The 55898-nt window shown below is 68.1% G+C and carries 63 protein-coding genes and 1 tRNA gene (1 of these 64 running past the window's edge); 57 read left to right on the top strand and 7 right to left on the bottom strand.

Annotated elements, in window-relative coordinates:
- Window positions 1-189 precede the first annotated feature (189 nt).
- On the bottom strand, window positions 190-1221 hold the full coding sequence (locus ACIGAN_RS34045; RefSeq protein WP_365092443.1) for an adenosine deaminase: 1032 nt from the start codon (window positions 1219-1221) through the stop codon (window positions 190-192).
- 132 nt (window positions 1222-1353) lie between these two features.
- Window positions 1354-2580, bottom strand: coding sequence for a pyridoxal phosphate-dependent aminotransferase (locus ACIGAN_RS34050; RefSeq protein WP_399863332.1), 1227 nt, complete (start codon window positions 2578-2580; stop codon window positions 1354-1356).
- A 306-nt stretch (window positions 2581-2886) separates the two neighbouring features.
- Between ACIGAN_RS34050 and ACIGAN_RS34055 the strand changes: the two genes are divergently transcribed.
- From ACIGAN_RS34055 to tuf, 16 genes are all read left to right on the top strand, one after another.
- A tRNA-Trp gene (locus ACIGAN_RS34055) sits at window positions 2887-2959 on the top strand.
- Window positions 2960-3067: 108 nt separating this feature from the next.
- A complete protein-coding gene (gene secE, locus ACIGAN_RS34060; RefSeq protein ID WP_094054434.1) occupies window positions 3068-3352 on the top strand; it encodes a preprotein translocase subunit SecE in 285 nt (94 codons plus the stop codon).
- An 80-nt stretch (window positions 3353-3432) separates the two neighbouring features.
- The gene (gene nusG, locus ACIGAN_RS34065; RefSeq protein ID WP_365092449.1) at window positions 3433-4260 is read left to right on the top strand and encodes a transcription termination/antitermination protein NusG; all 828 of its coding nucleotides are present in this window, start codon (window positions 3433-3435) and stop codon (window positions 4258-4260) included.
- Between the two features lie 170 nt (window positions 4261-4430).
- Window positions 4431-4865, top strand: coding sequence for a 50S ribosomal protein L11 (gene rplK, locus ACIGAN_RS34070; RefSeq protein WP_003992325.1), 435 nt, complete (start codon window positions 4431-4433; stop codon window positions 4863-4865).
- Between the two features lie 76 nt (window positions 4866-4941).
- On the top strand, window positions 4942-5667 hold the full coding sequence (rplA, locus tag ACIGAN_RS34075; RefSeq protein ID WP_351337647.1) for a 50S ribosomal protein L1: 726 nt from the start codon (window positions 4942-4944) through the stop codon (window positions 5665-5667).
- A 125-nt stretch (window positions 5668-5792) separates the two neighbouring features.
- Window positions 5793-6650 (top strand): hypothetical protein, encoded by an 858-nt coding sequence (locus ACIGAN_RS34080; RefSeq protein ID WP_399863335.1) that lies wholly within the window; start codon window positions 5793-5795, stop codon window positions 6648-6650.
- A 90-nt stretch (window positions 6651-6740) separates the two neighbouring features.
- Window positions 6741-7577: a DUF1396 domain-containing protein gene (locus tag ACIGAN_RS34085; RefSeq protein WP_365092456.1), complete on the top strand. Its 837-nt coding sequence runs from the start codon at window positions 6741-6743 to the stop codon at window positions 7575-7577.
- A gap of 311 nt (window positions 7578-7888) precedes the next feature.
- Window positions 7889-8419: a 50S ribosomal protein L10 gene (gene rplJ / locus ACIGAN_RS34090; protein WP_142193707.1), complete on the top strand. Its 531-nt coding sequence runs from the start codon at window positions 7889-7891 to the stop codon at window positions 8417-8419.
- Between the two features lie 114 nt (window positions 8420-8533).
- Complete coding sequence (gene rplL / locus ACIGAN_RS34095; RefSeq protein WP_003998852.1) at window positions 8534-8923, top strand: 50S ribosomal protein L7/L12; 390 nt, start codon at window positions 8534-8536, stop codon at window positions 8921-8923.
- Window positions 8924-9498: 575 nt separating this feature from the next.
- A complete protein-coding gene (rpoB, locus tag ACIGAN_RS34100; RefSeq protein ID WP_351356040.1) occupies window positions 9499-12984 on the top strand; it encodes a DNA-directed RNA polymerase subunit beta in 3486 nt (1161 codons plus the stop codon).
- A gap of 94 nt (window positions 12985-13078) precedes the next feature.
- Window positions 13079-16978 (top strand): DNA-directed RNA polymerase subunit beta', encoded by a 3900-nt coding sequence (locus ACIGAN_RS34105; RefSeq protein WP_351356036.1) that lies wholly within the window; start codon window positions 13079-13081, stop codon window positions 16976-16978.
- Window positions 16979-17210: 232 nt separating this feature from the next.
- Complete coding sequence (locus ACIGAN_RS34110; protein WP_399863338.1) at window positions 17211-17732, top strand: DUF1707 and DUF4190 domain-containing protein; 522 nt, start codon at window positions 17211-17213, stop codon at window positions 17730-17732.
- A gap of 342 nt (window positions 17733-18074) precedes the next feature.
- Entirely contained in the window at window positions 18075-18446 is a 372-nt protein-coding gene (rpsL, locus tag ACIGAN_RS34115; protein WP_003948652.1) for a 30S ribosomal protein S12, read from the top strand.
- Window positions 18447-18448: 2 nt separating this feature from the next.
- Window positions 18449-18919, top strand: coding sequence for a 30S ribosomal protein S7 (rpsG, locus tag ACIGAN_RS34120; protein ID WP_003998848.1), 471 nt, complete (start codon window positions 18449-18451; stop codon window positions 18917-18919).
- A gap of 39 nt (window positions 18920-18958) precedes the next feature.
- Window positions 18959-21085, top strand: coding sequence for an elongation factor G (gene fusA, locus ACIGAN_RS34125; protein WP_351356015.1), 2127 nt, complete (start codon window positions 18959-18961; stop codon window positions 21083-21085).
- Window positions 21086-21241: 156 nt separating this feature from the next.
- Window positions 21242-22435 (top strand): elongation factor Tu, encoded by a 1194-nt coding sequence (gene tuf / locus ACIGAN_RS34130; RefSeq protein ID WP_094054444.1) that lies wholly within the window; start codon window positions 21242-21244, stop codon window positions 22433-22435.
- 218 nt (window positions 22436-22653) lie between these two features.
- On the opposite strand, the gene ACIGAN_RS34135 is transcribed toward tuf, so the two are convergent.
- Together ACIGAN_RS34135 and ACIGAN_RS34140 are read right to left on the bottom strand one after the other, a co-directional pair.
- Window positions 22654-23943: a family 16 glycosylhydrolase gene (locus tag ACIGAN_RS34135; protein WP_399863341.1), complete on the bottom strand. Its 1290-nt coding sequence runs from the start codon at window positions 23941-23943 to the stop codon at window positions 22654-22656.
- 204 nt (window positions 23944-24147) lie between these two features.
- Complete coding sequence (locus ACIGAN_RS34140) at window positions 24148-24582, bottom strand: ATP-binding protein (protein ID WP_399863343.1); 435 nt, start codon at window positions 24580-24582, stop codon at window positions 24148-24150.
- A gap of 135 nt (window positions 24583-24717) precedes the next feature.
- Between ACIGAN_RS34140 and ACIGAN_RS34145 the strand changes: the two genes are divergently transcribed.
- The 37 genes from ACIGAN_RS34145 to truA all read left to right on the top strand — a co-directional run bounded on the left by ACIGAN_RS34145 (window position 24718) and on the right by truA (window position 50261).
- A complete protein-coding gene (locus ACIGAN_RS34145) occupies window positions 24718-25596 on the top strand; it encodes a helix-turn-helix domain-containing protein (RefSeq protein WP_399863345.1) in 879 nt (292 codons plus the stop codon).
- Window positions 25593-25787 (top strand): DUF397 domain-containing protein, encoded by a 195-nt coding sequence (locus ACIGAN_RS34150; protein ID WP_399863347.1) that lies wholly within the window; start codon window positions 25593-25595, stop codon window positions 25785-25787. The genes ACIGAN_RS34145 and ACIGAN_RS34150 overlap by 4 nt, the downstream gene beginning before the upstream one ends.
- Window positions 25784-26488, top strand: coding sequence for a hypothetical protein (locus ACIGAN_RS34155; protein ID WP_399863349.1), 705 nt, complete (start codon window positions 25784-25786; stop codon window positions 26486-26488). Before ACIGAN_RS34150 ends, ACIGAN_RS34155 begins: the two co-directional genes overlap by 4 nt.
- Before the next feature lie 70 nt (window positions 26489-26558).
- Window positions 26559-27206: a hypothetical protein gene (locus tag ACIGAN_RS34160; RefSeq protein WP_365735671.1), complete on the top strand. Its 648-nt coding sequence runs from the start codon at window positions 26559-26561 to the stop codon at window positions 27204-27206.
- A gap of 116 nt (window positions 27207-27322) precedes the next feature.
- Window positions 27323-31798 (top strand): RHS repeat-associated core domain-containing protein, encoded by a 4476-nt coding sequence (locus tag ACIGAN_RS34165; RefSeq protein ID WP_399863352.1) that lies wholly within the window; start codon window positions 27323-27325, stop codon window positions 31796-31798.
- A gap of 14 nt (window positions 31799-31812) precedes the next feature.
- On the top strand, window positions 31813-32313 hold the full coding sequence (locus ACIGAN_RS34170; RefSeq protein WP_365735668.1) for a hypothetical protein: 501 nt from the start codon (window positions 31813-31815) through the stop codon (window positions 32311-32313).
- A gap of 537 nt (window positions 32314-32850) precedes the next feature.
- Window positions 32851-33159: a 30S ribosomal protein S10 gene (rpsJ, locus tag ACIGAN_RS34175; RefSeq protein ID WP_003948644.1), complete on the top strand. Its 309-nt coding sequence runs from the start codon at window positions 32851-32853 to the stop codon at window positions 33157-33159.
- A gap of 17 nt (window positions 33160-33176) precedes the next feature.
- Window positions 33177-33821 (top strand): 50S ribosomal protein L3, encoded by a 645-nt coding sequence (rplC, locus tag ACIGAN_RS34180; RefSeq protein WP_010036739.1) that lies wholly within the window; start codon window positions 33177-33179, stop codon window positions 33819-33821.
- 4 nt (window positions 33822-33825) lie between these two features.
- Window positions 33826-34482 (top strand): 50S ribosomal protein L4, encoded by a 657-nt coding sequence (gene rplD / locus ACIGAN_RS34185; RefSeq protein ID WP_311680330.1) that lies wholly within the window; start codon window positions 33826-33828, stop codon window positions 34480-34482.
- Entirely contained in the window at window positions 34482-34901 is a 420-nt protein-coding gene (rplW, locus tag ACIGAN_RS34190) for a 50S ribosomal protein L23 (protein WP_020272643.1), read from the top strand. The genes rplD and rplW overlap by 1 nt, the downstream gene beginning before the upstream one ends.
- A 38-nt stretch (window positions 34902-34939) precedes the next feature.
- The gene (rplB, locus tag ACIGAN_RS34195) at window positions 34940-35776 is read left to right on the top strand and encodes a 50S ribosomal protein L2 (RefSeq protein ID WP_006130778.1); all 837 of its coding nucleotides are present in this window, start codon (window positions 34940-34942) and stop codon (window positions 35774-35776) included.
- A 12-nt stretch (window positions 35777-35788) separates the two neighbouring features.
- Window positions 35789-36070, top strand: a complete 282-nt coding sequence (gene rpsS / locus ACIGAN_RS34200; protein ID WP_030233885.1) for a 30S ribosomal protein S19 — start codon at window positions 35789-35791, stop codon at window positions 36068-36070.
- Between the two features lie 44 nt (window positions 36071-36114).
- The gene (gene rplV, locus ACIGAN_RS34205; protein ID WP_010036727.1) at window positions 36115-36462 is read left to right on the top strand and encodes a 50S ribosomal protein L22; all 348 of its coding nucleotides are present in this window, start codon (window positions 36115-36117) and stop codon (window positions 36460-36462) included.
- Window positions 36462-37289 carry a 30S ribosomal protein S3 gene (gene rpsC / locus ACIGAN_RS34210; protein WP_311680329.1) on the top strand — a complete coding sequence of 276 codons (828 nt, stop codon included), beginning with the start codon at window positions 36462-36464 and terminating at the stop codon, window positions 37287-37289. The genes rplV and rpsC overlap by 1 nt, the downstream gene beginning before the upstream one ends.
- 5 nt (window positions 37290-37294) lie before the next feature.
- Window positions 37295-37714, top strand: a complete 420-nt coding sequence (rplP, locus tag ACIGAN_RS34215; RefSeq protein ID WP_004984526.1) for a 50S ribosomal protein L16 — start codon at window positions 37295-37297, stop codon at window positions 37712-37714.
- The gene (gene rpmC / locus ACIGAN_RS34220; protein WP_010036720.1) at window positions 37714-37938 is read left to right on the top strand and encodes a 50S ribosomal protein L29; all 225 of its coding nucleotides are present in this window, start codon (window positions 37714-37716) and stop codon (window positions 37936-37938) included. Before rplP ends, rpmC begins: the two co-directional genes overlap by 1 nt.
- Window positions 37935-38222, top strand: a complete 288-nt coding sequence (rpsQ, locus tag ACIGAN_RS34225) for a 30S ribosomal protein S17 (protein WP_010036717.1) — start codon at window positions 37935-37937, stop codon at window positions 38220-38222. The genes rpmC and rpsQ overlap by 4 nt, the downstream gene beginning before the upstream one ends.
- Before the next feature lie 96 nt (window positions 38223-38318).
- On the top strand, window positions 38319-38687 hold the full coding sequence (gene rplN / locus ACIGAN_RS34230) for a 50S ribosomal protein L14 (RefSeq protein WP_003998823.1): 369 nt from the start codon (window positions 38319-38321) through the stop codon (window positions 38685-38687).
- A gap of 2 nt (window positions 38688-38689) precedes the next feature.
- Complete coding sequence (gene rplX / locus ACIGAN_RS34235) at window positions 38690-39013, top strand: 50S ribosomal protein L24 (protein ID WP_010036713.1); 324 nt, start codon at window positions 38690-38692, stop codon at window positions 39011-39013.
- On the top strand, window positions 39013-39570 hold the full coding sequence (rplE, locus tag ACIGAN_RS34240; protein WP_016434630.1) for a 50S ribosomal protein L5: 558 nt from the start codon (window positions 39013-39015) through the stop codon (window positions 39568-39570). The genes rplX and rplE overlap by 1 nt, the downstream gene beginning before the upstream one ends.
- Before the next feature lie 5 nt (window positions 39571-39575).
- A complete protein-coding gene (locus ACIGAN_RS34245) occupies window positions 39576-39761 on the top strand; it encodes a type Z 30S ribosomal protein S14 (RefSeq protein WP_003956452.1) in 186 nt (61 codons plus the stop codon).
- A 211-nt stretch (window positions 39762-39972) separates the two neighbouring features.
- Window positions 39973-40371: a 30S ribosomal protein S8 gene (rpsH, locus tag ACIGAN_RS34250; RefSeq protein ID WP_014674378.1), complete on the top strand. Its 399-nt coding sequence runs from the start codon at window positions 39973-39975 to the stop codon at window positions 40369-40371.
- A gap of 24 nt (window positions 40372-40395) precedes the next feature.
- A complete protein-coding gene (gene rplF, locus ACIGAN_RS34255; protein ID WP_094054454.1) occupies window positions 40396-40935 on the top strand; it encodes a 50S ribosomal protein L6 in 540 nt (179 codons plus the stop codon).
- A 3-nt stretch (window positions 40936-40938) separates the two neighbouring features.
- Complete coding sequence (gene rplR, locus ACIGAN_RS34260) at window positions 40939-41322, top strand: 50S ribosomal protein L18 (protein WP_010036704.1); 384 nt, start codon at window positions 40939-40941, stop codon at window positions 41320-41322.
- 36 nt (window positions 41323-41358) lie between these two features.
- The gene (gene rpsE / locus ACIGAN_RS34265) at window positions 41359-41964 is read left to right on the top strand and encodes a 30S ribosomal protein S5 (protein ID WP_094054455.1); all 606 of its coding nucleotides are present in this window, start codon (window positions 41359-41361) and stop codon (window positions 41962-41964) included.
- Window positions 41965-41966: 2 nt separating this feature from the next.
- Entirely contained in the window at window positions 41967-42149 is a 183-nt protein-coding gene (gene rpmD / locus ACIGAN_RS34270) for a 50S ribosomal protein L30 (protein WP_003974250.1), read from the top strand.
- Between the two features lie 2 nt (window positions 42150-42151).
- On the top strand, window positions 42152-42607 hold the full coding sequence (gene rplO / locus ACIGAN_RS34275; RefSeq protein ID WP_311680326.1) for a 50S ribosomal protein L15: 456 nt from the start codon (window positions 42152-42154) through the stop codon (window positions 42605-42607).
- A 235-nt stretch (window positions 42608-42842) separates the two neighbouring features.
- The gene (secY, locus tag ACIGAN_RS34280) at window positions 42843-44156 is read left to right on the top strand and encodes a preprotein translocase subunit SecY (protein ID WP_309095769.1); all 1314 of its coding nucleotides are present in this window, start codon (window positions 42843-42845) and stop codon (window positions 44154-44156) included.
- On the top strand, window positions 44156-44818 hold the full coding sequence (locus ACIGAN_RS34285) for an adenylate kinase (protein ID WP_365092491.1): 663 nt from the start codon (window positions 44156-44158) through the stop codon (window positions 44816-44818). The genes secY and ACIGAN_RS34285 overlap by 1 nt, the downstream gene beginning before the upstream one ends.
- A gap of 130 nt (window positions 44819-44948) precedes the next feature.
- Complete coding sequence (map, locus tag ACIGAN_RS34290; protein WP_365092494.1) at window positions 44949-45785, top strand: type I methionyl aminopeptidase; 837 nt, start codon at window positions 44949-44951, stop codon at window positions 45783-45785.
- Window positions 45786-46008: 223 nt separating this feature from the next.
- Window positions 46009-46230, top strand: coding sequence for a translation initiation factor IF-1 (gene infA, locus ACIGAN_RS34295; protein WP_003948620.1), 222 nt, complete (start codon window positions 46009-46011; stop codon window positions 46228-46230).
- A gap of 66 nt (window positions 46231-46296) precedes the next feature.
- On the top strand, window positions 46297-46410 hold the full coding sequence (gene rpmJ, locus ACIGAN_RS34300) for a 50S ribosomal protein L36 (RefSeq protein WP_003998809.1): 114 nt from the start codon (window positions 46297-46299) through the stop codon (window positions 46408-46410).
- Between the two features lie 192 nt (window positions 46411-46602).
- On the top strand, window positions 46603-46983 hold the full coding sequence (rpsM, locus tag ACIGAN_RS34305) for a 30S ribosomal protein S13 (protein WP_010036675.1): 381 nt from the start codon (window positions 46603-46605) through the stop codon (window positions 46981-46983).
- 64 nt (window positions 46984-47047) lie between these two features.
- Entirely contained in the window at window positions 47048-47452 is a 405-nt protein-coding gene (gene rpsK / locus ACIGAN_RS34310; protein ID WP_003956432.1) for a 30S ribosomal protein S11, read from the top strand.
- Window positions 47453-47579: 127 nt separating this feature from the next.
- Complete coding sequence (locus ACIGAN_RS34315) at window positions 47580-48602, top strand: DNA-directed RNA polymerase subunit alpha (RefSeq protein WP_003966937.1); 1023 nt, start codon at window positions 47580-47582, stop codon at window positions 48600-48602.
- A gap of 167 nt (window positions 48603-48769) precedes the next feature.
- Window positions 48770-49261 (top strand): 50S ribosomal protein L17, encoded by a 492-nt coding sequence (gene rplQ / locus ACIGAN_RS34320; RefSeq protein ID WP_309095766.1) that lies wholly within the window; start codon window positions 48770-48772, stop codon window positions 49259-49261.
- Window positions 49262-49406: 145 nt separating this feature from the next.
- On the top strand, window positions 49407-50261 hold the full coding sequence (gene truA, locus ACIGAN_RS34325) for a tRNA pseudouridine(38-40) synthase TruA (protein ID WP_399863359.1): 855 nt from the start codon (window positions 49407-49409) through the stop codon (window positions 50259-50261).
- Window positions 50262-50268: 7 nt separating this feature from the next.
- Here truA and ACIGAN_RS34330 read toward each other — a convergent pair whose 3' ends face one another.
- Window positions 50269-51138: a hypothetical protein gene (locus ACIGAN_RS34330; RefSeq protein WP_365092501.1), complete on the bottom strand. Its 870-nt coding sequence runs from the start codon at window positions 51136-51138 to the stop codon at window positions 50269-50271.
- Window positions 51139-51212: 74 nt separating this feature from the next.
- Between ACIGAN_RS34330 and ACIGAN_RS34335 the strand changes: the two genes are divergently transcribed.
- From ACIGAN_RS34335 to glmM, 4 genes are all read left to right on the top strand, one after another.
- The gene (locus ACIGAN_RS34335; RefSeq protein WP_399863361.1) at window positions 51213-51536 is read left to right on the top strand and encodes a hypothetical protein; all 324 of its coding nucleotides are present in this window, start codon (window positions 51213-51215) and stop codon (window positions 51534-51536) included.
- A gap of 214 nt (window positions 51537-51750) precedes the next feature.
- Window positions 51751-52194, top strand: a complete 444-nt coding sequence (rplM, locus tag ACIGAN_RS34340; RefSeq protein WP_019754543.1) for a 50S ribosomal protein L13 — start codon at window positions 51751-51753, stop codon at window positions 52192-52194.
- Between the two features lie 42 nt (window positions 52195-52236).
- Window positions 52237-52749, top strand: a complete 513-nt coding sequence (gene rpsI / locus ACIGAN_RS34345) for a 30S ribosomal protein S9 (RefSeq protein WP_019526966.1) — start codon at window positions 52237-52239, stop codon at window positions 52747-52749.
- Window positions 52750-52914: 165 nt separating this feature from the next.
- Window positions 52915-54273 (top strand): phosphoglucosamine mutase, encoded by a 1359-nt coding sequence (gene glmM / locus ACIGAN_RS34350; RefSeq protein ID WP_365735657.1) that lies wholly within the window; start codon window positions 52915-52917, stop codon window positions 54271-54273.
- Between the two features lie 83 nt (window positions 54274-54356).
- Here the strand turns inward: glmM and ACIGAN_RS34355 are convergent, their stop codons facing one another.
- Together ACIGAN_RS34355 and coaA are read right to left on the bottom strand one after the other, a co-directional pair.
- Window positions 54357-55286: a DUF389 domain-containing protein gene (locus ACIGAN_RS34355; RefSeq protein WP_399863364.1), complete on the bottom strand. Its 930-nt coding sequence runs from the start codon at window positions 55284-55286 to the stop codon at window positions 54357-54359.
- Window positions 55287-55302: 16 nt separating this feature from the next.
- Window positions 55303-55898, bottom strand: partial view of a type I pantothenate kinase gene (coaA, locus tag ACIGAN_RS34360; protein ID WP_365092512.1) — the 3' portion only. It continues 394 nt past the right edge of the window; the window shows 596 of its 990 coding nt (coding positions 395-990); its start codon lies beyond the right edge, outside the window; its stop codon occupies window positions 55303-55305.

Consider the following 55898-nt stretch of genomic DNA (forward strand, 5'->3'; position numbering starts at 1 on the left):
TTGCCCCGGGGGGGGGGGGGGGGGGGGGGGGGGGGGGGGGGGGCGGGGGTGTGGGGGGGGGGGGGGGGGGCCCCCCCCCCCGCGCGCGCCCCCCGGCCCCCCCCCCCCCCCCCCCCCCCCCCCCCGCCCCCCCCCGACCCACCCCCCACCGTCAGGCGGGACCCACCCCCCGAACCCGCCCAAAAGACGCTAGGACACCAGCCACGCGTCCACCCCCGCCAGCAGCTTCTCCTTCACCTCCTCCGGCGCCGCCGACCCCCGCACCGACTGCCGGGCCAGCTCCGCCAGTTCCGCGTCCGAGAAGCCGTGATGGACCCGCGCGATCTCGTACTGCGCCGCCAGCCGGGACCCGAACAGCAGCGGGTCGTCCGCGCCCAGGGCCATCGGAACCCCCGCCTCGAACAGCGTCCGCAGCGGCACGTCCTCCGGCTTCTCGTACACCCCCAGCGCCACGTTCGACGCCGGGCAGACCTCACACGTCACCTGCCGGTCCGCCAGCCGCTTCAGCAGCCGGGGATCCTCCGCCGCCCGCACGCCGTGCCCCAGCCGGTCCGCCCCCAGGTCGTCCAGACAGTCCCGCACCGACGCCGGGCCGGTCAGCTCACCCCCGTGCGGCGCCGACAGCAGCCCGGCCTCCCGGGCGATCGCGAAGGCCCGGTCGAAGTCCCGCGCCATGCCCCGCCGCTCGTCGTTGGAAAGCCCGAACCCGACCACGCCCCGGTCCGCGTACCGCACCGCCAGCCGCGCCAGCGTCCGCGCGTCCAGCGGATGCTTCATCCGGTTCGCCGCGACCAGCACCCGCATCCCGAGCCCGGTCTCCCGCGACGTCGTCTCCACCGCGTCCAGGATGATCTCCAGCGCCGGGATCAGCCCGCCCAGCCGCGGCGCGTACGACGTCGGGTCGACCTGGATCTCCAGCCACCCCGATCCGTCCCGCAGATCCTCCTCCGCGGCCTCCCGCACCAGCCGCTGGATGTCCTCCGGCTCCCGCAGGCACGAGCGCGCCGCGTCGTACAGCCGCTGGAAGCGGAACCAGCCCCGCTCGTCCGTCGCCCGCAGACTCGGCGGTTCCCCGCTGATCAGCGCCTCGCTCAGCGCGTCGGGCAGCCGGACTCCGTACTTGTCGGCCAGTTCCAGCACCGTCGAGGGCCGCATCGACCCGGTGAAGTGCAGGTGCAGATGGGCTTTCGGCAGCTCAGAGACATCACGTACACGCTCCATCCCAGGATCCTGCCGTACGCCTCCGCCGTCCCGGTAGCCGTTTCCCCTTTCGTGGTCTTGCTCGCACAAACAAATGGGGCACATACCGGATGCGGTATGTGCCCCGAGCCCGGAGGGCCGACGCGGCGGACGTCAGTCCCTGGCCTCCGCCAGCAGCTTCTGGATCCGGCTCACGCCCTCGACGAGATCCTCGTCGCCCAGCGCGTACGACAGCCGCAGATAGCCCGGCGTGCCGAACGCCTCACCCGGGACGACCGCGACCTCGGCCTCCTCCAGGATCAGCGCGGCCAGCTCGACCGTGTCCTTGGGCCGCTTGCCCCGGATCTCCTTGCCGACCAGCGCCTTCACTGACGGGTAGGCGTAGAACGCGCCCTCCGGCTCCGGGCAGACCACGCCGTCGATCTCGTTCAGCATCCGCACGATGGTCTTGCGCCGCCGGTCGAACGCCTCGCGCATCGCCGCCACGGCGTCCAGGTCACCGGAGACGGCGGCCAGCGCCGCGGCCTGGGCGACGTTGGAGACGTTGGACGTGGCGTGCGACTGCAGGTTCGTCGCGGCCTTGACGACGTCCTTCGGGCCGATGATCCACCCCACGCGCCAGCCGGTCATCGCGTACGTCTTCGCGACACCGTTGACCACGACGCACTTGTCGCGCAGCTCGGGCAGCACCGCCGGCAGCGACACGGCGGAGGCGTCGCCGTAGACCAGGTGCTCGTAGATCTCGTCGGTCAGCACCCACAGGCCGTGCTCGACGGCCCAGCGGCCGATGGCCTCGGTCTCCTGCTCGGTGTAGACCGCGCCGGTCGGGTTCGACGGCGAGACGAAGAGCACGACCTTCGTCTTCTCCGTACGGGCCGCCTCCAGCTGCTCCACGGTCACCCGGTAGCCGGTCGTCTCGTCCGCGACGACCTCCACCGGGACACCCCCGGCCAGCCGGATCGACTCCGGGTAGGTCGTCCAGTACGGCGCGGGCACGATGACCTCGTCGCCCGGGTCGAGGATCGCGGCGAAGGCCTCGTAGATGGCCTGCTTGCCGCCGTTGGTGACGAGGATCTGCGAGGCGTCGACCTCGTACCCCGAGTCGCGCAGCGTCTTCGCGGCGATCGCGGCCTTCAGCTCGGGCAGCCCGCCGGCCGGCGTGTAGCGGTGGAACTTCGGGTTCTTGCAGGCCTCGATCGCGGCCTGGACGATGTAGTCCGGGGTCGGGAAGTCGGGCTCACCGGCGCCGAAGCCGATCACCGGCCGCCCGGCGGCCTTGAGGGCCTTGGCCTTGGCGTCCACGGCGAGGGTGGCGGACTCGGAGATCGCGCCGACTCGGGCGGAGACCCGGCGCTCGGTGGGAGGGGTTGCAGCGCTCATGCGCCCCATCGTTTCAGACAGGAAACGCGGGCGGCACGGGGGTTTCACAGACTGAACAACGCCGGGCAGACCCCTGAACACCAGTCCGGATCCCGCGCGCCGCCAGGTCGATCTTCAGCCGATGTCCCGGGTCGTGGCGCCCTCCCGGCAGGCGATCTTCCGCCAACGTGCCCGTCCCGCGGCCCTATCTGTTCGACGACCGGCCGCGGACCACGTACACTCTCACCTCGTTGGCCTCCCGCGGGCTGCGCCCGACCGGTGCACACCAAGCATCCGGACGGATGCGGTACGTTGGGGGACACACAAAGGGTCGTAGCTCAATTGGTAGAGCACTGGTCTCCAAAACCAGCGGTTGGGGGTTCAAGTCCCTCCGGCCCTGCTACACACACCTTCGCCAGGATGTGTGCGCATGTACGTACAGCAATGCACCGCCGTGCGGCTCAGACCGGGCGCGGCACGGCCACGACCCGGAATCAGGTGAGGACGAGTGACGGACGCCGTGGGCTCCATCGACATGCCTGATGCCCAGGACGAGGCGCCGGAGTCCAAGAAGACCCGCAAGGGCGGCAAGCGCGGAAAGAAGGGCCCGCTGAAGCGGCTCGCCCTCTTCTACCGCCAGATCGTCGCGGAGCTGCGCAAGGTCGTCTGGCCGAGCCGCAACCAGCTCACGACGTACACGACCGTGGTGATCATCTTCGTCGTCATCATGATCGGCCTGGTCACCGTGATTGACTATGGGCTCAGCCACGCCGCCAAGTACGTGTTCGGCTGAGCAGCCCGCGAAGAGCGCCGAGGTACCCGGCGCTCCTTTCGCATGTTCCACCCCCATGTATCCAGGAAGAAGCAGCCACCGTGTCTGACCCGAACGTGAACGACGCCATCGAGCCGGTCGAGTCCGTCGAGGACGAGCTCGACACCGTCGAGGGCGCGGACAGCGAGGACACCGAGACCTCCGCCGAGGTCGAGGCTGCCGACGCCGTCGCGGACGACGACGCCGCCGAGGCGGAGACCGAGACCGGCGACGAGGTCGCGGACGAGGCCGAGGAAGAGCCCGAGGACGACCGCGACCCGATCGAGAAGCTCCGCGAGGAACTGCGGGTCCTGCCCGGCGAGTGGTACGTCATCCACACCTACGCCGGCTACGAGAACCGCGTGAAGACCAACCTGGAGCAGCGCGCCGTCTCGCTGAACGTCGAGGACTACATCTTCCAGGCCGAGGTGCCGCAGGAAGAGGTCGTCCAGATCAAGAACGGCGACCGCAAGACGATCAAGCAGAACAAGCTCCCGGGTTACGTCCTGGTCCGCATGGACCTGACGAACGAGTCCTGGGGCGTCGTCCGCAACACCCCCGGCGTGACCGGCTTCGTGGGCAACGCCTACGACCCGTACCCGCTGACCCTGGACGAGATCGTCAAGATGCTCGCCCCCGAGGCCGAGGAGAAGGCCGCCCGCGAGGCCGCCGAGGCCGAGGGCAAGCCGGCTCCGCAGCGCAAGGTCGAGGTCCAGGTGCTGGACTTCGAGGTCGGCGACTCGGTCACCGTCACCGACGGCCCGTTCGCCACGCTGCAGGCGACCATCAACGAGATCAACCCCGACTCCAAGAAGGTCAAGGGCCTCGTCGAGATCTTCGGCCGCGAGACGCCGGTCGAGCTCTCCTTCGACCAGATCCAGAAGAACTAGTTTCTTCCGGACCTCACCGCTTCCGCGCAGGTCAGGCGAACGCTCCGGCGCTTGCCTGACCTGCGCGGTTTTTGGCCGCGCATCTATACCCGTTATCGTTGTGCGGTATGCCTGCATCCGGGTGGTCCCCGGGAGCGGGCAGGACCCGAACCGAAAGGACCCGGAGAGCTATGCCTCCCAAGAAGAAGAAGGTCACGGGGCTCATCAAGCTCCAGATCCAGGCCGGTGCCGCCAACCCGGCCCCGCCGGTCGGCCCCGCGCTGGGTCAGCACGGCGTCAACATCATGGAGTTCTGCAAGGCCTACAACGCCGCGACCGAGTCGCAGCGTGGCTGGGTCATCCCGGTGGAGATCACGGTCTACGAGGACCGCTCCTTCACCTTCATCACCAAGACCCCGCCGGCCGCCAAGATGATCCTGAAGGCCGCGGGCATCGAGAAGGGCTCCGGCGAGCCGCACAAGACCAAGGTCGCGAAGATCACGCGTGACCAGGTCCGTGAGATCGCCACCACGAAGATGCCCGACCTCAACGCCAACGACCTGGACGCCGCCGAGAAGATCATCGCCGGCACCGCCCGTTCCATGGGCGTCACGGTCGAGGGCTGAGCCCCAACCCCATCAGCAGAAGTGGCAGGGCCTGCTCGGCCCGGACCACGACTCCTAAGAATCCACAGGAGCAGTAGTGAGCAAGCGCAGCAAGTCCCTTCGCGCTGCGGACGCCAAGGTCGACCGGGAGAAGCTCTACGCCCCGCTCGAGGCCGTCCGTCTCGCCAAGGAGACCTCCACGACCAAGTTCGACGGCACCGTCGAGGTCGCCTTCCGCCTGGGTGTCGACCCGCGCAAGGCCGACCAGATGGTCCGTGGCACCGTGAACCTCCCGCACGGCACCGGCAAGACCGCCCGGGTCCTGGTCTTCGCGACCGGTGACCGTGCCGAGGCCGCGCGTGCCGCGGGCGCCGACATCGTCGGCGCCGACGAGCTGATCGACGAGGTGTCGAAGGGCCGTCTGGACTTCGACGCCGTCGTCGCCACCCCGGACCTCATGGGCAAGGTCGGCCGCCTCGGCCGCGTGCTCGGTCCGCGTGGTCTGATGCCGAACCCGAAGACCGGCACCGTCACCCCCGACACCGCCAAGGCCGTCACCGAGATCAAGGGCGGCAAGATCGAGTTCCGCGTCGACAAGCACTCGAACCTGCACTTCATCATCGGCAAGACGTCGTTCGACGACACCAAGCTGGTGGAGAACTACGGCGCGGCGCTGGAGGAGATCCTCCGTCTGAAGCCGTCCGCCGCCAAGGGTCGCTACATCAAGAAGGCCGCCATCACCACCACGATGGGCCCCGGCATTCCGGTCGACCCGAACCGCACCCGCAACCTCCTCGTCGAGGAGGACCCGGCCGCGGTCTGAGCCTCGGCTCGCCCGACCGGTCACGGGCCCCGCACCTGTCACAGGTGCGGGGCCCGTTCCCTTTTCCGGTACGCGCGTCCCCGGCCTGGGTTAACGTGCGGGAACCGGACGGGAACGGGGGACGTATGCAGGGCACGACCGTGCGCCGGGCGGGCCGGGTGCTCGCCGCGGCGGCCGCGCTGGCGGGACTGGCCGGCTGCACCTCCCCGGACCCCGCCGACCGCCCCGGCGGGGACCACCGCGGCCCCCGCGGAGCCGCCCTGGCCGCCCTGCGCACCGCCGAACGCGCCACGGAACGCGCCGGATCCGCCCGGGTCGAGTCCACGACGACCATGGGCTCGCTGATGTCCATGACCGCCGACGGCACCCTCGGCTGGCGCGACGGCCTCACCGGCACCCTGACCATCACCTACACCGGCGGCACGATCGCCGACACCATGCGCCGGCTCGGCACCCCCTCCATGGAGGCCCGCTACCTGCCCGACGCCTACTACGCGCGCATGGGCGACACGTTCGCCGGGAAGGCCGGCGGCAAGCACTGGATCCGGTACGGCTACGACGACCTGGAAGCCCTGGCCGGCGGCTCCGGCGCCCCCCTGGGCGACCAGCTGCGCTCCACCACGCCGAACCAGTCCGTCAAGCTCCTGCTCTCCTCCGGGGACGTCCGCAAGGCCGGCCGGGACACCGTGCGCGGCAGGACCGCCACACACTGGTCCGGCACGGTGGACACCGCCGACGTCACCGACGCCGCCCTGAGGAAGCAGCTCACCGACGCCAAGGTCACCTCCCAGACCGTCGACATCTGGGTCGACGAGCGCGACCTCCTCGTCAAGAAGGTGGAGAAGGCGCGGATGGCCGAGGGCCTGATGACCCAGACCACGCACTACGGCGACTACGGCGTGCGGGTCCGTGCCGAGCGCCCCCCGCGGTCCGACACCGGGGACTTCGAGGACCTGATGCGGCAGGGGGCTGGGACGTCCTGAGGCCCGGAATCCGGATAGATCACGTGTGCCCCCCTGGGATAGGCTCGCCGCCTTGCTGTGCAGCAAGCTTGTGTTCCTTGGGGGGAATCAATGAACAAGTCCATACCCGCCGCCGGTCTCGGTGCCCTGCTGCTCGCCGCCGGCGCGGTCGGCTGTGGAGCCGGGAAGTCGGACTCGCCGGAGATGACGCCGGCCGCCGCCGTCGCCAAGGCGGCGAAGAACACGGAGGACATCACGTCCCTCCACTACCGCATGAGCGGTACGGCGCCGGAGTCCGGCAAGGTCAAGGGCGAGGCGTCCATGCGCCTGAAGCCCACGATCGCCATGAGCATGAAGGTCTCGGCGTCCGGCCAGGCGGCCGCCGCCGGGGAGACGGAGATCCGCCTCGTCGACAAGGCCATGTACATCGGTGGGGGAGCCGAGATGGCCAAGGAGATGGACGGCAAGACCTGGATGAAGTTCGACCTGTCCGGCTCGGACGCCGGCAAGGAGCTGGACCAGCTGGGTTCGCCGAGCCAGGCCGAGCAGAACCCGGCCGCGGAGTCCACCTTCCTCACGGGCGCCAAGGACGTGAAGAAGGTCGGCACCGAGAAGGTCGACGGGGTCGAGACGACCCACTACTCGGGCACGGTCACCCTCGCCGACCTGCGCGCCTCCCTCAAGAAGGAGGACGCGCAGACCCGTGAGCGGCGCGAGAAGAGCATCAAGCAGTACGAGAAGATGGGCGTCGACAAGCTCACGATGGACATGTGGATCGACGGTGACGACCACACCAAGCAGTTCCGCACCAAGGGCGACACCGACAAGGGCCCGCTCGACATGACCATCACCTTCCTCGACTACAACGAGCCGGTGGAGATCAAGGCCCCGCCCGCCAAGGACGTCGCCGACCTCGCCGACCTGTTCAAGGACCTCGACGCGAGCTGATCCGCCCGGTCCGCTGATCCGTCGTACGGGCGGATTTGCTTGACAGCGACCCGTTCCCGTACGCTCCTACAGAAGCCAAAGACCGCTGGTCGTTACCGCGCGCTCGTACGAGGGCGCGGTGGCCGAAGGATCCGCTGAACGGCGGACGACCCGCGCAGGTGACACTGGAGAAGCTCCCGGAGTCCGCCGCCCCGTGCGGATGTGCATCCGGTCGAGCTACGCCCCGTGCGCTTGCGCCGGGGCGTTTCGTTTTCCCCAGTCCTCCTTCGGGTCCGCGCGGTCCGAATCACCCGGAAGGAGGCCGAGGCTCTATGGCGAGGCCCGACAAGGCTGCCGCGGTTGCCGAGCTGACGGACAAGTTCCGCAGCTCCAACGCCGCTGTGCTGACCGAGTACCGCGGTCTCACCGTGGCGCAGCTCAAGACGCTGCGTCGTTCGCTCGGTGAGAACGCCCAGTACGCCGTGGTGAAGAACACGCTGACCAAGATTGCGGCCAACGAGGCCGGGATCACGCTCGACGACCAGCTCTTCGCTGGTCCGACGGCCGTCGCCTTCGTCACCGGTGACCCGGTGGAGTCGGCGAAGGGTCTTCGTGACTTCGCCAAGGACAACCCGAATCTCGTCATCAAGGGCGGTGTCCTTGACGGCAAGGCGCTGTCCGCCGACGAGATCAAGAAGCTTGCGGACCTCGAGTCCCGCGAGGTTCTGCTCTCCAAGCTGGCCGGTGCCATGAAGGGCAAGCAGTCCCAGGCTGCCTCTGTCTTCCAGGCGCTGCCGTCGAAGCTCGTCCGCACCGTGGACGCGCTCCGTGCCAAGCAGGACGAGCAGGGCGGTGCCGAGTAACTCGGCTCGCATCCCGGTTGCCGCTGCCTGAACGCGGCGACCGTAGCGGGCCAGTAGTACGCCCGCCTCACATGTACATCCGGCACCTGCCGATTTAGTGGAAGGACCGCCATCATGGCGAAGCTCAGCCAGGAAGACCTGCTCGCGCAGTTCGAGGAGATGACCCTCATCGAGCTCTCCGAGTTCGTGAAGGCGTTCGAGGAGAAGTTCGACGTCACCGCCGCCGCGGCCGCCCCGGTCGTCGTCGCCGGTGGTGCCGCTGGTGGCGCCGCCGCCGAGGCCGCCGAGGAGAAGGACGAGTTCGACGTCATCCTCACGGGTGCCGGCGACAAGAAGATCCAGGTCATCAAGGTCGTGCGCGAGCTCACCTCCCTGGGCCTGAAGGAGGCCAAGGACCTGGTCGACGGTGCGCCGAAGCCGGTTCTGGAGAAGGTCAACAAGGAGGCCGCCGACAAGGCCAAGGAGTCCCTCGAGGGCGCCGGTGCCTCCGTCGAGGTCAAGTAAGACCTCCCGGATCCGCCAGGATCCACAACGCGTCCGTCAGGACGTGTAACGCGTAAGCGCCGAGGAGCGATCATCCATCCGGGTGGTCGCTCTTCGGCGTTCCGGGGGTGCGGCCACGGTTGCCTTGCAGCCTCCGTGGCGGGGGGTATGGTGATCTTCGTCGTGTCCCTGGGCGGCCCCAGGTTCGGCCAAGGGGGGCCTTGACGAACCGCACGCAGCGCGCAATTCTCAGGACGCGTCGTCACAAGGATCCGAATCCGAGGCATGGATCGGCGACGAAGAGGGCAGTATCAACGTGCGTTGAGGGCAGCGCCGTGTCGCAGGAGTGGAACAACGAGGGTGAACACGGGTTCCAGAACCCGCACTGGACATCAGTGTGCCAAGTGGCTACACTGACCCTTTGCGCTGCCTGTTAGCTGTCCCCTGCCCGTCACCAGGGGTCTGCCCTCGCCCGAGCATCGACGACAAGACATGCCTGACCTGGCCTTTCGGCCCTGTGGGCACAGCTTGTCTCCGTGTACGGGAGAGGGGCCGGTACGCGCGTAGTGAGTCCGAGCCCTCGGAAGGACCCCCTCTTGGCCGCCTCGCGCAACGCCTCGACCGCGAATACGAACAACGCCGCCAGCACTGCCCCGCTGCGCATCTCTTTTGCAAAGATCAAGGAGCCTCTCGAGGTTCCGAACCTGCTCGCGCTGCAGACCGAGAGCTTCGACTGGCTGCTCGGCAACACCGCCTGGCAGAGTCGGGTCGAGGAGGCTCTCGAGAACGGTCAGGACGTCCCCACCAAGTCCGGGCTCGAGGAGATCTTCGAGGAGATCTCCCCGATCGAGGACTTCAGCGGGTCGATGTCGCTGACCTTCCGCGACCACCGCTTCGAGCCGCCGAAGAACTCCATCGACGAGTGCAAGGAGCGCGACTTCACGTACGCCGCGCCGCTCTTCGTCACGGCTGAGTTCACCAACAACGAGACCGGCGAGATCAAGTCCCAGACGGTCTTCATGGGCGACTTCCCGCTCATGACGAACAAGGGCACCTTCGTCATCAACGGCACCGAGCGTGTCGTGGTGTCGCAGCTCGTCCGTTCCCCCGGTGTCTACTTCGACTCCTCCATCGACAAGACGTCCGACAAGGACATCTTCTCCGCCAAGATCATCCCGTCCCGGGGTGCCTGGCTGGAGATGGAGATCGACAAGCGCGACATGGTCGGTGTGCGCATCGACCGCAAGCGCAAGCAGTCCGTCACCGTCCTGCTCAAGGCGCTCGGCTGGACCACCGAGCAGATCCTCGAGGAGTTCGGCGAGTACGAGTCCATGCGCGCCACCCTGGAGAAGGACCACACCCAGGGCCAGGACGACGCGCTGCTCGACATCTACCGCAAGCTGCGTCCGGGCGAGCCCCCCACGCGTGAGGCCGCGCAGACGCTGCTGGAGAACCTCTACTTCAACCCCAAGCGCTACGACCTGGCCAAGGTCGGCCGCTACAAGGTCAACAAGAAGCTGGGCACGGACACCCCGCTGGACGCCGGGATCCTGACCGTCGAGGACATCATCGCGACGATCAAGTACCTGGTGAAGCTGCACGCCGGCGAGACCGAGACGGTCGGTGACAACGGCACCTCCGTGGTCGTCGAGACCGACGACATCGACCACTTCGGCAACCGCCGCCTGCGCAGCGTCGGCGAGCTCATCCAGAACCAGGTCCGCACGGGTCTGGCGCGTATGGAGCGAGTCGTCCGCGAGCGGATGACGACCCAGGACGTCGAGGCGATCACGCCGCAGACCCTGATCAACATCCGGCCGGTCGTCGCCTCCATCAAGGAGTTCTTCGGCACCAGCCAGCTGTCGCAGTTCATGGACCAGAACAACCCGCTGTCGGGTCTCACCCACAAGCGCCGTCTGTCGGCTCTTGGCCCGGGTGGTCTGTCCCGTGAGCGGGCCGGCTTCGAGGTCCGTGACGTGCACCCCTCGCACTACGGCCGCATGTGCCCGATCGAGACCCCCGAAGGCCCGAACATCGGTCTGATCGGCTCGCTCGCCACCTACGGCCGCGTGAACGCGTTCGGTTTCGTCGAGACGCCGTACCGCAAGGTGTTCGAGGGCCAGGTCACCGACCAGGTCGACTACCTCACGGCCGACGAGGAGGACCGCTTCGTCATCGCGCAGGCCAACGCGCCGCTCACCGACGACATGCGGTTCGCCGAGGCCCGGGTGCTCGTCCGCCGCAAGGGCGGCGAGGTCGACTACGTCGGCCCCGAGGACGTGGACTACATGGACGTCTCGCCGCGCCAGATGGTGTCGGTCGCGACCGCCATGATCCCCTTCCTGGAGCACGACGACGCCAACCGTGCCCTGATGGGCGCGAACATGATGCGCCAGGCCGTGCCGCTGATCAAGTCCGAGTCGCCGCTCGTCGGCACCGGCATGGAGTACCGCTCCGCGGTCGACGCCGGCGACGTGGTCAAGGCCGAGAAGCCCGGTGTGGTCCAGGAGGTCTCCGCGGACTACATCACCACCGCCAACGACGACGGCACGTACATCACGTACCGTCTGGCCAAGTTCGCCCGCTCCAACCAGGGCACCTCGGTCAACCAGAAGGTCATCGTCAACGAGGGCGACCGGATCATCGAGGGCCAGGTCCTGGCCGACGGTCCGGCCACCCAGAACGGCGAGATGGCGCTGGGCAAGAACCTGCTCGTGGCGTTCATGCCGTGGGAGGGTCACAACTACGAGGACGCGATCATCCTGTCGCAGCGCCTCGTGCAGGACGACGTCCTCTCCTCGATCCACATCGAGGAGCACGAGGTCGACGCCCGTGACACCAAGCTCGGCCCCGAGGAGATCACCCGGGACATCCCGAACGTCTCCGAGGAGGTCCTCGCCGACCTCGACGAGCGCGGCATCATCCGCATCGGCGCCGAGGTCATCGCCGGTGACATCCTCGTCGGCAAGGTCACGCCCAAGGGTGAGACCGAGCTGACGCCCGAGGAGCGCCTGCTGCGCGCGATCTTCGGTGAGAAGGCCCGTGAGGTCCGTGACACCTCGCTGAAGGTGCCGCACGGCGAGACCGGCAAGGTCATCGGCGTCCGCGTCTTCGACCGCGAGGAGGGCGACGAGCTTCCCCCCGGTGTGAACCAGCTGGTGCGCGTCTACGTCGCGCAGAAGCGCAAGATCACCGACGGTGACAAGCTCGCCGGCCGCCACGGCAACAAGGGCGTCATCTCCAAGATCCTGCCGATCGAGGACATGCCGTTCCTGGAGGACGGCACCCCGGTCGACATCATCCTCAACCCGCTGGGCGTGCCGTCCCGAATGAACCCGGGACAGGTGCTGGAGATCCACCTCGGCTGGCTCGCCAGCCAGGGCTGGGACGTCTCCGGCCTGGCCGAGGACTGGGCGCAGCGCCTGCAGGCCATCGACGCCGACCAGGTCCCGCCGCGGACCAACGTCGCGACGCCGGTCTTCGACGGTGCCCGCGAGGACGAGCTGGCCGGTCTGCTGGAGCACACCATCCCGAACCGCGACGGCGAGCGCATGGTGCTCCCGTCCGGCAAGGCGCGGCTGTTCGACGGCCGTTCCGGTGAGCCCTTCCCGGAGCCGATCTCGGTCGGCTACATGTACATCCTCAAGCTGCACCACCTGGTCGACGACAAGCTGCACGCCCGGTCGACCGGCCCGTACTCGATGATCACCCAGCAGCCGCTGGGTGGTAAGGCCCAGTTCGGTGGCCAGCGGTTCGGCGAGATGGAGGTGTGGGCACTCGAGGCGTACGGCGCCGCCTACGCGCTCCAGGAGCTGCTGACCATCAAGTCCGACGACGTCACCGGCCGCGTGAAGGTCTACGAGGCCATCGTCAAGGGCGAGAACATCCCCGAGCCCGGCATCCCCGAGTCCTTCAAGGTGCTCATCAAGGAGATGCAGTCCCTGTGCCTCAACGTGGAGGTGCTGTCCTCGGACGGCATGTCCATCGAGATGCGCGACACCGACGAGGACGTCTTCCGCGCTGCGGAGGAGCTTGGCATCGACCTGTCCCGGCGCGAGCCGAGCAGCGTCGAAGAGGTCTGACGGGAGTCCGGCCGGGTTCGCCATGAGCCCGGCCGGCCCCAGGACCCCCGTATCAGACCCCATGACTTACAACCCTGAGAGGGATTGACGCATAGTGCTCGACGTCAACTTCTTCGACGAGCTCCGGATCGGTCTGGCCACCGCTGACGACATCCGTCAGTGGAGCCACGGCGAGGTCAAGAAGCCCGAGACGATCAACTACCGCACGCTCAAGCCCGAAAAGGACGGACTCTTCTGCGAGAAGATCTTCGGTCCGACCCGGGACTGGGAGTGCTACTGCGGCAAGTACAAGCGCGTCCGCTTCAAGGGCATCATCTGTGAGCGGTGTGGCGTCGAGGTCACCCGCGCCAAGGTGCGCCGCGAGCGGATGGGCCACATCGAGCTGGCCGCTCCCGTCACGCACATCTGGTACTTCAAGGGCGTTCCGTCGCGGCTGGGCTACCTGCTCGACCTCGCCCCGAAGGACCTGGAGAAGGTCATCTACTTCGCGGCGTACATGATCACGTACGTCGACGAGGAGCGCCGCACGCGCGACCTGCCCTCGCTGGAGGCCCACGTCTCCGTCGAGCGCCAGCAGATCGAGCAGCGCCGCGACGCCGACCTGGAGGCCCGCGCCAAGAAGCTCGAGACCGACCTGGCCGAGCTGGAGGCCGAGGGCGCCAAGGCGGATGTGCGCCGCAAGGTGCGCGAGGGTGCCGAGCGCGAGATGAAGCAGCTGCGCGACCGCGCGCAGCGCGAGATCGACCGTCTCGACGAGGTGTGGAACCGGTTCAAGAACCTCAAGGTCCAGGACCTGGAGGGCGACGAGCTGCTCTACCGCGAGCTGCGTGACCGCTTCGGCACGTACTTCGACGGCTCGATGGGTGCCGCGGCGCTGCAGAAGCGCCTGGAGTCCTTCGACCTCGAGGAGGAGGCCGAGAAGCTCCGCGAGATCATCCGCACCGGCAAGGGCCAGAAGAAGACCCGTGCGCTCAAGCGCCTGAAGGTCGTCTCCGCGTTCCTGCAGACCAGCAACAGCCCCAAGGGCATGGTGCTGGACTGCGTGCCGGTCATCCCGCCGGACCTGCGTCCGATGGTGCAGCTGGACGGTGGCCGCTTCGCGACCTCCGACCTGAACGACCTGTACCGCCGTGTGATCAACCGCAACAACCGCCTGAAGCGGCTTCTCGACCTCGGCGCGCCCGAGATCATCGTGAACAACGAGAAGCGCATGCTCCAGGAGGCCGTGGACGCGCTGTTCGACAACGGCCGTCGTGGCCGCCCGGTGACGGGCCCCGGCAACCGCCCGCTGAAGTCGCTGTCCGACATGCTCAAGGGCAAGCAGGGCCGCTTCCGCCAGAACCTGCTCGGCAAGCGCGTGGACTACTCCGCGCGTTCCGTGATCGTCGTCGGTCCGCAGCTGAAGCTGCACCAGTGCGGTCTGCCCAAGGCGATGGCGCTGGAGCTGTTCAAGCCGTTCGTGATGAAGCGCCTGGTCGACCTGAACCACGCGCAGAACATCAAGAGCGCCAAGCGCATGGTCGAGCGCGGCCGCACGGTCGTGTACGACGTGCTGGAAGAGGTCATCGCGGAGCACCCGGTTCTGCTGAACCGTGCGCCCACGCTGCACCGCCTCGGCATCCAGGCCTTCGAGCCGCAGCTGGTCGAGGGCAAGGCCATCCAGATCCACCCGCTCGTGTGCACCGCGTTCAACGCGGACTTCGACGGTGACCAGATGGCCGTGCACCTGCCGCTGTCCGCGGAGGCGCAGGCCGAGGCCCGCATCCTGATGCTGTCCTCGAACAACATCCTCAAGCCGGCCGACGGCCGTCCGGTGACGATGCCGACCCAGGACATGGTCCTCGGTCTGTTCTTCCTCACCACCGACGGCGAGATGCGCGAGCTCAAGGGCGAGGGCCGTTCCTTCGCCTCCGTCGCCGAGGCGATCATGGCCTTCGACGCGGGCGAGCTGTCGCTCCAGTCGAGGATCGACGTCCGCTTCCCGGTCGGCACCATCCCGCCGCGCGGCTGGACCCCGCCGGCGCGCGAGGAGGGCGAGCCCGAGTGGCAGCAGGGTGACAGCTTCCGGCTGAACACCACGCTGGGCCGCGCGCTCTTCAACGAGCTGCTGCCCGAGGACTACCCGTTCGTCGACTACGAGGTCGGCAAGAAGCAGCTCTCCGAGATCGTCAACGACCTCGCCGAGCGCTACCCGAAGGTCATCGTGGCGGCGACGCTCGACAACCTGAAGGCGGCCGGCTTCTACTGGGCCACCCGCTCCGGCGTCACCGTCGCCATCTCCGACGTCGTCGTTCCCGAGGCGAAGAAGGAGATCGTCAAGGGCTACGAGGCGCAGGACGAGAAGGTCCAGAAGCAGTACGAGCGCGGTCTGATCACCAAGGACGAGCGCACGCAGGAGCTCATCGCGATCTGGACCAAGGCGACCAACGAGGTCGCCGAGGCGATGAACGACAACTTCCCGAAGACCAACCCGATCTTCATGATGGTGAACTCGGGTGCACGAGGCAACATGATGCAGATGCGTCAGATCGCCGGTATGCGTGGTCTGGTGTCGAACGCGAAGAACGAGACGATCCCGCGTCCGATCAAGGCGTCGTTCCGTGAGGGCCTGTCCGTGCTGGAGTACTTCATCTCCACGCACGGTGCCCGTAAGGGTCTGGCGGACACCGCTCTGCGTACCGCCGACTCGGGTTACCTCACGCGTCGTCTGGTCGACGTCTCCCAGGACGTCATCATCCGCGAGGAGGACTGCGGCACCGAGCGCGGTCTGCGTCTGAAGATCGCCGACCGGAACGCCGAGGGCACGCTGATCAAGGCGGAGGACGTCGAGACCTCCGTGTACGCGCGCTGCCTGGCCGAGGACATCGTGGTCGACGGGCAGGTGCTGGCCCCGGCCGGCACCGACCTGGGCGACGTCCTCATCGAGGAGCTCGTCTCCCGCGGCGTCGAGGAGGTCAAGACCCGCTCGGTCCTGACCTGCGAGTCCGCCGTCGGCACCTGCGCGATGTGCTACGGCCGTTCGCTGGCCACCGGCAAGCTGGTCGACATCGGTGAGGCGGTCGGCATCATCGCCGCCCAGTCCATCGGTGAGCCCGGCACCCAGCTGACGATGCGTACCTTCCACACCGGTGGTGTGGCCGGTGACGACATCACCCAGGGTCTGCCGCGTGTCGTCGAGCTCTTCGAGGCCCGTACCCCGAAGGGTGTCGCCCCGATCTCCGAGGCCTCCGGCCGCGTGCGGATCGAGGAGACCGAGAAGACCAAGAAGATCGTCATCACGCCGGACGACGGCAGCGACGAGACGGCCTACCCGATCTCCAAGCGCGCCCGTCTCCTGGTCAGCGAGGGCGAGCACGTCGAGGTGGGCCAGAAGCTCACCGTGGGTGCCACCAACCCGCACGACGTGCTGCGCATCCTGGGCCAGCGTGCCGTCCAGGTCCACCTGGTCGGCGAGGTCCAGAAGGTCTACAACTCGCAGGGTGTGTCGATCCACGACAAGCACATCGAGATCATCATCCGGCAGATGCTCCGCCGCGTGACGATCATCGAGTCCGGCGACGCCGAGCTGCTGCCCGGCGAGCTGGTCGAGCGCTCGAAGTTCGAGCACGAGAACCGTCGTGTGGTCCAGGAGGGCGGTCACCCGGCCTCCGGTCGTCCGCAGCTGATGGGTATCACCAAGGCCTCGCTGGCGACGGAATCCTGGCTGTCGGCCGCCTCCTTCCAGGAGACGACCCGAGTCCTGACGGACGCGGCGATCAACGCCAAGTCCGACAGCCTCATCGGCCTCAAGGAGAACGTCATCATCGGTAAGCTCATCCCGGCCGGTACGGGTCTGTCCCGCTACCGCAACATCCGGGTCGAGCCGACCGAGGAGGCCAAGGCCGCGATGTACTCGGCCGTCGGCTACGACGACATCGACTACTCGCCGTTCGGCACGGGCTCCGGCCAGGCCGTTCCGCTGGAGGACTACGACTACGGTCCGTACAACCAGTAAGCGAGTCGCTTGAACGGAGGGCGGTCATCCTGCGGGGTGGCCGCCCTCCGGCGCGTCCAGGGCCCTGTGCGGCTCCCGCCACCCCGCCGGGCCGGGCGGGGCCCGCCGGCGCCGCAGGAGGGCCCCGGAGCCCCGCAGTGGCCGACACGCCGGTCCCGTGGGGGACGCCCCGGTGCCGGAAACGCCGATGCGGCGCATCATGGAAGGACTCCGGCTCCGGGGGAGGTGCTCCGTGTCGCAGCCGTCCTATCCGTCCTGGCAGCCCTGGCAGGGTCACAGCGTGCCGTCGATGCTGGCCTCGCACGCCGACCGGGAGCGGGCCGTGGACGTGCTCAGAGCGGGGTACGGCGAGGGGCGGATGGAGCACGCGGAGTTCGAGAAGCGGGTGGCGCGGGCGTACGCGGCGCGGACCGTGGGGGAGCTGGCGCTGCTGGTCGCCGATCTGCCGCAGGGGCCGGTGCCGCAGTCCCTGACGGCCGTGGCCGTGCCGCCGGTGTTCGCGCCGGTGCCGCGGCCGCAGACCAACGGCAAGGCCGTCGCCGCCGCCGTGTGCGGGCTGCTGTGCGTGCCGACCATGGGGCTGACCGGCCTTCCGGCCGTCGTGCTGGGCCATGTGGCGCGGTCCGAGATCCGCAGCAGGGGGGACCTGGGGGACGGGCTGGCGCTGACCGGACTCGTGCTCGGGTGGCTGTCGACCGCCGGCTGGGCACTCGTGCTGGTGTTGCTGACCCTGGTGTCGCTCGCGGCCGGCTGACATCCGGCCGGGGCACCGGTAATGTAGGCAAATCGGACAGCTGCCGCTGAATTGAAGATCGACAACGGCCGAGGGCCTTGACATGTCCCGCATGGCGATGCGGGCGGTGCCCATTTGTTTTGACCGCAGCGAATGCGATAGGTACGCTCAGACCTTGTGCCTGGGGTGTGCCCTGGCTCTCGTGCGTGCCATCGACCGCACGTCGAGTCGTAAGCGGCCACCGTAATCTGCGCTTAATTCTGCCTGGCGGCGGGAGTCCGCGGGATTCGACACACCCGACCGCGTGGGTCGGCGACGTTCCAGGTTAGCTGTACCCATCGGCACACAGAAACCGGAGAAGTAGTGCCTACGATCCAGCAGCTGGTCCGGAAGGGCCGGCAGGACAAGGTCGAGAAGAACAAGACGCCCGCACTCGAGGGTTCCCCTCAGCGTCGCGGCGTCTGCACGCGTGTGTTCACGACCACCCCGAAGAAGCCGAACTCGGCCCTCCGTAAGGTCGCGCGTGTGCGTCTGACCAGCGGCATCGAGGTCACGGCCTACATTCCGGGTGAGGGACACAACCTGCAGGAGCACTCCATCGTGCTCGTGCGCGGCGGCCGTGTGAAGGACCTGCCGGGTGTTCGCTACAAGATCATCCGCGGTTCGCTGGACACCCAGGGTGTCAAGAACCGCAAGCAGGCTCGCAGCCGTTACGGCGCCAAGAAGGAGAAGTAAGAATGCCTCGTAAGGGCCCCGCCCCGAAGCGCCCGGTCATCATCGACCCGGTCTACGGTTCTCCTCTGGTGACCTCCCTGATCAACAAGGTGCTGCTGAACGGCAAGCGCTCCACCGCCGAGCGCATCGTCTACGGCGCCATGGAGGGCCTGCGCGAGAAGACCGGCAACGACCCGGTCATCACGCTGAAGCGCGCTCTGGAGAACATCAAGCCGACCCTCGAGGTCAAGTCCCGCCGTGTCGGTGGTGCCACCTACCAGGTCCCGGTCGAGGTCAAGCCCGGCCGTGCCAACACCCTGGCGCTGCGCTGGCTCGTCGGTTACTCCCGCGCCCGTCGCGAGAAGACCATGACCGAGCGTCTGCTCAACGAGCTCCTCGACGCCAGCAACGGCCTCGGTGCCGCTGTGAAGAAGCGCGAGGACACGCACAAGATGGCCGAGTCCAACAAGGCCTTCGCGCACTACCGCTGGTAGTCGCAGACCCCATCGAGACCGAGAGAAGACTGAAGCCTTATGGCTACCACTTCGCTTGACCTGGCCAGGGTCCGCAACATCGGGATCATGGCCCACATCGACGCGGGCAAGACGACCACCACCGAGCGGATCCTGTTCTACACCGGCGTTTCGTACAAGATCGGTGAGGTCCACGACGGCGCTGCCACCATGGACTGGATGGAGCAGGAGCAGGAGCGTGGCATCACGATCACCTCTGCTGCCACCACCTGCCACTGGCCGCTGGAGGACGTCGACCACACCATCAACATCATCGACACGCCGGGCCACGTCGACTTCACCGTCGAGGTGGAGCGTTCCCTGCGCGTGCTCGACGGTGCCGTGACGGTGTTCGACGGCGTCGCCGGTGTCGAGCCGCAGTCCGAGACGGTGTGGCGTCAGGCGGACCGCTACGGCGTTCCGCGTATCTGCTTCGTCAACAAGCTGGACCGCACCGGTGCCGAGTTCCACCGCTGCGTGGACATGATCTCGGACCGCCTGGGCGCGCAGCCGCTGGTCATGCAGCTGCCGATCGGCGCGGAGGCGGACTTCAAGGGCGTCATCGACCTCGTGACGATGAAGGCCCTGGTCTGGTCGGCCGAGGCGACCAAGGGCGAGATGTACGACACCGTCGACATCCCGGACACCCACCGCGAGGCTGCCGAGGAGTACCGCGGCAAGCTGCTCGAGGCCGTCGCCGAGAACGACGAAGAGCTGATGGAGCTGTACCTGGAGGGCACCGAGCCCACCGTGGAGCAGCTCTACGCCGCGATCCGTCGCATCACCATCGCGTCCGGCAAGGGCGGCGGCACCACCGTCACCCCCGTGTTCTGCGGCACCGCGTTCAAGAACAAGGGCGTCCAGCCCCTGCTCGACGCCGTCGTGCGCTACCTGCCGTCGCCGGTCGACATCGAGGCCATCGAGGGCCACGACGTCAAGGACCCGGAGAAGGTCATCGCGCGCAAGCCGTCGGACGACGAGCCGCTCGCCGCGCTGGCGTTCAAGATCATGAGCGACCCGCACCTCGGCAAGCTCACCTTCGTCCGGGTCTACTCGGGCCGCCTGGAGTCCGGCACCTCGGTGCTGAACTCCGTCAAGGGCAAGAAGGAGCGCATCGGCAAGATCTACCGCATGCACGCCAACAAGCGTGAGGAGATCGAGTCGGTGGGCGCCGGCGACATCGTCGCCGTCATGGGCCTGAAGCAGACCACCACCGGTGAGACGCTGTCCGACGACAAGAACCCGGTCATCCTGGAGTCCATGGACTTCCCGGCCCCGGTCATCCAGGTCGCCATCGAGCCCAAGTCGAAGGGCGACCAGGAGAAGCTCGGCGTCGCGATCCAGCGCCTGGCCGAGGAGGACCCGTCCTTCCAGGTCCACTCGGACGAGGAGACCGGCCAGACCATCATCGGTGGTATGGGCGAGCTGCACCTCGAGGTGCTGGTCGACCGCATGCGCCGTGAGTTCAAGGTCGAGGCCAACGTCGGCAAGCCGCAGGTGGCCTACCGCGAGACGATCCGCAAGGCCGTCGAGAAGGTCGAGTTCACCCACAAGAAGCAGACGGGTGGTACCGGCCAGTTCGCCCGCGTCATCATCGCGATCGAGCCGATCGAGGGCGGCGACGCCTCGTACGAGTTCATCAACAAGGTGACCGGTGGCCGCGTGCCGAAGGAGTACATCCCTTCGGTGGACGCCGGCGCGCAGGAGGCCATGCAGTTCGGCATCCTCGCCGGTTACGAGATGACCGGCGTCCGCGTGACGCTGCTCGACGGTGCCTACCACGAGGTCGACTCCTCCGAGCTCGCGTTCAAGATCGCCGGTTCGCAGGCCTTCAAGGAGGCCGCGCGCAAGGCCAGCCCCGTTCTCCTTGAGCCGATGATGGCCGTCGAGGTCACCACGCCCGAGGACTACATGGGTGAGGTCATCGGCGACATCAACTCCCGCCGTGGCCAGATCCAGGCCATGGAGGAGCGGGCCGGTGCCCGCGTCGTGAAGGGCCTCGTGCCCCTCTCGGAGATGTTCGGCTACGTCGGCGACCTGCGCAGCAAGACGTCCGGCCGTGCGAGCTACTCCATGCAGTTCGACTCCTACGCCGAGGTTCCGCGGAACGTCGCCGAGGAGATCATCGCGAAGGCCAAGGGCGAGTAACGCACCGCGTCTACACGCCGTAGGCTTGACTCCGGAGCCTTGAGGGGCATTCCACCGCAATCGTGGTGAGAGTGCCCCGGGGCCCGGGCTTTCCAGCAAAGATCACCTGGCGCCGATGAAGTAAGGCGTACCAGAACCACTCCCAGGAGGACCCCCGTGGCGAAGGCGAAGTTCGAGCGGACTAAGCCGCACGTCAACATCGGCACCATCGGTCACATCGACCACGGTAAGACGACCCTCACGGCCGCCATTACCAAGGTGCTGCACGACGCGTACCCGGACATCAACGAGGCCTCGGCCTTCGACCAGATCGACAAGGCTCCTGAGGAGCGCCAGCGCGGTATCACCATCTCCATCGCGCACGTCGAGTACCAGACCGAGACGCGTCACTACGCCCACGTCGACTGCCCCGGTCACGCGGACTACATCAAGAACATGATCACGGGTGCGGCGCAGATGGACGGCGCCATCCTCGTGGTCGCCGCCACCGACGGCCCGATGCCGCAGACCAAGGAGCACGTGCTCCTGGCCCGCCAGGTCGGCGTTCCGTACATCGTCGTCGCCCTGAACAAGGCCGACATGGTGGACGACGAGGAGATCCTGGAGCTCGTCGAGCTCGAGGTCCGTGAGCTCCTCTCCGAGTACGAGTTCCCGGGCGACGACGTTCCCGTCGTCAAGGTCTCCGCTCTGAAGGCCCTCGAGGGCGACAAGGAGTGGGGCAACTCCGTCCTCGAGCTCATGAACGCCGTCGACACCGCGATCCCGGAGCCGGAGCGCGACGTCGACAAGCCGTTCCTCATGCCGATCGAGGACGTCTTCACGATCACCGGTCGCGGTACGGTCGTCACCGGCCGTATCGAGCGTGGTGTCCTGAAGGTCAACGAGACCGTCGACATCATCGGCATCAAGCCGGAGAAGACCACCACCACGGTCACCGGCATCGAGATGTTCCGCAAGCTGCTCGACGAGGGCCAGGCCGGTGAGAACGTCGGTCTGCTCCTCCGTGGCATCAAGCGCGAGGACGTCGAGCGCGGCCAGGTCATCATCAAGCCGGGCTCGGTCACCCCGCACACCGAGTTCGAGGCGCAGGCCTACATCCTGTCCAAGGACGAGGGTGGCCGCCACACGCCGTTCTTCAACAACTACCGCCCGCAGTTCTACTTCCGTACGACGGACGTGACCGGCGTGGTGACCCTCCCCGAGGGCACCGAGATGGTCATGCCGGGTGACAACACCGAGATGAAGGTGGAGCTCATCCAGCCCGTCGCCATGGAGGAGGGCCTGAAGTTCGCCATCCGTGAGGGTGGCCGGACCGTGGGCGCCGGCCAGGTCACCAAGATCACCAAGTGAGTCTCCGGACTGGCTTGAGGGTCTGCTGACCTGAGTGGCTCGGAGGGGCCCGTACGACTTCGGTCGTGCGGGCCCCTTTGCTGTGCCGTGTCCACGGCCGTGGGGTACGGCGACGCCCCCGGCTCGTGGGGGAGCCGGGGGCGTCTGTGTGGGGGGTGTCTGTGTGGGGGGTGTCTGTGTGTGTGTGGGGGGGGCTGTGTGTGGGGGGTGTCAGGTCCTCAGCCGACCGTCCACTTCTGGTTGGCGGCGCCGGTGCACGTCCAGATCTGCAGTGGGGTGCCGTCGGCCGAGGAGTTGCCCTTGGCGTCCAGGCACTTGTCGGCGCCGACGTTGACGAGGTCGCGGGCGGCGGTGTGGACCCACTGCTGGGCCTTGGTGCCGTTGCAGGTGTAGAGCTGGACCGCGGCGCCGTCGGCGGTGGAGCCGCCGCGCACGTCGAGGCACTTGCCCAGGGCGCGTACGGTGCCGTCGGCGCCGAGGGTCCACTTCTGGGCGTCGACGCCGGTGCAGTTGTGGAGCTGGATGGGCGTGCCGTCGGCCGTCGAGGCGCCGGCGACGTCGGCGCACATGCCGCCGATGCCCTTGATGGCGCCGGTGGTGGGGGCGGGGCCGCCGGAGCCGTCGGAGGTGGAGACGCGGACGTAGTCCACGGTCATCGTCTGCGGGAACTGCGTGCTCCCGTCCGGGCTGCCGGGCCAGTTACCGCCCACGGCGAGGTTGAGGATCATGAAGAAGGGGTGGTCGTAGACCCACTTCCGGCCGCCGAGGTCGGCCGGGGTGCGCGTCTGGTACGTCTGCCCGTCGACGGACCAGGTGATCTTGCCCGGGGTCCAGTCGACGGCGAAGATGTGGAAGTCGTCGGCGAAGGCGCGGCCGCCCGGGAGCGTGTACGCGGCGCCGATGCCGCCGCTGCCGGAGTAGCCGGGGCCGTGCAGGGTGCCGTGGACGGCACCGGGCTCGTAGCCGACGTTCTCCATGATGTCGATCTCGCCGCTGTTCGGCCAGCCGACGCTGCCCAGGTCGTTGCCGAGCATCCAGAACGCGGGCCACATGCCCTGGCCGCGCGGCACCTTGATCCGGGCCTCGAAGTGGCCGTAGGCCTGGGTGAAGGTCCGGGCCGTGTTGAGCCGGGCGGAGGTGTACTGGCAGGTGCCGTACCAGCACTGGAGTCCCGGGTCGTTGTTCTTGCGGGCGGTGATGACGAGGTTGCCGTTGCCGTCGAGGGCAACGTTGTCCCTGCTGTTCGTGTAGTACTGCAGCTCGTTGTTGCCGTTGCCGGAACCGCCGGTCTCCACGGTCCACTTGGCCGGGTCCGGGGCGCTGCCGGCGGCGCCGTTGAACTCGTCGGACCAGGTCACGGCGGCGGCCGCGGCATCGGCCGGTGCGGCGGCATCGGCCTGTGCGGCGGAGGGGCCGAGCGTGGTCAGGGCGAACGCGGCGGTGACGGAGGCGCAGACCACCGGGACGAGCCCGCCGAGCCTTCGACGGCGTGTGCGATGAGCAGCCATGGCTGAACACACCTTGTCTGTGGGGGATGGGGGGAGTGGGCCGACGCTGTCGGCCGTGGGGGGATGTTACGAACGGTTCACCGCACAACCAACTGCCCGATTGGTCCGTCAACCCTGCCTGAACTGGGCCGAGTTGGAGCCGACCGGCTGACCTCCGGATCGCTTAAAGCCCACTTAAGGCTGCGTTAAGGGAACCGGGACCGGTCAGAGGTCGATCTCGGCCCACACGGTCTTGCGCGGCGGAGGGCCCGCGGTGACGCCCCAGCGGTCGGCGAGTGCGTCGACGAGGAGCAGACCGCGACCGGACTCGGCGTCGGGGGAGGGGAGCCGGGGCTCCGGGTGCCGGTCGTCGCGGGTGTCGGTCACCTCGATGCGCAGGGTGCCGGCGGCGACGTGGAGGAGCAGGCGGAAGTCGCGGCCCGGGACGCGGCCGTGGGTGACGGCGTTGGCGGACAGCTCGGCGACCACCTGTGCCGCCCGGTCCGACGGCAGGCCCCAGGACCGCAGTTGCTCGGTGGCGAGGAGGCGGGCGAGGCGGGCCCCGCGGGGGGTGGGGGAGAGCTGGAGACCGAAGTCGCCGCGCCGGGTGGCCGGTTCGGGTCCGGGAAAGTTCTGCTTCACATCACCCAGCGTGGCCATCGGCGCCTACCGTGAACAGTGACTCAGCGGGTGCGTACGGTGACTGTCCGGAGCTTGTCCGGTGGTGTCCGGGCTGTCGGCGCCGGACGTACGGGTAGGGCGCTGAGGCAGGGGCGTACGACGGAAGGGTGCGGGATGACGGCCGAGGCGGCGGAGACGGGACGGCTCAAGGGCGAGGCGGACGAGCCGGGTTGGGAGGTGGACCCCGACGACGAGTGGGGTGTCGCCGTCATCGCGACGGTGGGGCGGCAGCTGAAGCTGCGGCGGGAGGCGGTGGGGATGCGCGCCGCGGAGTTCGGGACGGCGGTGGGGTACGGGGAGGACCTGGTCTACAAGATCGAGGGCGGGAAGCGGATTCCCCGGCAGGAGTACCTGGCGGCGGCGGACCGGGTGCTGGGGGCGGGCGGGCTCATCGCGGCGACCTGGGAGGACGTGAAGCGGGTCCGGTATCCCAAGAAGGTGCGGGAGCTTGCCAAGTTGGAGGGGCAGGCCGTGGAGATCGGGGTGTACGAGTGCAACAGCGTCCATGGGTTGTTGCAGACTCCCGAGCATGCGCGGGCGTTGTTTGAGGCGGCGCAGCCGCCGTACTCACCGGACGACGTGGAACGGATGGTGGCCGCACGAATGGCCCGGCAATCCGTCTTCGAGCGGGATCCGGCCCCGTCGGTGCATTACGTCCTGGAGGAGGCGGTGCTGCGTCGCAGGGTCGGGGGCACAATGGTCTGGCGGCGACAGCTCGAACGGCTGCTGCAGGTCGGACGCCTGCGGAACGTCACCTTGCAGGTCATGCCGACCGACACGGACGCTCATCCGGGGGTGGACGGCAAGATCGAGCTGCTGAAGTTCCCAGACGGTACGGCGGTGGGTCGTTCCGACGGTGCTTTCAGCGGGCGGCCGACCACCGATCCGAAGCAGCTGCGCATCCTCGAGCTGCGCTATGGCACCATCCGTGCGCAGGCTCTCCCACCTCGGGAGTCGCTGGCCTTCATCGAGCGAGTGCTGGGAGAATCATGACCCGCGACACTGAACTGGCTTGGTTCAAGAGCAGCTACAGCAGCGGCACGGACGGCAACTCCTGCGTGGAGATCGCGATAGCCCCGGACACCGCGACGGTCCATGTGCGGGACTCCAAGCACACGCAAGGCCCTCGGCTGGCGGTGTCGCCCGGGGCATGGGCAGGCTTCGTGTCGAGTCTTCCCGCGTGACGCCGGATCCCGCCCCCGGCGATCTCGACCTCGGCACGATCGAGGAACTGTGCGCGGCCGCCACTCCCGGCCCCTGGTTCGTCAGGAACCTGGACGACGAGCACGCGATGAACCTGGTCGCCGTCAGCACGGTGGAGGACACCGGCCGGACCGAGCGGTGGCCCGGCTTCGACCACGGGGAGCTGATCGCGGCGACGCTCGTTCAGCAGCCCCGCTACGTCGACTGCGCCGACGAACGCTGGGAGGAGAACGCCGCGTTCATCGCCATGGCGCGGGACGCCCTGCCGCGACTCGTGGCCGAGGTGAAGCGGCTGCGCCTGCTCGTGGAGTACGGGGCGTGCCCGACGGCCGGCGCCACGGGCACGGAGTTCGTGATCCCGCTGGACGAAGAGCTGCTCGCCTTCTACCGCGAGATGGTGAACGTCCTGGTGGACTGTTGTGGCGTGTCCCGGGCGGAGGCGGTGGCCCGCATCAACGCGACGTACGGGACCGGGGACGGCGTGTGGATCATGCTGCACGAGATGCCCGAGTACTGGGCCTACGGGGCGTACTACCGGGCGGATCACCGGGGCCGGCTTCCGGTCGGGGACCCGGTCGCGGACGCGGACGTCGACTTCGACACGCTCACCGTGCGTCCGGCCCCGCCGAGGGAATCACCCTTCTGGACGGTCGAGGAGGGCGGGGGGACGGCCGAGGGGTGAGGGACGTCCCGCCTTCGTGCGATGCGACGATGAACGCACGAGTGGTCGAGAGAACGGGGAGGCCGGCGGCATGGCCCGGTACATGGAGACGCTGACCGTCGAGCGGGGCGGTTTCCGGATCAAGGTGCCGGAGTCGTGGTGGGAGTTCGACGTCCGGCCGGAGTCGCGGGACGACTCGATCCGGCGGATGGTGACCGAGCGGGTGCGGCAGCGGCCGGAGCTGGAGCAGTACCGGGACACGTACGTCGACTTCCTCCGGCGGGCCGCGGCGGACGCGTGGAAGTCGGGCGCGCTGTACTGCGGCTGCATGGCGGAGAACTTCGGCGGCGACACCCCGATCACCGGGTCCGTGACCGTCTCCCTGGTCGGCGGCCGCAACGAGCGCGGTGAGCCGCTGTCCAACGACCCGGCGGCCATCGCGAGCCAGCTCGCGGTGAAGGAGGCCAGGCGGGAGGGCGACTCCTGGCGCAAGGTGACGACGGTCGACATCCCGGGCGTCGGCCCGGCGGCACGCACGTACGGCATCGAGGACATCGCCGTACCGGGCGACGAACTCAACCGCACCGTCCGGGCCGTGCTGATGCAGACGTACATCCCGGTGCCGGAGCAGGAGGGCAAGGTCGCCCTGGTCGCGGGCAGCAGCCAGGTCCTGGACCTGGCGGACTCCTTCTTCGACATCTTCGACGCGATCACGTCCACGTTCCGGTTCACGGCCTGACCCCGGTCCTTGCCACATGCCCACGGGCCCTCCCTTCTTCCCGAACGACCGCGCCTTGTAAGTTCACGTGTGCATACGGGTGTTGACGTGGATGCGGGCGTGACGGGGGTTGCGGTATGGCGGGCCACAGGCCGACGGACTGGCATGTCCTGGATCTGGACAAGGACCCGACCCCTGGTGATCCGCAGCGCGTGCGCACACTCGCGAAGCAGTTGCACGACTTCGCCGACGACGTCTCCGACGCGCTGCGTCTGGTCAAGGGCATGGCGGGGGAGGGGACGCTGCTGGAGTGGGCGGGCAAGTCGGCCGACGTCTTCAAGGAGGACTTCGCCGACGTCCCGAAGAACCTCAGGAAGCTGAAGAAGTCCTACGAGATGTGCGGGGACGCGCTGGCGGACTTCTGGCCCAAGCTGGAACGCGCCCAGTCTCTGGCGGACAAGGCCCTGCGCAAGGGCCGCGAGGCCCGTGACAACCTGTCGTCCGCCCAGTCCCGCCTCGCCTCCGCCGACTCGTGGATGACGCGGGCGACCAAGGAGGCGGACAAGTACAAGGACGACCCGACCGGCAGCAAGTCCGACGCGGACAAGCCGGACGAGGCGAAGGTCCGTGCCGCCACGCGGGACGTGCAGCACGCGAAGTCCGCCCGGACCAAGGCCCAGTCGGACGTCTCCGACGCGCAGGACGCGCTCGCCGCGGCGAAGAAGATGGCCGAGGACGCGCGCAAGATGCGCGAGGAGGCCGCGCGGGAGGCCAAGTCGAAGATCGACGAGGCCTCGGACGCCGGCATCCAGAACCGGTCGTGGTGGGAGGAGGTCGGCGACTGGTTCGTCGACAACTGGGACACCATCGTCGCGGTGTGCAAGGTCGTCGTGGCCGTGGTCGGCATCGTCGCGATGATCATCGGCGGGCCGATCCTGGGCGCGATCGTGCTGATCGCGGCGGCGGTGGTGCTCGCCGACACGCTCTACAAATACTCCAAAGGCAGAGCGTCCCTATGGGATGTGGGGCTGGCGGCCCTGGACTGCATCCCGGGCATGAAGGGCCTGACGACCCTCGGTGGGCTGGCCAAGGGGCTCAAGGCCCTCGGGAAGACCGGGCTCAAGGGCATGGCGCTGGGGGTCAGGGGACTGGGCAAGGGTGCAAGCGCCCTCAGCCGCCAGATGAAGAAGCTCTTCTGCCGCACCGACCCGGTGGACATGGCGACCGGCGAGGTCGTCATGTCGGCGACCGACGTGAGCCTGCCCGGCGTACTCCCGCTGGTCCTGGAACGCCACCACCGCAGCGGTGTCCGTACCGGCCGGCTGTTCGGCACGACCTGGATGTCCACGCTCGACCAGCGTCTGGAACTCGACTCGACCGGAGTGAGGTTCGACGCCGCCGACGGCATGGTCCTGCACTACCCGGTCCCGGAGCCGGACGCGGCCGTCCTGCCGGTGGCGGGGCCCCGCTGGCCGCTCACCTGGGACGGATCATCCGGCGGTGAGCTCGTCGTGCGTGACACGGAGACCGAACGGATGCTCCATTTCCGTCCGCTGCCCGGTTGCCGCCGCGACGAACTGGTCCTGGCGGCGATCACGGACCACAACGGCAACTCCGTCACTCTGGTCCACGGGCCCGATGGTGACCTCCGCGAAGTGGTGCACAGCGGTGGCTACCGCCTGGGAGTGGCCTGCGAGAACGGTCGGGTCACCGAGCTGACCCTGCTCAGCCACCCCCAGCAGCCCTCGCTCCTCCGGTACGGCTACGACGACCAGGGGAACCTCACCGAGATCCACAACTCCTCCGCCCGACCCCTGCGGTTCACCTACGACGAGCGACGACGGATCACCGGCTGGCAGGACAGGAACGGCGTCCGGTACCGCTACGTCTACGACGACCGGGGCCGGTGCGTCCGTACCCGAGGTGCTGAAGGCGCACTCAACAGCGACATCGCCTATGCGAGCGACGGCTCCCGCACACTCTTCACCGACTCGCTGGGGCACACCACGGTCTACGACTTCAACGACTGGTACCAACTCGTCGCCGAGACCGATCCCCTGGGCGGGCGCATCCTGCGGACCTGGGACGCTCACGACAACCTCCTGACGATCACGGACGCGATCGGCCGTACCACCGCCTACGCCTACGACGACATGGGCCGGGTCACCGCGGTGACACGCGCGGACGGCCGGACGCTGAGCGTGGACTACCACGAGCTGGGCATGCCGAAGCGCATCACCCACGCCGACGGAGCCCGGTGGGAGCAGACCTTCGACGCGGCCGGCAACCGCACCGCCGTCATCGACCCCGCCGGCGGTGTCGTCCGGTACACCTACGACCGTCAGGGCGGGCTCGCGTCGGCCACGGACCAGACGGGCAGCACGACGACCTTCGCGTGCGACGCCGCGGGCCTTCCCGTCCGTGTCGTGAGTCCGCTCGGTGCGAGCACCTCCTATCGCCGTGATGCCTTCGGCCGCCCCGTCGAGATCACAGCCCCGGACGGTGCGGTCACCCACCTGGAGTGGACGGTCGAGGGGAGGCCCTCGCGCCACATCGACCCACTCGGCTCGCAGTGGTCCTGGACCTGGGACGGAGAGGGCAACTGCCTGAGCCGCACCGACGCGGCAGGCGCTGTCCACCGGTACGAGTACGGACCGTTCGACGCTCTGCGGGCCCAGACGAATCCCGACGGATCGCGCTTCGAGTTCGAGCGCGACACCGAACTCCGCCTGACCACGGTGACCAACCCGCTCGGCGTCAGCTGGCGGTACGTCCACGACGCCGCCGGGCGACTCGTCCGGGAGACCGACTTCGACGGCCGCACGATTCGCTACGAGTACGACGCGGCAGGCCAGTTGACGACCAAGGTGAATGCCTTGGGGCAGCGGATCCGGTACGTCCGGGATTCGCTCGGCAGGATCCGCGAGAAGGACGCCGCGGGGGCACGCACCACCTTCGCCTACGACCCGTCCGGTCGCCTCGTACAGGCGGTCGGCCCGGACGCGGAACTCCGCTTCGAGAGGGACCCCCTGGGCAGGATCCTCACGGAGGCCTGTGACGATCTCGTCTCCCGCTACGCCTACGACCCCACCGGCCGCATGGTGTGGCGCAGGACGCCCAGCGGAGCCGAGAGCCGCTACGACTACGACCCGGCGGGGCGCCCCGTCAGTCTGCTCGCGGACACCCACCGGCTCGATCTCACCTACGACGCCACCGGCCGGGAGGCCTCCAGGACCCTGGCGGCCGGTGTCGTCCTCGGTCACTCCTGGGACGCGGCCGGCAACCTGCGGAGCCAGGCGGCCCGCTCCCAGGACCGCACGCTGTGGCAGCGCACCTTCTCCTACCGCGACGATCACCATCTGACCTCCATCGAGGACGACCGGGTGGGCACGACGACGTTCGAGCTGGATCAGCTGGGCCGGGTGACGGACGTGACTCGCCCGGCCGGACGGGAGAGCTACGCCTACGACCCGATCGGCAATCAGCTCACCGCCCACTGGCCCGAGGGCCATGAGGCCGTGGGCGAGCGGGAGTACAGGGGCACGCGGGTGGCACGGGCGGGCAGGGTCCGCTACGCCTACGACGAGGCGGGCCGGACCGTTCTCCGCCGGGTCAGGACCCTGTCGGGAGCCACGTCCACCTGGGCGTACGAGTGGGACGCGGAAGACCGTCTCGTGGCCGTGACCACGCCGGACGGCACCCGCTGGAGGTACCGGTACGACCCGCTGGGCCGACGCGTGGCCAAGCAGCGCCTGGCCGCCGACGGAAAGATCGACGAGGAAGTCCGCTTCACCTGGCGGGACGCGACGCTGGTCGAACAGACCGGCGGCGGTGCGGATGACGGTGCGGAACGGGACGTCCTGACGTGGGACTACCGCGACCAGCACGCCTTGACCCAGCGCCGCCGGCTTTCCCGGCAGGAGGTGGACTGCCGCTTCTACGCCATCGTGACCGACCTGGTCGGGACACCGACCGAACTCGTCGACGAGGCGGGCGCCGTCGCCTGGCAGGCCCGCTCCACCCTGTGGGGCGTATCCGAGCAGGGCGGGGACGGCACCGTCGACATGCCGTTGCGCTTCCCCGGCCAGTACCACGATCCGGAAACCGGCTGGGACTACAACTACCAGCGCCACTACGACCCGGCGATCGGCCGGTACACCACCCCGGACCCGCTGGGGCTGGAGCCGGACCCGAACCCTTACGGCTACGTGGACAATCCGTACAGCTGGATCGACCCGCTGGGATTGCTGTCCTGTACGGGCCGCCTGGACAAACTCAGTCCGGGGGAGATGTACCTCTACCGCGCGGTGATGGACGGGGAACTCGGTCAGATCATGCGCACACGGACGTTCCAGAATCCTCAGGGTATCGAGACGAAATACTTTTCCACGACTGCCGAGGCCGCGGCCTCCTATGCGCGGGAGATGTACAGTAGGTTTCCCCATGAGGGGGCCTATACGCTGGTGCGGTCCACCATCCGGAGAGATGCCGTCCCGGACATCAGTCGGGTCGACCTGGTGGAGGCGGGCGGTATCGAAGCGCTCGCCCTGCCCACCGAAGTCCTCGCACAGATGGGCAGAATCCGCATCCTCCCCGGCATGCCGATCCCCTGAGCAGGAGAGTTGCCGTGCGCCTGGTGATCACCTCGCAGAAGGCCGACACGCTGGACAGATGGCAGCGGGTCTTCGCGGAGTGCGAAGACGTCAGCTGCCAGCGGGGGCTGAGGGCCGGGACCCCGGTCGACGCGGTCCTCATGGCCGGCATGTTCGCCCTCGAACGGTACGGCGGACGTGCCGGGGCCGAAGAGGCCCAGATCTTGGAGAACCGCCGGGGTGACGGCTGGCACGGTCTCATCGTCGTGCCGCCCGGCAGGCCCATGACCAGGGACGCGCAGGGAGAATGGAAAGTGCAGGCCGGGTATGCACACCTGCAGCCCGCCTATTTCGCGGCATCACGCTCCTTTCACGCAATCGAGGAGTGGAACGCTCGCCATGTCGATCGGCGGATTTCGGCGATTGAGATCAACCTGCCTCTGATGAATATGGACAATCCGGTGGACGACGCGAGCCCGAAGTCCTTCAAGCAGGCTTTCGACGAATTCCGCGAGAAAAGACTGAGTGCCGGTTGACGGATGCCATCGAGGAAGCGCAAGGGACCAGGGCGTCGAGTGATCCCGGACGGAGACCTGCTCCTCATCGCCCGCTCCGCGGCGGCGAGCGCCCCGCGTGCGCACGCGCGCCCCTGGTTTGACCTTCGTCACCCCCGGGGTACGCTCTCCGGCTCGATTGGCATCCGCACTGCCCCATATGGCAGACTGTCCGAGTTGCTCGGTCGAGTGTTGATGCTGCGCGCCTCCCGCCGGGGGGACCGGAAGCGAGTCCCACAGTACTCGTCGTCCTAACTGCCATGACGGCAGCGCTGGGGCGGACGTACGGGAATCTTTCGGGAAGCAAGGTGCGGCACCGGCCAGGCACCCGGTGGGCCTTCCGCCCCCGGCTCGCGGTACCGGAAGGGCCGTGTGCAATCCCGCAGGGATGTTCGAACAAGGGGCATCTGTGTCAGCGGGAGCGCGACACGCCCGACCGCGTGGGTCGGAGGAACGAAGGCAGCAGAAGGAATCCACCGGGTTCCAGAGCGTAAGAAGAGACAGGACTACTGAGTAGCCATGGCGGGACAGAAGATCCGCATCCGGCTCAAGGCCTACGACCACGAGGTCATCGACAGCTCGGCGAAGAAGATCGTCGAGACGGTGACGCGTACTGGTGCGTCGGTCGCGGGCCCGGTGCCGCTGCCCACTGAGAAGAACGTGTACTGCGTCATCAAGTCGCCGCACAAGTACAAGGACTCGCGCGAGCACTTCGAGATGCGCACGCACAAGCGCCTGATCGACATCCTCGACCCCACCCCCAAGACCGTTGACTCTCTGATGCGACTCGACCTCCCGGCCGGTGTCGACATCGAGATCAAGCTCTGAGGCCGGTGATCTGAGAGATGGCTAAGCAGATCAAGGGCATCCTGGGCGAGAAGCTCGGCATGACGCAGGTCTGGGACGCGAACAACCGCGTCGTCCCGGTCACCGTCGTCAAGGCCGGCCCCAACGTCGTCACCCAGGTCCGCACGAACGATGTCGACGGCTACGAGTCCGTCCAGATCGCCTTCGGCGAGATCGACCCGCGCAAGGTGAACAAGCCCCTCAAGGGCCACTTCGCCAAGGCCGACGTCACTCCCCGTCGCCACCTCGTCGAGATCCGCACCGCGGACGCCTCCGAGTACACGCTGGGCCAGGAGATCACCGCTGAGGTGTTCGAGGCCGGCGTGAAGGTCGACGTGACCGGCAAGAGCAAGGGCAAGGGCTTCGCCGGTGTCATGAAGCGCCACAACTTCCGTGGCCTCGGCGCCGGACACGGCACCCAGCGCAAGCACCGCTCCCCCGGTTCCATCGGTGGCTGCGCCACCCCGGGCCGTGTGTTCAAGGGCCTCCGCATGGCGGGTCGCATGGGCAACGAGCGGGTCACCACCCAGAACCTGACCGTCCACGCCGTTGACGCGGAGAAGGGTCTGCTGCTCATCAAGGGCGCGGTTCCCGGTCCGAACGGCGGCCTCGTCCTGGTCCGCACCGCGGCCAAGGGGGCCTGAGGTAATGAGCACTGTTGACATCCTTTCGCCGGCGGGCGACAAGGCCGGTTCCGTCGAGCTCCCCGCGGAGATCTTCGGCGTTGAGAAGGTCAGCATCCCGCTGATCCACCAGGTCGTCGTCGCACAGCTGGCCGCTGCCCGTCAGGGCACGCACAAGACCAAGACCCGTGGCGAGGTCCGCGGCGGTGGCAAGAAGCCGTACCGCCAGAAGGGCACCGGTCGCGCCCGTCAGGGCTCGACCCGCGCGCCGCAGTTCGCCGGTGGTGGCGTCGTGCACGGTCCCGTGCCGCGTGACTACTCGCAGCGGACCCCGAAGAAGATGAAGGCTGCCGCGCTGCGTCACGCCCTCACCGACCGGGCCCGCCACAACCGCATCCACGTCGTCTCCGGCGTCGTCGAGGGCGACAGCCCGTCGACGAAGGCCGCCCGGACGCTGTTCGGCAAGATCTCGGAGCGCAAGAACCTGCTCCTGGTCGTCGACCGCGCCGACGAGGCCGCGTGGCTGTCCGCCCGCAACCTGCCCCAGGTCCACATCCTGGAGCCGGGCCAGCTGAACACGTACGACGTTCTCGTCTCGGACGACGTGGTCTTCACCAAGGCCGCTTTCGAGTCCTTCGTGTCGGGCCCGAAGGCCAATGACACCGAAGGGAGCGAGGTCTGATGGCTATCCGTCACCCCGCTATCGCCTCGAAGGCCGCGAAGAAGGCCAAGGAGGCTCGCGTCAAGAAGGCGCGTCGCCACGCCACCGAGGGCAAGAACACGGTCGAGACCCCGCTGAGCAAGTCCTTCACGGACCCCCGTGACGTGCTGCTCAAGCCGGTCGTCTCCGAGAAGAGCTACGCGCTCCTCGACGAGGGCAAGTACACGTTCATCGTCGACCCGAGCGCCAACAAGACCCAGATCAAGCAGGCCGTCCAGGCGGTCTTCTCGGTCAAGGTCACCGGGGTCAACACGATCAACCGCCAGGGCAAGCGCAAGCGGACCCGCACCGGCTTCGGCCAGCGTGCGTCCACCAAGCGCGCGATCGTGACCCTCGCCGAGGGCGACCGTATCGACATCTTCGGCGGTCCGACCGCGTAAGCGGGTCGGATCGTCCGATATCGGACGAGGACTGAGAAATGGGAATCCGCAAGTACAAGCCGACTACGCCGGGCCGTCGCGGCTCGAGCGTCGCCGACTTCGTCGAGGTCACGCGGTCCACGCCGGAGAAGTCGTTGGTCCGCCCCCTGCACAGCAAGGGTGGCCGTAACAACTCCGGTCGTGTGACCGTCCGCCACCAGGGTGGTGGCCACAAGCGCGCCTACCGCGTGATCGACTTCCGTCGTCACGACAAGGACGGCGTGCCGGCGAAGGTCGCGCACATCGAGTACGACCCCAACCGCACCGCGCGCATCGCGCTCCTGCACTACGCGGACGGCGAGAAGCGCTACATCCTCGCGCCGCGTGGCCTGAGCCAGGGCGACCGCGTCGAGAACGGTCCCGGGGCCGACATCAAGCCGGGCAACAACCTCGCCCTGCGCAACATCCCGGTCGGTACCACGCTGCACGCCATCGAGCTGCGTCCGGGCGGCGGCGCGAAGTTCGCCCGCTCCGCCGGTGCCTCGGTGCAGCTGCTCGCGAAGGAGGGCCAGATGGCCCACCTCCGTATGCCGTCCGGTGAGATCCGCCTGGTCGACGTGCGCTGCCGCGCCACCGTCGGCGAGGTCGGCAACGCCGAGCAGAGCAACATCAACTGGGGCAAGGCGGGCCGTAAGCGGTGGCTGGGCGTTCGCCCGACCGTCCGTGGTGTGGTCATGAACCCGGTTGACCACCCGCACGGTGGTGGTGAGGGCCGGACCTCCGGTGGTCGCCACCCTGTGTCCCCGTGGGGCAAGAAGGAAGGCCGTACTCGTTCGCCCAAGAAGGCGTCGAACAAGTACATCGTCCGCCGCCGCAAGACGAACAAGAAGCGCTAAGGACGGGTTGAGATGCCTCGTAGCTTGAAGAAGGGGCCCTTCGTCGACGACCACCTGATGAAGAAGGTGGACGCCCAGAACGAAGCGGGCACCAAGAACGTCATCAAGACCTGGTCCCGTCGCTCGATGATCGTGCCGGCCATGCTCGGCCACACGCTCGCGGTGCACAACGGCAAGACCCACATCCCGGTGTTTGTCACCGAGTCGATGGTCGGCCACAAGCTCGGCGAGTTCTCGCCGACCCGCACCTTCCGGGGCCACGTCAAGGAAGACCGGAAGTCGAAGCGCCGCTAGTCAGCGGGGTGCGAATGACCATGACAAACATCGAAGGGACAACCATGGAAGCCAGGGCCCAGGCGCGGTACATCCGCGTCACGCCCATGAAGGCCCGCCGTGTGGTGGACCTCATCCGTGGCCTGAACGCCACGGAGGCTCAGGCGGTCCTGCGTTTCGCCCCGCAGGCCGCGAGCGTGCCGGTCGGCAAGGTGCTGGACAGCGCCATCGCCAACGCCGCGCACAACTACGACCACACCGATGTCGACAGCCTCTACATCTCCGAGGCCTACGTCGACGAGGGCCCGACCCTGAAGCGGTTCCGACCGCGCGCCCAGGGCCGTGCCTACCGGATCCGCAAGCGGACCAGCCACATCACCGTGGTCGTCAGCAGCAAGGAAGGAACCCGGTAATGGGCCAGAAGGTAAACCCGCACGGGTTCCGGCTCGGTGTCACGACCGACTTCAAGTCGCGTTGGTACGCCGACAAGCTGTACAAGGACTACGTCAAGGAAGACGTCGCCATCCGTCGGATGATGACGTCCGGCATGGAGCGCGCCGGCATCTCCAAGGTCGAGATCGAGCGCACCCGTGACCGCGTGCGTGTGGACATCCACACCGCTCGTCCGGGCATCGTCATCGGCCGCCGCGGCGCCGAGGCCGACCGCATCCGCGGTGACCTCGAGAAGCTCACCGGCAAGCAGGTCCAGCTGAACATCCTCGAGGTCAAGAACCCCGAGACGGACGCTCAGCTCGTGGCCCAGGCCGTCGCCGAGCAGCTCTCCTCCCGCGTCTCCTTCCGCCGTGCCATGCGCAAGAGCATGCAGTCGGCGATGAAGGCCGGCGCCAAGGGCATCAAGATCCAGTGCGGTGGCCGCCTCGGCGGCGCCGAGATGTCCCGCTCGGAGTTCTACCGCGAGGGCCGCGTGCCCCTGCACACGCTCCGCGCGAACGTGGACTACGGCTTCTTCGAGGCCAAGACGACCTTCGGCCGCATCGGCGTGAAGGTCTGGATCTACAAGGGCGACGTCAAGAACATCGCCGAGGTCCGCGCCGAGAACGCCGCTGCCCGCGCCGGCAACCGCCCGGCCCGTGGTGGCAACGACCGCCCGGCCCGTGGTGGCCGCGGTGGCGAGCGTGGCGGGCGCGGTCGCAAGCCGCAGCAGGCTGCCGGCGCCGAGGCCCCCAAGGCCGAGGCTCCCGCCGCCGCTCCGGCTGAGAGCACCGGAACGGAGGCCTGACCGTCATGCTGATCCCCCGTAGGGTCAAGCACCGCAAGCAGCACCACCCCAAGCGCAACGGCATGTCCAAGGGTGGCACGCAGGTTGCGTTCGGCGAGTACGGCATCCAGGCGCTGACCCCGGCGTACGTCACGAACCGCCAGATCGAAGCGGCTCGTATCGCCATGACCCGTCACATCAAGCGTGGCGGCAAGGTCTGGATCAACATCTACCCGGACCGCCCCCTCACCAAGAAGCCGGCCGAGACCCGCATGGGTTCCGGTAAGGGTTCGCCGGAGTGGTGGGTGGCCAACGTCAAGCCCGGACGCGTGATGTTCGAGCTGTCGTACCCCAACGAGAAGATCGCGCGCGAGGCCCTGACCCGTGCGGCTCACAAGCTGCCGATGAAGTGCAAGATCGTCAAGCGCGAGGCAGGTGAAGCGTGATGTCGGCCGGTACCAAGGCGTCTGAGCTGCGCGAGCTGGGCAACGAGGAGCTGCTGAACAAGCTCCGCGAGGCCAAGGAAGAGCTGTTCAACCTCCGCTTCCAGGCGGCGACGGGCCAGCTCGAGAACCACGGTCGGCTCAAGGCCGTCCGCAAGGACATCGCGCGGATCTACACCCTGATGCGTGAGCGCGAGCTGGGCATCGAGACGGTGGAGAGCGCATGAGCGAGAGCAACGTGACTGAAGAGACCAAGACGGACCGCGGTTTCCGCAAGACCCGTGAGGGCCTGGTCGTCAGCGACAAGATGGACAAGACCGTCGTCGTCGCCGTCGAGGACCGCGTCAAGCACGCGCTGTACGGCAAGGTCATCCGTCGTACGAACAAGCTCAAGGCCCACGACGAGCAGAACGCCGCGGGTGTCGGCGACCGCGTCCTCCTGATGGAGACCCGGCCGCTGTCCGCGACCAAGCGCTGGCGCGTCGTCGAGATCCTCGAGAAGGCCAAGTAATTCCTGCGGGGCAAACCCGCAGGACAGTTCCGCCAGGCTCCGGGGGCCGCTCGGTGAGCGGCCCCCGGGGAACCGGCAGACAAACAGGAGATAGACGTGATCCAGCAGGAGTCGCGACTGCGTGTCGCCGACAACACGGGTGCGAAGGAGATCCTCTGCATCCGTGTGCTCGGCGGCTCCGGTCGCCGCTACGCGGGTATCGGTGACGTCATCGTCGCCACCGTCAAGGACGCGATCCCCGGTGGCAACGTGAAGAAGGGTGACGTCGTCAAGGCGGTCATCGTTCGCACCGTCAAGGAGCGCCGCCGTCCGGACGGCTCGTACATCCGCTTCGACGAGAACGCCGCTGTCATTCTCAAGAACGACGGCGACCCTCGTGGCACCCGTATCTTCGGCCCGGTCGGCCGTGAGCTGCGCGAGAAGAAGTTCATGAAGATCATCTCCCTCGCGCCGGAGGTGCTGTGAGCATGAAGATCAAGAAGGGCGACCTGGTCCAGGTCATCACCGGTAAGGACAAGGGCAAGCAGGGCAAGGTCATCGCGGCCTTCCCCCGTGAGGACCGGGTCCTGGTCGAGGGTGTCAACCGGGTCAAGAAGCACACCAAGGCCGGTCCGACGGCTCGCGGTTCGCAGGCCGGCGGCATCGTCACCACCGAGGCGCCGATCCACGTCTCCAACGTCCAGCTGGTCGTGGAGAAGGACGGCAAGAAGGTCGTGACCCGCGTCGGTTACCGCTTCGACGACGAGGGCAACAAGATCCGCGTTGCCAAGCGGACGGGTGAGGACATCTGATGGCTACCACCACCACTCCGCGTCTGAAGCAGAAGTACCGCGAGGAGATCGCGGGCAAGCTGCGTGACGAGTTCAAGTACGAGAACGTCATGCAGATCCCCGGCCTCGTCAAGATCGTGGTCAACATGGGTGTGGGCGACGCCGCCCGCGACTCCAAGCTGATCGAGGGCGCCATCCGCGACCTCACCACGATCACCGGTCAGAAGCCGGCCGTCACCAAGGCCCGCAAGTCCATCGCGCAGTTCAAGCTGCGCGAGGGTCAGCCGATCGGTGCCCACGTCACGCTCCGTGGCGACCGCATGTGGGAGTTCCTGGACCGCACCCTGTCGCTGGCGCTCCCGCGCATCCGCGACTTCCGCGGCCTGTCCCCCAAGCAGTTCGACGGCCGTGGCAACTACACCTTCGGTCTCACGGAGCAGGTCATGTTCCACGAGATCGACCAGGACAAGATCGACCGCGTCCGGGGTATGGACATCACCGTGGTCACCACGGCGACCAACGACGCTGAGGGCCGCGCGCTCCTCCGTCACCTCGGCTTCCCCTTCAAGGAGGCGTGAGCGAGATGGCGAAGAAGGCTCTGATCGCGAAGGCTGCTCGCAAGCCCAAGTTCGGCGTGCGCGCGTACACCCGCTGCCAGCGCTGCGGTCGTCCGCACTCCGTGTACCGCAAGTTCGGCCTGTGCCGCGTGTGCCTGCGTGAGATGGCTCACCGTGGCGAGCTGCCGGGCGTGACCAAGAGCTCCTGGTAATCCCCCCTTCGGGGATTCCGGAAGACTCTCGGTAAGCATCTGGGTGGACAGGGGCCCGCCCCGCATGGCTTAGGCTTGTGGGGTTGGGCGCCTGTCACGCCCGTACGACTTACTACGCCGTAGGTCCACCGCGCCGCACCCGTCCCGTCTCGGATCGGGGAGAGGGATGGCGCACCAGGAAACCCCGGCGAGAGAGGCCGAAGGCCAATTCATGACCATGACTGATCCGATCGCAGACATGCTTACGCGTCTGCGGAACGCGAACTCGGCGTACCACGACTCGGTGTCGATGCCGCACTCCAAGATCAAGTCTCACATCGCGGAGATCCTCCAGCAGGAGGGCTTCATCACGGGCTGGAAGGTCGAGGACGCCGAGGTCGGCAAGAACCTCGTCCTGGAGCTGAAGTTCGGCCCCAACCGTGAGCGCTCCATCGCGGGCATCAAGCGGATCTCCAAGCCCGGTCTCCGGGTGTACGCGAAGTCCACCAACCTGCCGAAGGTGCTCGGCGGCCTCGGCGTGGCGATCATCTCCACGTCGCACGGGCTCCTCACCGACAAGCAGGCCGGCAAGAAGGGCGTGGGTGGGGAAGTCCTCGCCTACGTCTGGTAGCGGAAGGGAACGGAGGAAACAGCTATGTCGCGCATCGGCAAGCTCCCCATCGCGGTTCCCGCCGGCGTGGACGTCACCATCGACGGCCAGACGGTCTCGGTCAAGGGCCCCAAGGGCACGCTGACCCACACCGTCGTGGCGCCGATCGAGATCGCCAAGGGTGAGGACGGCGTCCTGAACGTCACCCGCCCCAACGACGAGCGTCAGAACAAGGCCCTGCACGGCCTGTCCCGCACGCTGGTGGCGAACATGATCACCGGCGTGACCCAGGGTTACGTGAAGAAGCTCGAAATCAGCGGTGTCGGTTACCGCGTTGTCGCCAAGGGTTCGAACCTGGAGTTCTCCCTCGGTTACAGCCACCCGATCCTGGTCGAGGCGCCCGAGGGCATCACCTTCAAGGTGGAGGCCCCCACCCGCTTCTCGGTCGAGGGCATCGACAAGCAGAAGGTCGGCGAGGTTGCGGCCAACATCCGCAAGCTGCGCAAGCCCGACCCGTACAAGGCCAAGGGCGTCAAGTACGAGGGCGAAGTCATCCGCCGCAAGGTCGGAAAGGCGGGTAAGTAAGCCATGGCATACGGGCAGAAGATCCTCAAGGGCGACGCCTACAAGCGCGCCGCGATCAAGCGCCGTCACATCCGGATCCGCAAGCGGATCAACGGTACGGCGGAGCGTCCCCGTCTGGTCGTGACCCGCTCCAACCGCCACATCGTGGCGCAGGTGATCGACGACCTGAAGGGTCACACCCTGGCGTCGGCGTCCACCCTGGACAGCTCGATCCGCGGTGGCGAGGGCGACAAGTCCGCGCAGGCCAAGCAGGTCGGCGCCCTGGTCGCCGAGCGCGCCAAGGCCGCCGGTGTCGAGGCCGTCGTGTTCGACCGTGGTGGCAACCAGTACGCCGGGCGCATCGCCGCCCTGGCGGACGCCGCCCGCGAAGCCGGGCTCAAGTTCTGAGCCGCTTGTAGCTAGCGGAAAGAGAGAGGTAATCCAATGGCTGGACCCCAGCGCCGCGGAAGCGGTGCCGGTGGCGGCGAGCGGCGGGACCGGAAGGGCCGTGACGGCGGCGCTGCTGCCGCCGAGAAGACCGCGTACGTTGAGCGCGTTGTCGCGATCAACCGCGTCGCCAAGGTTGTGAAGGGTGGTCGTCGCTTCAGCTTCACCGCGCTGGTCGTGGTGGGCGACGGTGACGGCACCGTGGGTGTCGGCTACGGCAAGGCCAAGGAGGTGCCGGCCGCCATCGCCAAGGGCGTTGAGGAGGCCAAGAAGCACTTCTTCAAGGTCCCCCGTATCCAGGGCACCATCCCGCACCCCATCCAGGGTGAGAAGGCTGCCGGCGTCGTGCTGCTCAAGCCCGCGTCCCCGGGTACCGGTGTGATCGCCGGTGGTCCGGTGCGTGCCGTGCTCGAGTGCGCCGGTATCCACGACGTGCTGTCGAAGTCGCTCGGCTCCGACAACGCGATCAACATCGTGCACGCGACCGTGGCGGCCCTGAAGGGCCTGCAGCGTCCCGAGGAGATCGCGGCCCGCCGTGGTCTGCCGCTGGAGGACGTCGCCCCCGCGGCTCTGCTGCGCGCTCGTGCCGGGGCGGGTGTGTGATCATGGCTCAGCTCAAGATCACGCAGGTCAAGTCCTACATCGGCAGCAAGCAGAACCACCGTGACACCCTGCGCTCCCTTGGTCTCAAGGGCATCAACACGCAGGTCGTCAAGGAGGACCGCCCCGAGTTCCGCGGCATGGTGCACACCGTCCGCCACCTCGTGACGGTCGAGGAGGTCGACTGATCATGGCGGAGAACAACCCGCTCAAGATCCACAACCTCCGTCCCGCCCCGGGCGCCAAGACCGCCAAGACCCGTGTCGGTCGTGGTGAGGCGTCGAAGGGTAAGACGGCCGGTCGTGGTACCAAGGGCACCAAGGCCCGTTACCAGGTTCCGGAGCGCTTCGAGGGTGGGCAGATGCCCCTCCACATGCGCCTCCCGAAGCTGAAGGGCTTCAAGAACCCGTTCAAGACCGAGTACCAGGTCGTGAACCTCGACAAGCTGGCCGCGCTCTACCCCGAGGGTGGCGAGGTCACCGTCGAGGGTCTGGTGGCCAAGGGCGCCGTTCGCAAGAACGCGCTCGTCAAGGTCCTCGGCCAGGGCGAGATCTCCGTGGCGCTGCAGGTGACGGTCGATGCCGTCTCCGGCTCCGCCAAGGAGAAGATCACCGCCGCCGGCGGTTCCGTCACCGAGCTCGTCTGAACTCCACAGGCGTCTCGATGACCTGAGCGATCCCGACCGGGGATACCCCACAAATGGGGTATCCCCGGTTGGTCGTTCCTAGGGCGGCAGTCTCGCCGGTAAGGTGGCCTGCACTGCCCTCTTTACACAGGGTGCTGTACTTCCGGCACTCTGAGCGGCAGTTGACCGTTACCTATTCGTCGAACCTCAAGACCGTCACCCTTGACGCAGTTGCGCGGGGGTCGCAGGAGGCACCGTGCTCACCGCGTTCGCCCGGGCGTTCAAGACGCCCGACCTGCGCAAGAAGCTGCTCTTCACGCTCGGCATCATCGTGGTCTACCGGGTCGGTACGCACATCCCGATCCCAGGCGTCGACTACCGGAACGTCCAGACCTGTATCGACAACGCCCAGGCCAACCAGGGTCTCTTCGGCCTGGTCAACATGTTCAGCGGCGGCGCGCTGCTGCAGATCACGATCTTCGCCCTGGGCATCATGCCGTACATCACGGCGAGCATCATCCTGCAGCTGCTGACCGTGGTGATCCCGCGCCTGGAAGCCCTGAAGAAGGAGGGCCAGGCCGGTACGGCGAAGATCACGCAGTACACCCGTTATCTGACGATCGCCCTCGCCATCCTCCAGGGCACCGGCCTCGTCGCCACCGCCCGCAGCGGCGCCCTGTTCCAGGGCTGCCCGGTGGCCAGCCAGATCGTCCCGGACCAGTCGATCTTCGTCACCATCACCATGGTCATCACGATGACCGCCGGTACGGCCGCCGTGATGTGGCTCGGTGAGCTCATCACCGATCGCGGCATCGGCAACGGCATGTCGATCCTGATGTTCATCTCGATCGCCGCCACGTTCCCGTCCGCCCTGTGGGCCATCAAGGAGCAGGGCTCGCTGGCCGACGGCTGGATCGAGTTCGGCACCGTCATCGCGGTCGGCCTCGTCATGGTCGGCCTGGTCGTCTTCGTCGAGCAGGCCCAGCGCCGCATCCCGGTCCAGTACGCCAAGCGCATGATCGGCCGCCGTTCCTACGGCGGTACGTCGACCTACATCCCGCTCAAGGTGAACCAGGCGGGTGTCATCCCCGTCATCTTCGCCTCGTCGCTGCTCTACATCCCCGCGCTGATCGCGCAGTTCGCCGGAGGCAACTCGGGCTGGAAGACCTGGATCGAGCAACACTTCGTCAAGGGCGACCACCCGTACTACATCATCACGTACTTCCTGCTGATCGTTTTCTTCGCGTTCTTCTATGTGGCGATCTCCTTCAACCCCGAGGAAGTCGCCGACAACATGAAGAAGTATGGTGGCTTCATCCCGGGCATCCGGGCTGGCCGACCGACCGCTGAGTACCTGAGCTACGTACTCAACCGGATCACCTGGCCGGGTTCGCTGTACCTGGGTCTGATCGCTCTTGTGCCGACGATGGCGTTGGTTGGTTTCGGGGCAAACCAGAACTTCCCGTTCGGTGGGACCAGCATCCTGATCATCGTGGGTGTGGGCCTGGAGACGGTGAAGCAGATCGAGAGCCAGCTCCAGCAGCGCAATTACGAAGGGTTCCTCCGCTGATGCGTATCGTCCTCGTCGGGCCGCCGGGCGCCGGTAAGGGAACGCAGGCCGCGTTCCTGGCCCAGAACCTGTCGATCCCGCACATCTCCACGGGCGACCTGTTCCGGGCCAACATCAGCCGGCAGACGGAACTCGGCAAACTGGCGAAGTCCTACATGGACGCGGGCAATCTCGTGCCCGACGAGGTCACCATCGCCATGGCGAAGGACCGCATGGAGCAGCCGGACGCCGAGAACGGCTTCCTGCTGGACGGCTTCCCGCGCAACGTCTCCCAGGCCGAGGCCCTCGACGAGCTGCTGGAGACCGAGAGCATGCAGCTCGACGCGGTGCTCGACCTGGAGGTCCCCGAGGACGAGGTGGTCAAGCGCATCGCCGGCCGCCGCATCTGCCGCAACGACTCGTCGCACGTCTTCCACGTGACGTACAAGCAGCCGGCCGAGGACGGCGTCTGCGACGTCTGCGGCGGCGAGCTGTACCAGCGGGACGACGACTCCGAGGAGACGGTCCGCACGCGGCTGGAGGTCTACCACACCCAGACCGAGCCGATCATCGACTACTACAAGGCCCAGGGCCTGGTGGTCACGATCTCCGCGCTCGGCAAGGTGGAGGACGTCACGCGGCGCGCCATGGAGGCGCTCAAGCGTGGTGAGGACGACAAGTAGTCGTCCGTACGCAGCTACGGCCGCGGTTCCCCTCGGGGACCGCGGCTGCTGTGTGGGCGGGGCCGTCGCCCGGCCCCGTATCGTTGAAGGCGTTCACCGTCGCCGAAGGTCCAGAAAGGCCGTAGCCCCCATGGTGCAGATCAAGACCCCCGAGCAGATCGCCAAGATGCGTGAGGCGGGGCTGGTCGTCGCCGCCATCCACGCGGCGACCCGTGAGGCCGCCGTCCCCGGGGCCACCACCAGGGATCTGGACCAGGTCGCCCGCAAGGTGCTCGCCGAGCACAACGCCAAGCCGAACTTCCTCGGCTACGGCGGCTTCCCCGCGACCATCTGCACGTCGGTGAACGAGGTCGTGGTCCACGGCATCCCCTCCGACGACGTCGTCCTCAAGGACGGGGACGTCATCTCCATCGACTGCGGCGCGATCATCGACGGCTGGCACGGCGACGCGGCCTTCACGGCCTTCGTCGGCTCCGGTCACGCCCCGGAGCTGATCGAGCTGTCCCGGGTGACCGAGGAGTCGATGTGGGCCGGCATCGCGGCCATGAAGCAGGGCAACCGGCTGGTCGACATCTCCCGGGCCATCGAGACCTACATCCGCCGCCAGCCCAAGCCGGGCGGCGGCAAGTACGGGATCATCGAGGACTACGGCGGCCACGGCATCGGCACCGAGATGCACATGGACCCGCACCTGCTGAACTACGTCGACCGCCGGCGCGGCAAGGGCCCCAGGCTGGTGCCCGGGTTCTGCCTCGCGATCGAGCCGATGGTGTCCCTGGGGACGCCGCGCACGGAGGTCCTGGAGGACGACTGGACGGTCGTCACCACGGACGGCACGTGGTCGTCGCACTGGGAGCACTCCGTCGCGCTGACGGAGGAGGGGCCGCTGGTGCTGACGGCTCCCGACGGCGGCAAGGCGAAGCTCGCCGAGCTGGGGATCCAGGCCGCGCCGGATCCGCTGGGCTGAGCGCCGTCCGCGACCGCGCGCCGGTGGGGGCGTTCGCGCAGGCATTCGCGCAGTTCCCCGCGCCCCCGCAGGGCGGGCTTAAAGCTCTTGCCGTACGGGCAGACTTTCTCGATTCGTGTTTCCGAGGGGCCTGACGTAGACTGACTCGTCGGCTCTTGTGTACCCGCATGCCTGCATGCGCTCGCACGGAGTCGATCAAGGTAGTCGATTCGAAGGGCGAAGCGTGGCCAAGAAGCAAGGTGCCATCGAGATCGAGGGCACTGTCGTCGAGTCTCTTCCGAACGCCATGTTCAAGGTCGAGCTCCAGAACGGCCACCAGGTCCTGGCACACATCAGCGGCAAGATGCGTATGCACTACATCCGCATCCTCCCTGACGACCGGGTCGTGGTGGAGCTGTCTCCGTACGACCTGACGCGTGGCCGGATCGTCTACCGCTACAAGTAGATCTTGCCTGTGTCCCGGCGCCTCGTGCGTGCGGGCTGCCGGCACTGACCCGGAGAACCTCACCCCATGAAGGTCAAGCCGAGCGTCAAGAAGATCTGCGACAAGTGCAGGGTGATCCGCCGTCACGGCCGGGTCATGGTCATCTGCGAGAACCCGCGCCACAAGCAGCGCCAGGGCTGACGCACGACCGATCCCTCTGCATCCATCGCAGAGATTCGCGCGACGCAAGCTGAATAGTTCATACGCAGGGCCCAGGCGGACACCGAGCCGCCTGACACCCCCGGTCGGAGGCCGGGGACCCAGTTCGTACCTGGTACGGCGGCTGGGAGTCGGTCCTGTGGAAGACCTCCGACAAGTAACTGGAGCCATTGAATGGCACGCGTTTCCGGTGTTGACATCCCGCGCGACAAGCGCGTGGAGATCGCCCTCACCTACGTGTTCGGCATCGGCCGGACCCTCTCGCAGCAGACGCTGGCCGCCACCGGCGTCGACCCGAACACCCGCGTTCGCGATCTCTCCGAGGAGCAGCTCGTCGCGATCCGCGAGTACGTCGACAACAACATCAAGACCGAGGGTGACCTCCGTCGTGAGATCCAGGCCGACATCCGCCGCAAGGTGGAGATCGGTACCTACCAGGGTCTGCGTCACCGTCGTGGTCTGCCCGTCCGCGGTCAGCGCACCAGCACCAACGCGCGTACCCGCAAGGGCCCGCGTCGCGCCATCGCCGGCAAGAAGAAGCCGGGCAAGAAGTAGTCCACAGCGGACGCCTGTCCACGGTCTTCGCTGTAGGACCGACCACCTCCCGTAGGAGTTATAGATGCCCCCCAAGGGTCGTCAGGGCGCTGCCAAGAAGGTGCGCCGCAAGGAAAAGAAGAACGTCGCTCACGGCCACGCGCACATCAAGAGCACGTTCAACAACACGATCGTCTCGATCACGGACCCGTCCGGCAACGTGATCTCCTGGGCCTCCGCCGGCCACGTCGGCTTCAAGGGCTCCCGGAAGTCCACGCCGTTCGCCGCGCAGATGGCCGCCGAGTCGGCTGCCCGCCGCGCCCAGGAGCACGGCATGCGCAAGGTCGACGTGTTCGTGAAGGGCCCGGGTTCCGGTCGTGAGACCGCGATCCGCTCCCTGCAGGCCACGGGCCTCGAGGTCGGCTCCATCCAGGACGTCACCCCGACCCCGCACAACGGCTGCCGTCCGCCGAAGCGCCGCCGCGTCTGACGCGTCGCTCCGCTTCGCGGGCTGGGTTTTCGGGCGGTACGGCTCCTTCGGGTCGTATCGCCCGTACCCTTGTCACTATCAGGGCGTCAAATAGCGGGCGCCCCTGACAGAAGGATCTGATCCACACATGCTGATCGCTCAGCGTCCCTCGTTGACCGAAGAGGTCGTCGACGAATTCCGCTCCCGGTTCGTGATCGAGCCGCTGGAGCCGGGCTTCGGCTACACCCTCGGCAACTCCCTGCGCCGGACCCTCCTCTCCTCGATCCCGGGTGCGGCGGTCACGTCCATCCGCATCGACGGCGTGCTGCACGAGTTCACCACCGTGCCGGGCGTCAAGGAGGACGTCACCGACCTGATCCTCAACATCAAGCAGCTGGTCGTCTCCTCGGAGCACGACGAGCCGGTCGTGATGTACCTGCGCAAGCAGGGCCCGGGTCTGGTCACCGCCGCCGACATCGCGCCCCCGGCCGGTGTCGAGGTCCACAACCCCGACCTCGTCCTCGCCACGCTCAACGGCAAGGGCAAGCTGGAGATGGAGCTGACGGTCGAGCGCGGCCGCGGTTACGTCTCCGCCGTGCAGAACAAGCAGGTCGGCCAGGAGATCGGCCGGATCCCGGTCGACTCGATCTACTCGCCGGTGCTCAAGGTCACGTACAAGGTCGAGGCCACGCGTGTCGAGCAGCGGACCGACTTCGACAAGCTGATCGTCGACGTCGAGACCAAGCAGGCCATGCGTCCGCGTGACGCCATGGCGTCGGCCGGCAAGACCCTGGTCGAGCTGTTCGGTCTCGCCCGCGAGCTGAACATCGACGCCGAGGGCATCGACATGGGTCCGTCCCCGACGGACGCCGCGCTCGCCGCCGATCTGGCGCTGCCGATCGAGGAGCTGGAGCTCACCGTTCGGTCGTACAACTGCCTCAAGCGTGAGGGCATCCACTCCGTGGGTGAGCTCGTCGCGCGGTCCGAGGCGGACCTGCTCGACATCCGCAACTTCGGTGCGAAGTCGATCGACGAGGTCAAGGCGAAGCTGGCCGGCATGGGCCTGGCCCTGAAGGACAGCCCGCCCGGATTCGACCCGACCGCCGCCGCGGACGCGTTCGGCGCCGATGACGACGCTGACGCCGGTTTCGTGGAGACCGAGCAGTACTGATTCGGCTGCCGGTCCCTTGTGGCTGGTCGCGCAGTTCCCCGCGCCCCTTCGGGGCGCGGATCCTCCGGGGCGTCGAAAGGCGCCCCGGATCTCCGACAGGCGACCGCCTGCTCGGATACTGACCCCGGTACCTGATACGGCCGGGGCAGACACCTAGGAGAAACACCATGCCGAAGCCCACCAAGGGTGCCCGTCTGGGCGGCAGCGCCGCGCACGAGAAGCTGATGCTCGCGAACCTCGCGAAGTCGCTGTTCGAGCACGGTCGTATCACCACCACCGAGGCGAAGGCCCGCCGCCTGCGCCCGTACGCCGAGCGTCTGGTCACCAAGGCGAAGAAGGGCGACCTTCACAACCGCCGTCAGGTGCTCCAGGTGATCACGGACAAGAGCATCGTCCACACGCTCTTCACCGAGATCGGCCCGCGCTACGAGAACCGCCCGGGTGGCTACACCCGCATCACCAAGATCGGTAACCGCCGTGGCGACAACGCGCCCATGGCCGTCATCGAGCTGGTCGAGGCGCTGACGGTGGCGCAGGAGGCGACCGGCGAGGCCGAGGCCGCGACCAAGCGTGCCGCGAAGGACAACGAGGCTGCCGAGGCCCAGGTCGACACGACCAAGGCCGACGAGGCTTCCGCCGAGGAGTCCAAGGACGCGTAAGCGTCTGCCGGGGACTGACGGTCGGCGGCTTCCGGTACGCCGTGGTCGTTCGCGCAGTTCCCCGCGCCCCTGAAGGGCGTCATGGACGGGTCCGTTCCCTTTCGAGGGGGCGGGCCCGTCTTCGTGTGGGTGAGAGGATCCTGGGGTGAGTGAGGAAGTAGCACCCGGTCACGTCCGGGTACGGCTGGATCTCTCCTACGACGGGAGCGAGTTCTCGGGCTGGGCCAAGCAGGCCGGGGGGCGGCGGACCGTGCAGGGCGAGATCGAGGACGCCCTGCGGACCGTGACGCGGTCGCGGGAGACGTACGAGCTGACCGTCGCGGGGCGTACCGATGCCGGCGTGCACGCGCGGGGGCAGGTCGCCCACGTCGATCTGCCGCGCGAGGTGTGGGCCGAGCACCATCAGAAGCTGCTCAAGCGGCTCGCCGGGCGGTTGCCCCGGGACGTGCGGGTCTGGGCGCTCAGGGAGGCGCCCCGCGGGTTCGACGCCCGCTTCTCGGCCGTGTGGCGGCGGTACGCCTACCGGGTCACCGACAACCCCGGCGGCGTCGACCCGCTGCTGCGCAACCACGTGCTGTGGCACGACTGGCCGCTCGACGTGGACGCCATGAACGAGGCCGCCCGCGGGCTGCTGGGCGAGCACGACTTCGCCGCCTACTGCAAGAAGCGGGAGGGGGCCACCACCATCCGCACACTCCAGGAGCTGAGCCTGGTGCGGGGGGACGACGGGATCATCACCGCGACCGTGCGGGCCGACGCCTTCTGCCACAACATGGTGCGCTCGCTCATCGGGGCGCTGCTGTTCGTGGGGGACGGGCACCGGCCGCCGGACTGGCCCGCGAAGGTGCTGGCGGCCGGGGTGCGCGACTCGGCGGTGCACGTCGTGCGGCCGCACGGGCTGACGCTGGAGGAAGTCGGCTATCCGGCCGACGAGTTGCTCGCCGCGCGCAGCAAGGAGGCGCGGAACAAGCGGTCGTTGCCGTCGGCCGGGTGCTGCTGAGCCCGCGTCACTCGTTCGCCGCGGCCGAGGCCTGGGCCTCGCCGCGGCGGCGGATCTGGTTGAACGTGAACTGCTGGAGGTCGCCGCTGGTGCGGAAGACCTCGGTGTCCTTCGTGGTGACGTCCCTGCCGCTGGTGAAGCCCGCGTTGGCGAAGTAGGCGTAGCGACCGTAGGAGTTGCTCGTCGTGTTGCAGATGGCGGACTCGCAGAAGCCCTTCACGCCGCCGCCGGAGAGCGACTTGACGAAGCTCTTCTTGTCGGTCTGGCTCTTGGCCTTGAGCGCCTGGGCCTCGGTGTCGAAGACCGCCACGCCCATGGTGACCGCGATGCCGTCCTTGACGTAGGTCACGCGTATCAGGCGCGTGCAGTCGTTGGCGGTGAGGACCTCGGGGAGGGTGCCGCCGGCGGCCGAGGCGCAGCTCCGGGTGTCGGCGGTGGGGCCCTTCTTGTAGACCGTGTCGCCCATCGTCAGCTGGGTGCCGGGGAAGAGCGTCTCCGGGCTGAGCGGGGCCTTGTCCTTCTTCGCGCTGGCGATGAAGTCCTTCGGGTCCAGCGGGGGCGGTGCGCTGGTCGGGGCGAACGACGGGGCCGAGGCCGTGCCGCTGGGGATGTCCGCCGAGGGCAGGGAGGCAGGGCTGTTCGTCCGGCCGTCGCCGCCCGCCGAGACCACGGCGACGGCGACGGCGGTGCCGATCGCGACCGTGGCGAGCGCGCCGCCGCCGACGAGCAGCAGACGGCGTCGCTTGTTGCGGGCCTCGGAGGCTTCAGCGAGCGCTGCCCAGTCCGGAGACTGACCGCCCCCGCTGGTCCAGGGCTGCTGCGACTGTGGTTTCCAGGGATCCCACTGGGACTGAGGTCCCCCCTGCCCAAAGCTCATGGGCCGCATCTTAGACGGGACATGGGGCGTGCTGGTCCGCCCGGACGGGCCCCGCAGCCCCTAGCGTTCCTCCCATGCGCACGGGCAAAGGCGACATCTGCGGGTGGTTGGGGCGACTGCTGCCGGCCGTGGTGCTGCTGGTCTGCCTGGTGGTGGGGCCGGCCGCCGGGGCCGGGTTGTGGCCGTCCGTCGTGGTCGGGGCGGTGCGGGCGGGCCGCCGGGTGCGCGGGGGCGGATCCGTGGCGCGGTGGTGCGCCGGGGTGGTGGCCGATGCGGTGTTCTCGTCGGTGTTCCCGTTCGCGCGGCCGGTCCGGCCGCGGGGGGTGCGGCGGACGGTGCGCAGGGTCGTGACGCTGTGTGCCGTGCTGTGCACTCCGGGGCGCATCCGGCGCCGGTGATCCCGCGTTTTGACCCTTGTCGAACACCCCGGTATTCTGCTTGTTCGTTGTGTATTGGCTTGCTCATTCTCACGGGACGGGCCCTTACACCGGTCCACCGGGCCGATGACCAGCGACCAGCACGCGGTTTGCGTCACCGCAGTGCGGTCAAGGCTGTCGTGATCGTTTCGGTGACCTGTTCAGGACCATTCACTCGAAGCGAAGGCTACGAACCGTGCGTACGTACAGCCCCAAGCCCGGCGATGTGACGCGCCAGTGGCACGTCATTGACGCTCAGGACGTCGTCCTGGGCCGTCTCGCCTCCACCGCAGCGACCCTTCTCCGGGGCAAGCACAAGCCGATCTATGCGCCGCACGTCGACGCTGGTGACTTCGTCATCATCATCAACGCCGACAAGGTGCACCTCTCCGGCAACAAGCGCACCCAGAAGATGGCGTACCGCCACTCCGGCTACCCGGGTGGTCTGCGCTCCGTCCGTTACGACGAGCTGCTCGACAAGAACCCCGAGAAGGCCATCGAGAAGGCCGTCAAGGGCATGCTCCCCAAGAACACTCTGGGCCGTCAGATGCTCTCGAAGCTGAAGGTCTACAAGGGTGACCAGCACCCGCACGGCGCGCAGCAGCCGCAGCCGTACGAGATCACCCAGGTCGCGCAGTAAGTCCGGCCACCCCCTAAGACTGAAGAGAATCTGAGGAGAATCGTGGCCGAGACCACTGCCGAGCAGCCGCTCGAAGAGCTTGACATCGACAGCTACACCACCGAGTCCGAGGTCCCCGTCGAGGGCGAGTACACCTCGGAGTCCATGGCGTCCCGCTTCGGCGAGCCCCAGCCGGCCGCCGGCCTGGGCCGTCGCAAGAACGCCATCGCCCGCGTCCGGATCGTCCCGGGCACCGGCAAGTGGAAGATCAACGGTCGCACCCTCGAGGACTACTTCCCGAACAAGGTGCACCAGCAGGAAGTCAACGAGCCGTTCAAGGTCCTCGAGCTCGAGGGCCGCTACGACGTCATCGCCCGCATCGCCGGTGGCGGTGTCTCCGGTCAGGCCGGTGCGCTCCGTCTCGGTGTCGCCCGCGCGCTGAACGAGGCCGACGTCGACAACAACCGCGGCCCGCTGAAGAAGGCCGGCTTCCTCCGCCGCGACGACCGTGCGGTCGAGCGCAAGAAGGCCGGTCTGAAGAAGGCCCGCAAGGCTCCGCAGTACAGCAAGCGCTAAACGCGACGCCCGTCCTCGCGACTGGCTTCGCCTCGATCGCCCCGGCGGCACGGTTGTGCTGCCGGGGCGGTTCGTTTACACAACCCCTACCGGCCCCGGACAGTCTCAGGGGAGGTACGCGGGAATGTGAGCCGCATTCTCTTGAGCAATACGGAGGACACCACAGTGGGACGACTCTTCGGCACGGACGGCGTGCGCGGTGTCGCCAACGCGGATCTCACGGCGGAGATGGCCCTGGGCCTGTCCGTGGCCGCGGCGCACGTACTGGCCGAGGCGGGCACGTTCGAGGGGCACCGGCCCACCGCGATCGTCGGACGTGACCCCCGCGCCTCCGGGGAGTTCCTGGAAGCCGCCGTCGTCGCGGGTCTGGCCAGCGCCGGGGTGGACGTCCTGCGCGTCGGGGTGCTGCCGACGCCCGCGGTGGCCTTCCTGACCGGGGAGCTGGGCGCCGACCTCGGCGTGATGCTCTCCGCGAGCCACAACGCCATGCCGGACAACGGCATCAAGTTCTTCGCCCGCGGTGGTCACAAGCTCGCCGACGAACTGGAGGACCGGATCGAGTCGGTCTACGAGGAGCACCGCACCGGCGCCCCGTGGGACCGGCCGACCGGGGCCGGGGTGGGCCGGGTGCGCGACTACGACGAGGGCGCCGACCGCTACGTCGCGCATCTGCTGGGTGTCCTGCCGAACCGGCTCGACGGGCTGAAGGTCGTCCTGGACGAGGCGCACGGCGCCGCCGCCCGGGTCTCGCCGGAGGCGTTCCGTCGGGCCGGTGCCGAGGTCGTCACGATCGGGGCCGAGCCGGACGGGCTCAACATCAACGACGGGTGCGGGTCGACGCACCTGGACCTGCTCAAGGCCGCCGTCGTCGAGCAGGGGGCCGACCTCGGCATCGCGCACGACGGCGACGCCGACCGGTGCCTCGCCGTGGACCACACCGGCGAGGAGGTGGACGGCGACCAGATCCTCGCCGTGCTCGCCCTGGCCATGCGCGAGCGGTCCGCGCTGCGGTCCGACGCCGTCGTGGCGACGGTGATGTCCAACCTGGGCTTCAAGCTGGCCATGGAGCGGGAGGGCATCCGGCTCGTCCAGACGGCGGTCGGGGACCGGTACGTGCTGGAGGAGATGAAGGAGCACGGGTTCGCCCTGGGCGGCGAGCAGTCCGGGCACGTGATCATCCTCGACCACGCGACCACGGGCGACGGCACGCTCACCGGGCTGCTGCTGGCGGCGCGGGTCGCGCAGAGCGGTCGTCCGCTGCGGGAGCTGGCGTCCGTGATGGAGCGGCTGCCGCAGGTGCTGGTGAATGTGCCGGACGTGGACAAGTCCCGGGTGAAGACGTCCGCGGAGCTGGCGGCGGCCGTGACGGACGCGGAGCGGGAACTCGGGGAGACCGGGCGGGTGCTGCTGCGGCCCTCGGGGACCGAGCCGCTGGTGCGGGTGATGGTCGAGGCGGCCGACATCGAGCAGGCTCGGTCGGTGGCGGGGCGGCTGGCCGACGTCGTGAAGTCGGCGTTGGGGTAGTCGGGTTTCCCGGTGCGGGGCGGGGGAGCTGTGGTGTGTGGGCCGCGGGTCGTCCGTGGCTTGTCGCGCCGTTCCCCGCGCCTCTAGGCGCGCTGCCGTTGGCGTCGCCAGAGCCACTTCTGGGTCAGCAGGGTGAGGGTGCCGGCCAGGATGATGCCGAGCAGGTTGAGCAGGAGCTGTTCCGTCGAACCCCAGGTCTGCCTCATGTCGCCGTAGCTGAGGGCCACCGCCGCGTTGGCTGCGGCCGGGACGGTGGTCACCGAGATCGCGACGCCGACCAGGGCGCCGGACTTGGCGGAGGTCAGGGAGAGCGTGCCCGCGGCGCCGGCGAGGACCGCCACGACGAAGGAGAACCAGTCGGGGGCGTAGATGAAGCCGGTGTTGGGGCGTTCGCTCTCCAGCTTCGCCTCGGTGAACAGGTCCACCGCGTCCATGAAGTGGCTGAAGCCGACCGTCACCGCCATCGCCACGGCGAAGCCCACCAGCAGGGCGGTCAGCGAGCGCAGCGCCAGGCGGGGCGCGCGCTGCACCACCGCCGTGCAGATGCCCGCGAGCGGACCGAACTCCGGGCCCACCGCCATCGCGCCCACGATCAGGATGGCGTTGTCCAGCACCACGCCGCAGGCCGCGATCATGGTGGCCAGCGTGAGGAACGCCAGGTAGGTGACCGACAGCGTCGATTCCTCGTGGGTGGCGTCGGTCAGGTGCTCCCACAGCACCGCGTCCGCGCCCTCGCCCGGCGCGTCGGCCTCCGCCCTGTCGGCCCGCTTCGACAGCGACAGGTCGATGTTCTCGACGGCGATCGAGCCGCAGTCCTCCAGGCCCAGTTCCCGCAGGCGGCCCAGGAGTTCGTCGCCCGCCTCCCGGGCCACGTCGCACATCACGACATCGCCGTCGGGATCGCGGGCCGCGCCCGGCAGCACGACGAGATGCGTGGTACCGACCGTTGCCTCGATCAGACGGACCACGTCACCGGTCTTCTCGGACGGCGTGATCAGGCGCAGATGCAGCATGGCGGCAGCGTAACGGTCACAGTTTGCGCAGGCTCAGGCGCTGCACCTTGTGGTCGGGGCCCTTGCGCACGACGAGGGTGGCGCGGCCGCGGGTGGGGGCGATGTTCTCGACCAGGTTGGGCCGGTTGATCGTGCGCCACATCGTGCGGGCGTAGTCGAGGGCCTCCTCCTCGGAGACCTGCGTGTACTTGCGGAAGTACGAGGACGGGTTCTGGAAGGCGGTCGCGCGCAGCTTGCGGAAGCGGTTGAGGTACCAGCGCTCGATGTCCTCGACGCGGGCGTCGACGTAGACGCTGAAGTCGAAGTAGTCGGCGAGGCCGACCCGGGTGCGGCCGTCCTTGCCGGGCTGGGCGGGCTGCAGGACGTTCAGGCCCTCGACGATCAGGATGTCGGGGCGGCGGACCGTGAGGCGCTCGTCCGGGACGATGTCGTAGATCAGGTGGGAGTAGACCGGGGCCGTGACCTCGTCCTTGCCGGCCTTGATGTCGGCGACGAAGCGGGTCAGGGCACGGCGGTCGTACGACTCGGGGAAGCCCTTGCGGGACATCAGGCCGCGGGCCTGCAGTTCCCGGGTGGGCAGCAGGAAGCCGTCGGTGGTGACCAGCTCGACGC

The sequence above is a fragment of the Streptomyces sp. NPDC085931 genome (genome assembly GCF_044540565.1).
Lineage (GTDB): Bacteria > Actinomycetota > Actinomycetes > Streptomycetales > Streptomycetaceae > Streptomyces.

Bases quoted from the DNA above. Each gene is read 5' to 3' on its own strand.
- ACIGAN_RS34045 (WP_365092443.1), bottom strand. From the start codon at position 1,221: ATGGAGCGTGTACGTGATGTCTCTGAGCTGCCGAAAGCCCATCTGCAC.
- ACIGAN_RS34050 (WP_399863332.1), bottom strand. From the start codon at position 2,580: ATGAGCGCTGCAACCCCTCCCACCGAGCGCCGGGTCTCCGCCCGAGTC.
- rplK (WP_003992325.1), top strand. From the start codon at position 4,431: ATGCCTCCCAAGAAGAAGAAGGTCACGGGGCTCATCAAGCTCCAGATC.
- ACIGAN_RS34080 (WP_399863335.1), top strand. From the start codon at position 5,793: ATGCAGGGCACGACCGTGCGCCGGGCGGGCCGGGTGCTCGCCGCGGCG.
- ACIGAN_RS34085 (WP_365092456.1), top strand. From the start codon at position 6,741: ATGAACAAGTCCATACCCGCCGCCGGTCTCGGTGCCCTGCTGCTCGCC.
- rplJ (WP_142193707.1), top strand. From the start codon at position 7,889: ATGGCGAGGCCCGACAAGGCTGCCGCGGTTGCCGAGCTGACGGACAAG.
- rplL (WP_003998852.1), top strand. From the start codon at position 8,534: ATGGCGAAGCTCAGCCAGGAAGACCTGCTCGCGCAGTTCGAGGAGATG.
- rpsG (WP_003998848.1), top strand. From the start codon at position 18,449: ATGCCTCGTAAGGGCCCCGCCCCGAAGCGCCCGGTCATCATCGACCCG.
- fusA (WP_351356015.1), top strand. From the start codon at position 18,959: ATGGCTACCACTTCGCTTGACCTGGCCAGGGTCCGCAACATCGGGATC.
- ACIGAN_RS34135 (WP_399863341.1), bottom strand. From the start codon at position 23,943: ATGGCTGCTCATCGCACACGCCGTCGAAGGCTCGGCGGGCTCGTCCCG.
- ACIGAN_RS34140 (WP_399863343.1), bottom strand. From the start codon at position 24,582: ATGGCCACGCTGGGTGATGTGAAGCAGAACTTTCCCGGACCCGAACCG.
- ACIGAN_RS34145 (WP_399863345.1), top strand. From the start codon at position 24,718: ATGACGGCCGAGGCGGCGGAGACGGGACGGCTCAAGGGCGAGGCGGAC.
- ACIGAN_RS34150 (WP_399863347.1), top strand. From the start codon at position 25,593: ATGACCCGCGACACTGAACTGGCTTGGTTCAAGAGCAGCTACAGCAGC.
- ACIGAN_RS34160 (WP_365735671.1), top strand. From the start codon at position 26,559: ATGGCCCGGTACATGGAGACGCTGACCGTCGAGCGGGGCGGTTTCCGG.
- ACIGAN_RS34165 (WP_399863352.1), top strand. From the start codon at position 27,323: ATGGCGGGCCACAGGCCGACGGACTGGCATGTCCTGGATCTGGACAAG.
- rpsJ (WP_003948644.1), top strand. From the start codon at position 32,851: ATGGCGGGACAGAAGATCCGCATCCGGCTCAAGGCCTACGACCACGAG.
- rplC (WP_010036739.1), top strand. From the start codon at position 33,177: ATGGCTAAGCAGATCAAGGGCATCCTGGGCGAGAAGCTCGGCATGACG.
- rplD (WP_311680330.1), top strand. From the start codon at position 33,826: ATGAGCACTGTTGACATCCTTTCGCCGGCGGGCGACAAGGCCGGTTCC.
- rplW (WP_020272643.1), top strand. From the start codon at position 34,482: ATGGCTATCCGTCACCCCGCTATCGCCTCGAAGGCCGCGAAGAAGGCC.
- rplB (WP_006130778.1), top strand. From the start codon at position 34,940: ATGGGAATCCGCAAGTACAAGCCGACTACGCCGGGCCGTCGCGGCTCG.
- rpsS (WP_030233885.1), top strand. From the start codon at position 35,789: ATGCCTCGTAGCTTGAAGAAGGGGCCCTTCGTCGACGACCACCTGATG.
- rplV (WP_010036727.1), top strand. From the start codon at position 36,115: ATGGAAGCCAGGGCCCAGGCGCGGTACATCCGCGTCACGCCCATGAAG.
- rpsC (WP_311680329.1), top strand. From the start codon at position 36,462: ATGGGCCAGAAGGTAAACCCGCACGGGTTCCGGCTCGGTGTCACGACC.
- rplP (WP_004984526.1), top strand. From the start codon at position 37,295: ATGCTGATCCCCCGTAGGGTCAAGCACCGCAAGCAGCACCACCCCAAG.
- rpmC (WP_010036720.1), top strand. From the start codon at position 37,714: ATGTCGGCCGGTACCAAGGCGTCTGAGCTGCGCGAGCTGGGCAACGAG.
- rpsQ (WP_010036717.1), top strand. From the start codon at position 37,935: ATGAGCGAGAGCAACGTGACTGAAGAGACCAAGACGGACCGCGGTTTC.
- rplX (WP_010036713.1), top strand. From the start codon at position 38,690: ATGAAGATCAAGAAGGGCGACCTGGTCCAGGTCATCACCGGTAAGGAC.
- rplE (WP_016434630.1), top strand. From the start codon at position 39,013: ATGGCTACCACCACCACTCCGCGTCTGAAGCAGAAGTACCGCGAGGAG.
- ACIGAN_RS34245 (WP_003956452.1), top strand. From the start codon at position 39,576: ATGGCGAAGAAGGCTCTGATCGCGAAGGCTGCTCGCAAGCCCAAGTTC.
- rpsH (WP_014674378.1), top strand. From the start codon at position 39,973: ATGACCATGACTGATCCGATCGCAGACATGCTTACGCGTCTGCGGAAC.
- rplF (WP_094054454.1), top strand. From the start codon at position 40,396: ATGTCGCGCATCGGCAAGCTCCCCATCGCGGTTCCCGCCGGCGTGGAC.
- rplR (WP_010036704.1), top strand. From the start codon at position 40,939: ATGGCATACGGGCAGAAGATCCTCAAGGGCGACGCCTACAAGCGCGCC.
- rpsE (WP_094054455.1), top strand. From the start codon at position 41,359: ATGGCTGGACCCCAGCGCCGCGGAAGCGGTGCCGGTGGCGGCGAGCGG.
- rpmD (WP_003974250.1), top strand. From the start codon at position 41,967: ATGGCTCAGCTCAAGATCACGCAGGTCAAGTCCTACATCGGCAGCAAG.
- rplO (WP_311680326.1), top strand. From the start codon at position 42,152: ATGGCGGAGAACAACCCGCTCAAGATCCACAACCTCCGTCCCGCCCCG.
- ACIGAN_RS34285 (WP_365092491.1), top strand. From the start codon at position 44,156: ATGCGTATCGTCCTCGTCGGGCCGCCGGGCGCCGGTAAGGGAACGCAG.
- map (WP_365092494.1), top strand. From the start codon at position 44,949: ATGGTGCAGATCAAGACCCCCGAGCAGATCGCCAAGATGCGTGAGGCG.
- rpmJ (WP_003998809.1), top strand. From the start codon at position 46,297: ATGAAGGTCAAGCCGAGCGTCAAGAAGATCTGCGACAAGTGCAGGGTG.
- rpsM (WP_010036675.1), top strand. From the start codon at position 46,603: ATGGCACGCGTTTCCGGTGTTGACATCCCGCGCGACAAGCGCGTGGAG.
- rpsK (WP_003956432.1), top strand. From the start codon at position 47,048: ATGCCCCCCAAGGGTCGTCAGGGCGCTGCCAAGAAGGTGCGCCGCAAG.
- ACIGAN_RS34315 (WP_003966937.1), top strand. From the start codon at position 47,580: ATGCTGATCGCTCAGCGTCCCTCGTTGACCGAAGAGGTCGTCGACGAA.
- rplQ (WP_309095766.1), top strand. From the start codon at position 48,770: ATGCCGAAGCCCACCAAGGGTGCCCGTCTGGGCGGCAGCGCCGCGCAC.
- ACIGAN_RS34330 (WP_365092501.1), bottom strand. From the start codon at position 51,138: ATGAGCTTTGGGCAGGGGGGACCTCAGTCCCAGTGGGATCCCTGGAAA.
- ACIGAN_RS34335 (WP_399863361.1), top strand. From the start codon at position 51,213: ATGCGCACGGGCAAAGGCGACATCTGCGGGTGGTTGGGGCGACTGCTG.
- ACIGAN_RS34355 (WP_399863364.1), bottom strand. From the start codon at position 55,286: ATGCTGCATCTGCGCCTGATCACGCCGTCCGAGAAGACCGGTGACGTG.